The 57,671-nt window shown below is 44.8% G+C and carries 48 protein-coding genes (1 of these 48 running past the window's edge); 20 read left to right on the top strand and 28 right to left on the bottom strand.

Annotated elements, in window-relative coordinates; all coding sequences use genetic code 11:
- The 3 genes from ACED45_RS12715 to ACED45_RS12705 all read right to left on the bottom strand — a co-directional run.
- On the bottom strand, positions 1-846 hold the 5' portion of the coding sequence (locus ACED45_RS12715; protein ID WP_371714178.1) for a GMP reductase. The gene continues 198 nt to the left of window position 1, outside the view; 846 of the gene's 1,044 nt are visible here — the first part of the coding sequence; the start codon lies at positions 844-846; the stop codon falls past the left edge of the window.
- A gap of 866 nt (positions 847-1,712) precedes the next feature.
- Positions 1,713-2,150, bottom strand: a complete 438-nt coding sequence (locus ACED45_RS12710; protein WP_004731659.1) for a PAS domain-containing protein — start codon at positions 2,148-2,150, stop codon at positions 1,713-1,715.
- A gap of 1 nt (position 2,151) precedes the next feature.
- Positions 2,152-3,156 (bottom strand): response regulator, encoded by a 1,005-nt coding sequence (locus ACED45_RS12705; protein ID WP_004731662.1) that lies wholly within the window; start codon positions 3,154-3,156, stop codon positions 2,152-2,154.
- Positions 3,157-3,258: 102 nt separating this feature from the next.
- Here ACED45_RS12705 and ACED45_RS12700 point away from each other — a divergent pair, with 102 nt between their 5' ends.
- The gene (locus tag ACED45_RS12700) at positions 3,259-3,456 is read left to right on the top strand and encodes a hypothetical protein (protein ID WP_371714177.1); all 198 of its coding nucleotides are present in this window, start codon (positions 3,259-3,261) and stop codon (positions 3,454-3,456) included.
- Between the two features lie 27 nt (positions 3,457-3,483).
- Here ACED45_RS12700 and ACED45_RS12695 read toward each other — a convergent pair whose 3' ends face one another.
- Positions 3,484-3,729: a hypothetical protein gene (locus ACED45_RS12695; protein ID WP_029223306.1), complete on the bottom strand. Its 246-nt coding sequence runs from the start codon at positions 3,727-3,729 to the stop codon at positions 3,484-3,486.
- A 212-nt stretch (positions 3,730-3,941) separates the two neighbouring features.
- Between ACED45_RS12695 and ACED45_RS12690 the strand changes: the two genes are divergently transcribed.
- A complete protein-coding gene (locus tag ACED45_RS12690) occupies positions 3,942-4,379 on the top strand; it encodes a Spy/CpxP family protein refolding chaperone (protein ID WP_371714176.1) in 438 nt (145 codons plus the stop codon).
- 202 nt (positions 4,380-4,581) lie between these two features.
- Here the strand turns inward: ACED45_RS12690 and ACED45_RS12685 are convergent, their stop codons facing one another.
- Positions 4,582-5,934 (bottom strand): MATE family efflux transporter, encoded by a 1,353-nt coding sequence (locus tag ACED45_RS12685; RefSeq protein WP_017089225.1) that lies wholly within the window; start codon positions 5,932-5,934, stop codon positions 4,582-4,584.
- 100 nt (positions 5,935-6,034) lie between these two features.
- On the opposite strand from ACED45_RS12685, the gene ACED45_RS12680 reads away from it, so the two are divergent.
- The gene (locus ACED45_RS12680; RefSeq protein ID WP_371714175.1) at positions 6,035-7,009 is read left to right on the top strand and encodes a LysR family transcriptional regulator; all 975 of its coding nucleotides are present in this window, start codon (positions 6,035-6,037) and stop codon (positions 7,007-7,009) included.
- Between the two features lie 92 nt (positions 7,010-7,101).
- Here the strand turns inward: ACED45_RS12680 and ACED45_RS12675 are convergent, their stop codons facing one another.
- Entirely contained in the window at positions 7,102-8,502 is a 1,401-nt protein-coding gene (locus tag ACED45_RS12675) for an alpha-amylase family protein (protein ID WP_371714174.1), read from the bottom strand.
- A gap of 269 nt (positions 8,503-8,771) precedes the next feature.
- Here ACED45_RS12675 and ACED45_RS12670 point away from each other — a divergent pair, with 269 nt between their 5' ends.
- The gene (locus ACED45_RS12670; RefSeq protein ID WP_371714184.1) at positions 8,772-9,671 is read left to right on the top strand and encodes a DMT family transporter; all 900 of its coding nucleotides are present in this window, start codon (positions 8,772-8,774) and stop codon (positions 9,669-9,671) included.
- 100 nt (positions 9,672-9,771) lie between these two features.
- On the opposite strand, the gene ACED45_RS12665 is transcribed toward ACED45_RS12670, so the two are convergent.
- From ACED45_RS12665 to ACED45_RS12635, 7 genes are all read right to left on the bottom strand, one after another.
- Positions 9,772-10,191 carry a VOC family protein gene (locus ACED45_RS12665; RefSeq protein ID WP_048659886.1) on the bottom strand — a complete coding sequence of 140 codons (420 nt, stop codon included), beginning with the start codon at positions 10,189-10,191 and terminating at the stop codon, positions 9,772-9,774.
- A 228-nt stretch (positions 10,192-10,419) separates the two neighbouring features.
- On the bottom strand, positions 10,420-11,184 hold the full coding sequence (gene fecE / locus ACED45_RS12660) for a Fe(3+) dicitrate ABC transporter ATP-binding protein FecE (protein ID WP_016784219.1): 765 nt from the start codon (positions 11,182-11,184) through the stop codon (positions 10,420-10,422).
- A 2-nt stretch (positions 11,185-11,186) separates the two neighbouring features.
- A complete protein-coding gene (locus ACED45_RS12655; protein ID WP_371714173.1) occupies positions 11,187-12,158 on the bottom strand; it encodes an iron chelate uptake ABC transporter family permease subunit in 972 nt (323 codons plus the stop codon).
- Complete coding sequence (locus tag ACED45_RS12650; protein WP_371714172.1) at positions 12,158-13,192, bottom strand: FecCD family ABC transporter permease; 1,035 nt, start codon at positions 13,190-13,192, stop codon at positions 12,158-12,160. Before ACED45_RS12650 ends, ACED45_RS12655 begins: the two co-directional genes overlap by 1 nt.
- The gene (locus ACED45_RS12645; RefSeq protein WP_371714171.1) at positions 13,189-14,166 is read right to left on the bottom strand and encodes a Fe(3+) dicitrate ABC transporter substrate-binding protein; all 978 of its coding nucleotides are present in this window, start codon (positions 14,164-14,166) and stop codon (positions 13,189-13,191) included. The genes ACED45_RS12650 and ACED45_RS12645 overlap by 4 nt, the downstream gene beginning before the upstream one ends.
- Before the next feature lie 87 nt (positions 14,167-14,253).
- Complete coding sequence (locus ACED45_RS12640) at positions 14,254-16,383, bottom strand: TonB-dependent receptor family protein (protein WP_371714170.1); 2,130 nt, start codon at positions 16,381-16,383, stop codon at positions 14,254-14,256.
- 206 nt (positions 16,384-16,589) lie between these two features.
- Positions 16,590-18,626, bottom strand: a complete 2,037-nt coding sequence (locus tag ACED45_RS12635) for a TonB-dependent receptor (RefSeq protein WP_371714169.1) — start codon at positions 18,624-18,626, stop codon at positions 16,590-16,592.
- Between the two features lie 240 nt (positions 18,627-18,866).
- Here ACED45_RS12635 and ACED45_RS12630 point away from each other — a divergent pair, with 240 nt between their 5' ends.
- From ACED45_RS12630 to ACED45_RS12610, 5 genes are read left to right on the top strand one after another with little or no spacing between them, the layout of a single operon-like run.
- The gene (locus ACED45_RS12630; RefSeq protein ID WP_239718844.1) at positions 18,867-20,078 is read left to right on the top strand and encodes an ATP-grasp domain-containing protein; all 1,212 of its coding nucleotides are present in this window, start codon (positions 18,867-18,869) and stop codon (positions 20,076-20,078) included.
- Positions 20,075-21,886, top strand: a complete 1,812-nt coding sequence (locus ACED45_RS12625; protein WP_371714168.1) for an IucA/IucC family protein — start codon at positions 20,075-20,077, stop codon at positions 21,884-21,886. Before ACED45_RS12630 ends, ACED45_RS12625 begins: the two co-directional genes overlap by 4 nt.
- 6 nt (positions 21,887-21,892) lie before the next feature.
- On the top strand, positions 21,893-23,110 hold the full coding sequence (locus ACED45_RS12620) for an MFS transporter (RefSeq protein WP_371714167.1): 1,218 nt from the start codon (positions 21,893-21,895) through the stop codon (positions 23,108-23,110).
- Positions 23,082-24,947, top strand: coding sequence for an IucA/IucC family protein (locus ACED45_RS12615; protein ID WP_371714166.1), 1,866 nt, complete (start codon positions 23,082-23,084; stop codon positions 24,945-24,947). Before ACED45_RS12620 ends, ACED45_RS12615 begins: the two co-directional genes overlap by 29 nt.
- Complete coding sequence (locus ACED45_RS12610; protein WP_371714165.1) at positions 24,940-26,142, top strand: type III PLP-dependent enzyme; 1,203 nt, start codon at positions 24,940-24,942, stop codon at positions 26,140-26,142. Before ACED45_RS12615 ends, ACED45_RS12610 begins: the two co-directional genes overlap by 8 nt.
- A gap of 168 nt (positions 26,143-26,310) precedes the next feature.
- Here the strand turns inward: ACED45_RS12610 and ACED45_RS12605 are convergent, their stop codons facing one another.
- On the bottom strand, positions 26,311-27,336 hold the full coding sequence (locus ACED45_RS12605) for a zinc-binding alcohol dehydrogenase family protein (protein ID WP_108019451.1): 1,026 nt from the start codon (positions 27,334-27,336) through the stop codon (positions 26,311-26,313).
- A 199-nt stretch (positions 27,337-27,535) separates the two neighbouring features.
- On the opposite strand from ACED45_RS12605, the gene ACED45_RS12600 reads away from it, so the two are divergent.
- Positions 27,536-28,468 (top strand): LysR family transcriptional regulator, encoded by a 933-nt coding sequence (locus tag ACED45_RS12600; protein WP_371714183.1) that lies wholly within the window; start codon positions 27,536-27,538, stop codon positions 28,466-28,468.
- Positions 28,469-28,596: 128 nt separating this feature from the next.
- Here ACED45_RS12600 and ACED45_RS12595 read toward each other — a convergent pair whose 3' ends face one another.
- Positions 28,597-28,983 (bottom strand): hypothetical protein, encoded by a 387-nt coding sequence (locus tag ACED45_RS12595; protein WP_371714164.1) that lies wholly within the window; start codon positions 28,981-28,983, stop codon positions 28,597-28,599.
- Between the two features lie 170 nt (positions 28,984-29,153).
- A complete protein-coding gene (locus tag ACED45_RS12590) occupies positions 29,154-30,347 on the bottom strand; it encodes a benzoate/H(+) symporter BenE family transporter (RefSeq protein ID WP_371714163.1) in 1,194 nt (397 codons plus the stop codon).
- A gap of 97 nt (positions 30,348-30,444) precedes the next feature.
- Here ACED45_RS12590 and ACED45_RS12585 point away from each other — a divergent pair, with 97 nt between their 5' ends.
- On the top strand, positions 30,445-31,011 hold the full coding sequence (locus ACED45_RS12585; protein ID WP_371714162.1) for a helix-turn-helix domain-containing protein: 567 nt from the start codon (positions 30,445-30,447) through the stop codon (positions 31,009-31,011).
- 78 nt (positions 31,012-31,089) lie between these two features.
- On the opposite strand, the gene ACED45_RS12580 is transcribed toward ACED45_RS12585, so the two are convergent.
- Positions 31,090-32,139 (bottom strand): cysteine synthase A, encoded by a 1,050-nt coding sequence (locus ACED45_RS12580; protein ID WP_371714182.1) that lies wholly within the window; start codon positions 32,137-32,139, stop codon positions 31,090-31,092.
- Between the two features lie 171 nt (positions 32,140-32,310).
- Between ACED45_RS12580 and ACED45_RS12575 the strand changes: the two genes are divergently transcribed.
- Complete coding sequence (locus ACED45_RS12575) at positions 32,311-32,526, top strand: hypothetical protein (RefSeq protein WP_050648117.1); 216 nt, start codon at positions 32,311-32,313, stop codon at positions 32,524-32,526.
- A 157-nt stretch (positions 32,527-32,683) separates the two neighbouring features.
- On the opposite strand, the gene ACED45_RS12570 is transcribed toward ACED45_RS12575, so the two are convergent.
- The gene (locus ACED45_RS12570; protein WP_048661156.1) at positions 32,684-33,877 is read right to left on the bottom strand and encodes an acetate/propionate family kinase; all 1,194 of its coding nucleotides are present in this window, start codon (positions 33,875-33,877) and stop codon (positions 32,684-32,686) included.
- A 715-nt stretch (positions 33,878-34,592) separates the two neighbouring features.
- Entirely contained in the window at positions 34,593-36,659 is a 2,067-nt protein-coding gene (locus ACED45_RS12565; RefSeq protein ID WP_371714161.1) for a DEAD/DEAH box helicase, read from the bottom strand.
- 309 nt (positions 36,660-36,968) lie between these two features.
- Here ACED45_RS12565 and rnb point away from each other — a divergent pair, with 309 nt between their 5' ends.
- Both rnb and ACED45_RS12555 read left to right on the top strand, forming a co-directional pair.
- A complete protein-coding gene (rnb, locus tag ACED45_RS12560) occupies positions 36,969-38,975 on the top strand; it encodes an exoribonuclease II (protein WP_371714160.1) in 2,007 nt (668 codons plus the stop codon).
- 171 nt (positions 38,976-39,146) lie between these two features.
- The gene (locus ACED45_RS12555) at positions 39,147-39,977 is read left to right on the top strand and encodes a helix-turn-helix domain-containing protein (protein ID WP_371714159.1); all 831 of its coding nucleotides are present in this window, start codon (positions 39,147-39,149) and stop codon (positions 39,975-39,977) included.
- 184 nt (positions 39,978-40,161) lie between these two features.
- Here ACED45_RS12555 and ACED45_RS12550 read toward each other — a convergent pair whose 3' ends face one another.
- The gene (locus tag ACED45_RS12550) at positions 40,162-40,524 is read right to left on the bottom strand and encodes a DUF3024 domain-containing protein (protein WP_017059495.1); all 363 of its coding nucleotides are present in this window, start codon (positions 40,522-40,524) and stop codon (positions 40,162-40,164) included.
- Between the two features lie 253 nt (positions 40,525-40,777).
- Here ACED45_RS12550 and ACED45_RS12545 point away from each other — a divergent pair, with 253 nt between their 5' ends.
- Positions 40,778-41,593 carry a phosphate ABC transporter substrate-binding protein gene (locus tag ACED45_RS12545; RefSeq protein WP_017064361.1) on the top strand — a complete coding sequence of 272 codons (816 nt, stop codon included), beginning with the start codon at positions 40,778-40,780 and terminating at the stop codon, positions 41,591-41,593.
- A 77-nt stretch (positions 41,594-41,670) separates the two neighbouring features.
- Here ACED45_RS12545 and ACED45_RS12540 read toward each other — a convergent pair whose 3' ends face one another.
- The 3 genes from ACED45_RS12540 to ACED45_RS12530 form a co-directional block, all read right to left on the bottom strand.
- A complete protein-coding gene (locus ACED45_RS12540) occupies positions 41,671-42,357 on the bottom strand; it encodes a MaoC family dehydratase (protein WP_017059493.1) in 687 nt (228 codons plus the stop codon).
- Between the two features lie 334 nt (positions 42,358-42,691).
- Positions 42,692-45,844, bottom strand: coding sequence for an efflux RND transporter permease subunit (locus tag ACED45_RS12535; RefSeq protein WP_371714158.1), 3,153 nt, complete (start codon positions 45,842-45,844; stop codon positions 42,692-42,694).
- An 11-nt stretch (positions 45,845-45,855) separates the two neighbouring features.
- Positions 45,856-46,992, bottom strand: a complete 1,137-nt coding sequence (locus ACED45_RS12530; protein ID WP_102393303.1) for an efflux RND transporter periplasmic adaptor subunit — start codon at positions 46,990-46,992, stop codon at positions 45,856-45,858.
- A gap of 259 nt (positions 46,993-47,251) precedes the next feature.
- Between ACED45_RS12530 and ACED45_RS12525 the strand changes: the two genes are divergently transcribed.
- Positions 47,252-47,695, top strand: a complete 444-nt coding sequence (locus tag ACED45_RS12525) for a dCMP deaminase family protein (RefSeq protein WP_004737813.1) — start codon at positions 47,252-47,254, stop codon at positions 47,693-47,695.
- 114 nt (positions 47,696-47,809) lie between these two features.
- Here the strand turns inward: ACED45_RS12525 and ACED45_RS12520 are convergent, their stop codons facing one another.
- The 3 genes from ACED45_RS12520 to pepT all read right to left on the bottom strand — a co-directional run bounded on the left by ACED45_RS12520 (position 47,810) and on the right by pepT (position 50,580).
- Positions 47,810-48,652, bottom strand: a complete 843-nt coding sequence (locus tag ACED45_RS12520) for a mechanosensitive ion channel family protein (protein ID WP_061016542.1) — start codon at positions 48,650-48,652, stop codon at positions 47,810-47,812.
- Positions 48,653-48,803: 151 nt separating this feature from the next.
- Positions 48,804-49,271: a DM13 domain-containing protein gene (locus ACED45_RS12515; RefSeq protein WP_371714157.1), complete on the bottom strand. Its 468-nt coding sequence runs from the start codon at positions 49,269-49,271 to the stop codon at positions 48,804-48,806.
- Between the two features lie 76 nt (positions 49,272-49,347).
- Positions 49,348-50,580, bottom strand: a complete 1,233-nt coding sequence (pepT, locus tag ACED45_RS12510; protein ID WP_371714156.1) for a peptidase T — start codon at positions 50,578-50,580, stop codon at positions 49,348-49,350.
- Between the two features lie 350 nt (positions 50,581-50,930).
- Between pepT and ACED45_RS12505 the strand changes: the two genes are divergently transcribed.
- From ACED45_RS12505 to ACED45_RS12495, 3 genes are all read left to right on the top strand, one after another.
- On the top strand, positions 50,931-51,077 hold the full coding sequence (locus tag ACED45_RS12505) for a hypothetical protein (protein ID WP_179946887.1): 147 nt from the start codon (positions 50,931-50,933) through the stop codon (positions 51,075-51,077).
- A 354-nt stretch (positions 51,078-51,431) separates the two neighbouring features.
- Positions 51,432-52,484: an aldo/keto reductase gene (locus ACED45_RS12500; RefSeq protein ID WP_371714155.1), complete on the top strand. Its 1,053-nt coding sequence runs from the start codon at positions 51,432-51,434 to the stop codon at positions 52,482-52,484.
- A gap of 177 nt (positions 52,485-52,661) precedes the next feature.
- Positions 52,662-53,396: an RNA methyltransferase gene (locus ACED45_RS12495; RefSeq protein WP_050632922.1), complete on the top strand. Its 735-nt coding sequence runs from the start codon at positions 52,662-52,664 to the stop codon at positions 53,394-53,396.
- A 96-nt stretch (positions 53,397-53,492) separates the two neighbouring features.
- Here the strand turns inward: ACED45_RS12495 and fdxA are convergent, their stop codons facing one another.
- Positions 53,493-53,816 carry a ferredoxin FdxA gene (fdxA, locus tag ACED45_RS12490; protein WP_010431058.1) on the bottom strand — a complete coding sequence of 108 codons (324 nt, stop codon included), beginning with the start codon at positions 53,814-53,816 and terminating at the stop codon, positions 53,493-53,495.
- Between the two features lie 253 nt (positions 53,817-54,069).
- On the opposite strand from fdxA, the gene ACED45_RS12485 reads away from it, so the two are divergent.
- Entirely contained in the window at positions 54,070-55,701 is a 1,632-nt protein-coding gene (locus ACED45_RS12485; RefSeq protein ID WP_146490870.1) for an NAD(P)/FAD-dependent oxidoreductase, read from the top strand.
- 121 nt (positions 55,702-55,822) lie between these two features.
- Here ACED45_RS12485 and ACED45_RS12480 read toward each other — a convergent pair whose 3' ends face one another.
- Positions 55,823-57,286, bottom strand: a complete 1,464-nt coding sequence (locus tag ACED45_RS12480; RefSeq protein ID WP_146490871.1) for a hypothetical protein — start codon at positions 57,284-57,286, stop codon at positions 55,823-55,825.
- Positions 57,287-57,671: the final 385 nt, after the last annotated feature.

The following is a 57,671-nucleotide window of genomic DNA, read 5'->3' as shown; positions in this document are numbered from 1 at the left end:
AACACCACCTGAGTGCTTGTCCATAGCCGACTGTGACGACATTCCATAGAACTTCATGAATTGCTTACCGTCTTGCTCTACAACTTCGCCGCCTGACTCAGAGTGACCTGCTAGCATGCCGCCTAGCATTACGAAGTCAGCACCGCCGCCGAACGCTTTAGATACGTCACCCGCACATGAACAGCCACCGTCACCGATGATCATGCCGCCAAGGCCGTGTGCTGCGTCGCCACACTCGATGATTGCAGAAAGTTGAGGGTAACCTACACCTGTTTTAACACGAGTAGTACAAACAGAACCAGGGCCGATACCAACCTTAACGATGTCTGCGCCAGCTAGGATTAGCTCTTCAACCATGTCACCCGTTACAACGTTACCAGCAGAGATAACTTTAGTCGGGAATTCAGCACGTACTTTTTGTACATACTCAACTAGGTGCTCTGAGTAGCCGTTAGCGATATCAATACAGATAAATACGAATTCGTCGCTAAGCGCCATGATTTGCTTAGTTTTCTCAAACTCAGCTTCAGAAGTACCTGTTGAAACAAATACGTTGTTCAGCGTTTTCTTGTCTACTGTTTTTGCGAACTCAGCCCACTGCTCTACTGTGTAGTGCTTGTGTACTGCAGTCATAACACCGTGCTCTGCTAGAGCAGCTGCCATTTCAAAGCTTGCTACCGAATCCATGTTCGCTGCAATTACTGGAGTACCAGACCATTGACGACCGCTATGCTTGAATGTAAAATCGCGGGTTAATTCAACTTGAGAACGGCTTTTAAGGGTAGAACGCTTCGGACGGAAGAGTACATCTTTGAAACCTAACTTAAGTTCTTGTTCGATACGCATGGTGTTTTCCTTGATTCATAAAATTATGTGTCTCTCGCGAAATGCGTAGTAAAACCGTTGGCAGACGAGTTTACTTTTCTTCGGACACAAAAAAACCGGAGCGTTGGCAGACGCTCCGGTTTTCAGCATTATAGGTCGTGATTTAGTAACAGCAAGTCTGATATTTCACTTTTTTTTATGCTATCCTCTCAAAGATTCCATATCCGCTAAAACTCCCTCAGTTACACTTCCCAACTAAATTCTTATTAATTAATAACTTAGCGAACCATTCACGCAAACGCTGTTGGTTAATTGCGCAATCGTTTTCCTTCATATTTCACGTAATATCACCCTCATAATGCAAATATGTGAAGAAAGTGCCTCGAAATCACATAAAAACCACACTTTTCTCCAACAAAAAAATGCCTTTTTTCTTAAATAAATTCGATTATTTTCCAATTTTTATCTGTTTTTGACCAAATTGGCTAATCTCGTGACGTTTCTGTTTTGCAGTCACTTAGAAAAGTAGAGTGAAAAGGACTCAATCTAGAGACCAATATTCACTTGGGTTTGAGAGTCGAGCCCTCGCACTCCATTAAATGAAGCTTTCAAGCTTAGACTTTATAAATCCAATTTCTATTCACCCATAGCATTACCGTTCCAAAAGCACGTTTCGTGGCTGCCCTTTCGTTCATTTAACCTAGAAGACTCTGCAAAGCGCTCAGAAAAAGAGGATTGGTTGACATGAAAAACTGGGGAAAAGATAAGATTTGAAGAATAGAAAGCAAAAAAATGGCTAAGGTGGTTAACCTTAGCCATTTTTATTCGCTGATCAGACCGATGCTAATACGCACATAGAAAAGTGCTGTTTAGTGAATAGAGCAGTGTTAGTTCTTTTGAGAGACTAACGCTTCTGCAGTCGCATCTTGAATAGACAAGAACAATGAGCTGACTTGTCCTGTTGGTGAGCGCATCGGGTTCAGCGTCACGTTCTGATACATGAAATCGGCTTGTTGAGTTACAGGGCGAACATTGCGGCACTTAAACAGATAAGGCCTTTGTTGCCATGTAATGAAACTGCGACAGCCTAGGTCATATACTGGCTTGGTTTTCAGCCTAAACCACTCTTCTGGGATCTCAGGGAACAGTTCAAAGATCGACTTACCGATCGCATCATGCGATTGCTTACCGCTATGGTGCGTCATAAAGCCATTCCAAACTTGTACCTGAAAGTCACGGTTAATAACCACCAGCCCCATATCGACGTTTTGAACCATGTCGACCATCCAGTGGAACTGTTCAAATTCAGCAGGAAGATTCAGCATATTAAAACTCCTCCATTAGGTAGGCCAATTTGTTGTCTAGAAGAGGCAGAGACTCATCAACGAACATAAATAGAAGGTCACAACGGATTGAAGTGCCATCAATGTTGTAACTGACTTCAAAGGTCATGGTCTTCTTAAACGAGCCGCTGGTATTTTCAATGACAGAATCAATCGAGATATGTTGCCCAAGCAGCACAGGTGAGCTTTGGAAGAAACGAACTTCTGATTGCTCCCCTAACCCATTCAAGAATGAGCCAACTAAGATGTTCGACACATCCATCAGCAGTTCTAACTCTTCAAGCTGTTCGCTTTCGGTTGGCACTTTCATGAGCTTCTTAAGATCGCTCACGCTGGAATCACTCAGTAAGACTAATGCTTCGCCTGCAATGCCTTCTCCGCTGAAGCCTTGGCAAACACCCGACACTTGGTCGTTATCCGCTAGGTCACGAAGTGCCATGTGCAATTCACTCACTTCGAAAATGTTGACGTTCGGCAGTGGTAAATGAACAAATACATTAAAGTGACGAGCCAGTGCATCAGCGGCACGGCCTATCGCTACGTTCGCCACTTCCATATAGATATCGCGTCGGCGAAGTATTGGCAGTTCTAAGGCGGTCGGAGTAATGATCTGAGGCTGTTTTGGCGGCTCAACATGCTCACGTAAAATAGCTTTTAGCGCTTCTTTATCGATCGGCTTTTGTAAAAACGCTTTGGCGCCGAGATCCAGCACCTTCTGTTGTGCTTTTGGTTGTATGTCACCCGAAACAACGACAACAGGCGTGGTATCACCCAAACGTTGCATCTCTTCCAATGTGCCATAGCCGTCTAATTCCGGCATGGTGAGGTCGAGGAACATCAATTTAAATTGGTTTTGAGCGAGCTCTTCAAGTGCATTAAGCCCATGAACAGCAAAAGTTATATCTGCATTTAGAGAACTAGGCAGTGATCGAGCCATCTGCTTCCTTGCTAACGCAGAATCATCACATATAAGAACTGGGAACGACATAAATGCACCACCGACAAATTAAAGCTAATTCGGACGAGTGTAACAGAACATTATAGTATCAGGTACGGGGTGAATGAATTTATGTGTAGATTATTAGTAAGAATGATGGAACAAGCAGGTGAGCTATTATCTGGCATTATTCTTCATGAAAAACAATATGCTACAAAGGTAATAACCGTTCATCATTATAGAGTAATAGCACTTTTTTATGGAACAACAGCGCTAGTTTATGAAATGGCAGCCTTAATAAGTGAGTTTATTAAGGCTCGGTATGCTCATTCATTTATCGGCTTTATGTAGCCATGATAAGAGACGTAGTGTGAAGAACTAGAACTGGTATGAAGGCCATAGGATCAGTAATGCGAAACGTATAACCACAGCAAACACCAATAAAGCGATACCTAAACGATACCATTTGTATTCGGCGATGTTCATCGGGATACGCTTGTAGAACATCGTAATCACGCCTTTCCAATCGCTACTGCGTCTTCCGTACTGCATCATGCTCGTCAAAACAAACAGTGCGCCAAGCACTAACATCCCTTTTTCAGCCCAGAACAATCCAACTTCCATTTGTGTATTCCTTGATAAAACGGTGAGCGACTTAAGTCATTCTAGTCACCTTTTAGCTCTGTTTCTGTAAGACCAAGGTCTAACTCGTTCCACGCTTAGATGAAGGTAACTAAGTGAACGCAATGAGCTCGGCGAATTAAACTGAACGACATGTTCATATCGAGTTCAGCTTACTCACCTATACTCATGTTTCCACTAACAGGAGAAACTCAATGAAATCACTGAAAAAGTCGCTTTGTGTATTAACTGCTTCAGCTCTACTCGTTACCGCTCCGTTTGTGAGTGCTTCATCACCACAACAACCGCCACAACCCGCAGTGAGCCCACTGCAAATGGTTATTGCTTCTTTAAACCTAAGCGAAGAGCAACACGCGGAAGTCATCTCCCTTGTTGAAGGCTACCAATCTGATAGAACACAGATTGACATGGATAGCGCGATCGAGCTCAAGAAGAAACAGATCAGCCTTGTGACTCAACCTGATTTCAATGAAGCCGAGATGGAAAAGATCATCGACACCATTCAAGCAACCGAGAAGTCGATGGTGATGCAAGAGATGCGTCTCAAGAACAACATTTATAATGTGTTAACTGAAGAGCAGAAAGAGCAGTTCAAAACCATGATGAAGTCTGCGCTCTCTGGTGGAAAGTAGTCTGGTGGAAAATAGTCTGGTGGAAAATAGTCTGGTAGAAAGTAGTCTGGCAATAAATCGTCTGGTAGAAAATAGCTGCCCCTAATCCTGATATTGATTCACTCCCATCTCCCCCGGAAAAGGGAGAATCTGAATAGACAACAAAAAGCCGCAGTCATTATGATGACTGCGGCTTTTTTGTGTTCAGTACACCATTAGCAAATCACGTATAAGCATGATTCGACAAATCCGGAGACTTGCTGTTCTTTTGGATGACACGCATCAATTGGATAAGCAGCAGAATACCTGTCACGCCCAAACCAACGCCGATTCCACCCCAGATCCCTGCCAATTCAAATTTTGGCATCAAATACCAAGCGGCAGGTAGGCCAAATACCCAGTAACCGATAGCAGTCATCACGGTTGGCATGGAGACAATCTTCATGCCTCTTAGCAAGTTAATTGCCAGTAACTGCCAAGCATCGACAATAAAGCACAACGCCACTACCCAGATAACAGAAGCCAACAGTGAGGTCATCGCGCCAGTGCCATCGTCCAGCTTAAAGATAGACGCGATCATTTCCGGCCATATGATGAACACGGCAGACAACGCAACGCTCAACACCGACACTAAGATAAAGCTGAGAATCGAGGTTCTTTTGATCCCTTCGTAATTACCCGCACCGAAATCACGCCCCACCAAAATCGCCGCAGCTTGTGAGAAACCGAAATTGAAGTTCCAAGTAAAGCTCAAGCATTGCAGCAGAATTTGGTGTAAGGCTAACGAAGCAATACTGATCGTGCCCGCCATCAAGGTGCCGCCGTAAATAAGGCCATGTTCAAGTAATGCTGCTAATCCGATAGGTAAACCCATCATTAAAAGCGGACTCATCAACTTAATTGAATACTCTTCAGTGTTTAACCAAGGGGCGAACTGTCTGAATTCGTCACGTTTGAATACCCAGACCGTGTATCCAACCATCACGATAAATGCCGCGATAGCCGTACCTAGCCCTAACCCCGTTAAGCCCATGTCTAATTGGAAGGTTAAGAAGTAGCTGACTGGCACATTCAGAATTACGGTGATAATCGACATCACAAGAATGGAGCGCACATTGCCAAACGCGCTGGTTAAGCCGCGAAGCACCAATAGGATAAGCGAAGGCAACATCACCCACTTCAAAGCATGGACATATTCCATGGCTAAAGTGATCACTTCTGGCGGCTGTTTGGCTGCTTCTAATACCAATGGAGCAAACCAGAAGCTGGCCATTAAGGTCACACTGAGCACGAATGCCAGCATAGTTGCGCCTTTCACAGCCAATCTGATTTGAGTATTACCAAACTCAGGGCGAGCTACTCGCTGACCATAAGCGATCGCAATCAAGTTCGCGACACAACCCACGGTGCTGCTCGCAATAATGAAGATGAAAAAGTAGATAGAGGCGCCTAAGCCACCAGCCGCAAGGGCTGACACACTGATACGCGACATCATCCAAACATCAGTAAGGACTAACGCCATAGAGATCAGCTGTGAAATGATCAAAGGGAATGCAAGAGTGAGTATTTTTTTCATGAGCGCCTCAGTTAATTTCGCCCAAAATACGATCGATGGGGCTGGCGTTCAATTGATAAATTTGCGACTCTAACATTCCATAAACTCATGCGAACGAATTATGACCCCATATCCCAGCTTGCCATCCTCACATAATGGCTTAAAAGCCTTTGAAGCTGCCGCAAGGCTGATGAGCTTTACTCTGGCTGCCGAAGAGCTGCATGTGACACAAAGTGCAATCAGCCGACAGATCAAACAGCTTGAAGATGAGTTAAACGCATCACTGGTTATTCGTAAGCATCGAGCGATTGAATTAACGGTACAAGGTCATGATTTGTATGTAGCTTTGCGAGAAAGCTACGGCAATATCGAAGCTGTCATCGCCTCTTGGAGTGAGCCAAAGCAGAAGCGTATTGTGATCAAAGCGACCTTGAGTTTCGCGACGCGAGTATTGATCTCTAAAGTGCGAGAATTAAACGAGCGTTATCAAGATCATGAGATCGTCATTGTTCCTGTTATTGAGGAAGACGAATCGATTAATAGTAGTGAGTATGATCTACTGATCTTCCACACGCGCTTCAAAAAACGCTATGACAAAGCACCTGACATCACCTTCTTGCGTGAAGAGTTTATGGCACCGGTCTGCTCGACTAGCTTAACTAATTCGACCAACTTAACGAATAAAGACACCGACCTCGATTCGATCTTAACTTTACCAAGACTCCACCCAACCTTAGATCATCACGACTGGAAAGTGTGGTTGGCCGATGTTGAATTCCCACCAAAGAAACCCGTCAGAAATACCAGTTTCTTGTCTTTAGATATGGCACTCAGTGCTTGTTTATCCGGTGAAGGCGTTACGGTCACGGATCTATTGTTAGTACAACAAGATCTCCAACGAGGCTTCTTGTACTGCCCTAAGAATGCAAAGATCCAACACAGTGCTTGGACTTACTTCATGCACCAACGTACTCACACGCCTATCATCAATGACCTTATTGAATGGCTTAGAGAAGAGACAGCAAAAGAGATCGAGTTGCTGAAATCATTAGCTCACCAGAATCATTGGTTTGGTGTTATTAGCGATCATCAGTAACGGTAAGCCGTAAGCCCAGATACAACTAAGCCGCAGAACTTGCTGCGGCTTATGCTTTCTACCAGTCGTTTATTGCTTTTATTTAGTGAGCATTAAAGCTTAAACATACGCGCACTGCGTGGTGGTAGATTGAAGGTATGGTAGCGAGAAGAAATGGTTTCTGTCGCACTGCTTAATACGTCTTTGTATTGAACATTCCAATTGAACTCATGTTGGTAGGTATCAACCGTCACGCCACGGGTTTCGCCACACTTATTAATACCAACAACGCCTTCTTTGCCACGCTTAAACAGCAAAGTACATTGGTCACTCGAAATCATCGTCATCGATTTGCCTTGCATTGCGTTATGGAAACTCAGCATATTCTTCATACTCGAACTATTCCAAACATTGCCCCAACGACCGTTATCCTTATCTTCAGAATCCGGTAGATCATCACTGTAGATCAACGGCGTGCCGCCATCTTTGCCAAGGATGTAAGCGTAAGCAAGCTGCTCGTCTTGTGGGTCCATAATTTGGTAACGGAAGCCATCATTGGTTGGTATATCATGTGTGATAGCAAAAGTAATTGAGCGATTATCATCAAGTGCTTGGCCGTACGCTTTTGGATCATGCAGTTGGTTCAAGCCACCGCCCATTGAGAATGCCGAGCGAATCGACGCAAACAGCGGGAAATCGTACGCGGAGTGATTAGTATTATTCAGGTACGGCGCTAAGAATGACTCATAGCCGCTGTTCCCTGCTCCACCGCTGGTAATGACTTCACCGAACACATGCATATTCGCAGTAATTTCAGACGTGAATACCTGATCAATTTGGTACTGGCTCATGTGTTTTACCGCATCAATACGGAACCCTTTGATCCCCATATCTTTTAGCGCTTTCAGATATAAACGTTGCTGTGAAACCACCCAGTTATTCGGATCAAGGTCAGGTAAACCTACATCGCCATCGGCACCACACAAACGCCAGTACTGAACGTGACCAGGATCGTTCCAATCTGAAATACAACCTGCGGCATGGAAATCGTTAGCCGAGACAAAACCTTGCGCTAAGTTGCCAAACAGAGTCTGGTCAGCAAAGTAGCTTGAACGGCTCGCATAATCGTTTAGCACTTCTGTGCCAGGGTAATCCAAGTCACTTCGCTTCCAGCTTTCATTCGCCATATGGTTCAACACCACATCGGCATACACATCAACACCCACACCTTTAAGTGCGGTAATCATTGCGGCTAAATCTTGTTTGTTGCCGAGAGGTGAATCAATGGCACGAAGGTCTTGAGGTTGGTAACGCGCCCACCATTGGCTGCCACTCGATTTCATTGCCGGAGCGACGAGTACTTTCTTATAACCAGCTTGTGCAATTTGATTCGCGTTGGCCGTTACGTCCGAATACTTCCAATTGAAAGCATGCAAAATAGTGTCAGCATAAGTGGCTGAGCTAAAAGAACAAACGGCAAGTGCGGATATGAGTAGGGTATTGATTGGTTTCATAGAACATATCTCTCATTATAAATTCACAAGAATGATATGAATAAGAAAGACAATTAAAACGACGGATAAATCAGAGTTGAATTAGCGTCACCTTCTGTTGATGGTGATTTTATAAAACTGAGCTATCGCCGATGTTATGCGGGATGAATTTTGAAAAGAACTGAAATGAGAATTAATTGAATCAAGTTGACCTGAACAAGACAAAGACTTTGGTCGGCCCTTCTAAACTACGTTATGATTCCTTTTCCCCTCAACCAATTGATATTTTTATGCCTTCTTTCTCTTTTTCACTGATCCCTGTAGGGGTTCGGTTCATGATCCTTTCCGCTTTTGGATTCGCACTGATGTCAGCTTGTGTGAAGTACATTAGCAACTACGGCATACCTGTATTCGAAATTGTTGCAGCAAGGGCTTTGGTGTCTTTGATCATCAGTTATATCGACGTTAAACGAAAAGGCATTTCGATCTGGGGAAATAACAAACCTTTGTTGTTTGTTCGAGGTGCAGTTGGCACCGCAGCACTGATGTGTGTTTACTACGCTGTGACCACGCTACCGTTAGCAGAAGCGACCATTCTACAATACGTACATCCCGTATTTACCGCATTGCTCGGTGTGCTATTTCTGAAAGAACGCGTCCAAAAATCGACCATGATCTGCATTGCGTTCTGCTTAGCAGGGTTATTAGTAATGGTTCAGCCAAGCATGAGCAGTGGCACGAGCAGCGAGTTACCGCTATTTAGCATAATGGTGGCGTTATGTGGCGCATTTGGTAGCTCAATTGCTTATGTGATTGTGAGAAAGCTGAGCCAAACGGAAGACAGCTCTGTCATCATCTTCTACTTCCCACTGGTTGCTCTACCAATCTCTACAGCCCTTATCTGGAACGACTTTGTATGGCCGAGCCTATTCTTAACCGTGATGCTCGTGTTAGTCGGTATTTTCACTCAAATAGGCCAATACGGTTTAACCAAAGCGATGCAAACTCAGGCAGCAGGCAAGGCTTCAGCTTACTCATACGTTCAGATCGTATTCTCAGCACTATTAGGTGTGTGGGTCTTCAATGAGATTCCATCAGTTTGGACTTACCTAGGTGGTGGTCTAATCGTAACTGGCGCGCTAATCAATGTGTTTGGCAAACAACTATTGGTGCCATTTAAAGCTAAGTAGACAACCAAGCTAACCCTCAACTAGTCAATTGATCTAAAAAAGGGCATTGCGGAAAATTCCACAATGCCCTTTAAGTACTTTCTACCCTACTATCATTCTACTAACTTGTCGCATTACGAAGTTTGGGATCATCACTCAGATATTCAACGAACTCGATTTCAAAGCCAGCCGGATCCACAAAGTAGACGTTCTTGCGATAAGGTTCTTCGGCACCGGGCTTAGCAATCGGGAAACCTGCATCAATAAGGCGTTGAGTGACGCTTTCAATGTTATTGGTTACATAAGCGAAGTGTGCGAGGCCAACAGAATGCCCAGCCAAATCTCTGTTCTCACCCTCTCCGTGATCACTCAATGCGATGTATTGGTACTCGTCACCAAAGTGCAGCCAGTTCCGTGGCTTGCCCGACCACTCCCCTTTTCCCTCGTCACGAACATACCAATGAGGGAATGCCGCTTTATAGAAAACCAGCATTTCTGGGATGTCTTTTACCACTAGATTTACATGTTCAAGTTGGATCATTCTTCTCTCCTTAAAGTATTCTCGTAAGCAACGTTGCATATCCTAATACCTCAAGTTAAGTTGAGGTAAAGCACTAATTTGCATTTATTTCGAGAACGTCTTTAGAGCCCAAATTGTTCTACTTTGACTACATACAGACTTTAAGTTTAGACGACCTAATCTAATGTGCCTTCCTTGCCAGTGTTCTGTTCTTTGTACCTTGGTGATCTCGTTGTTCAGAACAGATAACTAAATCGCGACACACATTGGCGTATTTGAAATAGGGTCACGAAACACGCTCGCTTTGAGATCAAATACGTTACTGAGCATCGTTTCGGTCATCACCTCATCAGGCGATCCCTCTGCGATTAAGCACCCTTTTTCCAAAACCACTAGATGGTCGCAATAACGACTGGCTTGGTTCAGGTCATGCAACACGACAACCACCGTTTTTCCCTTGGCATTCATCTGTTGCATCAGGTTCATTAATTCCACCTGGTGAGACATATCAAGGTATGTGGTCGGCTCGTCCAACATCACTACATCTGTATCTTGTGCAATTACCATCGCAATCCATGCTCTTTGACGCTGGCCACCAGACAGTGACTCAACAGGCTTATCAGCAAACTCGAGTACACCTGTATCTCGCATTGCTTGCTCGACAATCCTTTGGTCGTCCTGTCCTAACCTTCCCCAATGAGAGACATAGGGCGAACGGCCATATTCGACCAATTTTCTTACCGTAATGCCTTCCGGGCTGACCAAGATTTGCGGAAGAAGTGACAACGAACGAGCGAGCGCTTTATCGCCGTAGCTTGATAGCGGTTTGTCTTCGAACAACACCTCTCCAGCCACTGGCTTGTTAATTCTGACTAACGTCTTTAACAAGGTAGATTTACCGCACCCGTTAGGTCCTATCAATGCGGTAATTTTTCCCTTAGGGATAGAAACCGACAGGTTCGGTATGATCGTTTGTTTGCCGTACGCGACGGAAAGATTCTGCGTTTTGAGCATGGTTACCAACCTCGATAACGATAGAGAAGAAAGATGAAATATGGCGCGCCAATCACGGAAGTTAGAACGCCTGCTGGCAATTCAATCGGTGGTTGTAGACCTCTAGCTAACCCATCAGCGCTGGTAACCAGAATTGCCCCCACCAGTGCAGATGCAGGGATTAACCACTTATGATTATGCCCAAACAACAAGCGTGCTAAGTGAGGTGCTAATAAACCCACAAAACTGATCGTTCCAGCAACAGAAACGCTAACACTGGCAAGCAATACAGCGGCCAATAACGCGAGAGCCTGAATCTGTTTTGGCTTAGTGCCCAATGTGGTTGCACTTTCCTCGCCAAGCCCCATCACATCTAATCGCCAAGCAAGCCATAATGCCATGGGTAATAACAAGAGCAGAGCACTCCAAACAAACGGGACTTGCTGCCAATTTCTGCCCCAAAGACTGCCTGTTAGCCACACCATGGCCGTGTTGATCTCTATTGGATTGGTGACCAGCAAGAAGTCGATACAACTGGCCAGAAACGCACTCACCGCAATACCAATCAGCGCCAATTTGGCGGGTGTTGGCCTTGACCACCAGGCCAATGCAGCAATCAGTCCAGCAGCCAATACCCCACCGAACATCGCCAGCACAGGAAGCACACTGACTGGTGCATTTGGGAACCAAACTAAACTCGCTGTCGCAGCAAGTCCTGCCCCAGAACTAATACCCATAAGATCAGGCGATGCTAACGGATTACGTATCACGCCTTGCACTAATACCCCTGAAAGCCCTAACCCTGCGCCCACGCTTATCGCGAGCAACATACGTGGTAGCCGATACTGATGGATAACAAAGTCGTCGCTGGAAAACGCGACCAAATGTTCGATGACTTGAGAAACAGAAAGCGAAGCTGCGCCGACAAACAAACCTGCGGATGCCACTAATATGAGAATCCCTGATAACAAAACAATCTTAGTGTGATGGTGCATTAAGATCTCCTCGTCGCAATCAAAATAAAACAAGGTGTCCCGAGCAAAGCAGTAATAACACCAACGGGTGTTTCAGTCGGGAAAGCAATCGCTCGTGATAATGCATCTGACCAAGAGACTAATGCTGCGCCAGCCAATGCTGAAATAGGAATCAGTAAATGATAATTGTGCCCAACCATAGGTCGAACCAAATAAGGCACTAACAATCCAACAAAGCCAACTGGCCCTGCGATAGCAACGCTTGCTCCGGCAAGCAACACGATCGTCAGTCCACTCACGAGGCGAGTAAACCTGATGTTACTGCCCAACCCCACAGCTACCTCTTCACCAAGTGCCAGCAAGTTGAGGTTACGAGCAAGACTCATTGCCAACACCAAACCAATCACTACAGGCGGCCAAAGCTGTTGCCATTGCTCATCATCGACACTAGACAGTGAGCCAGTAAGCCAATGCAAGACGCTATAAGCCATATCGTCGGCAAGAATCAGCGCCGCTCGTGTCAGTCCGAGCAATAACGCCGTAATGGCGATACCGGCTAGAACCAAACGTAACGGATGAGAACGTTCGGAGAAGAAACCACCGAGAAGCATCACGGCCCCTCCGCTTAGCAACGCGCCAAGAACCGCATTGAGGATTGGGTTTAGCTCACTGACTACCGGTGTACCTATCGCAGCCAACGCCATAAAACAGGCTGCGCCAGCGTTAATGCCAAGAATCGATGGAGACGCCAGTGGGTTACGCGTTAATCCTTGCATCAATAACCCAGCGACAGACAAACTCGCACCAATCAATAGCCCCGCATAAGCTCTTGGGGCTCTTAATGTCGCCAATATTTGATGAGTCATGTTGCTTTCATCAAACGCAAACCAGTAGTGAATCAAGTCACTCAATGTTAATGAGAAATTAGACCACCCGGTCATAGAGGCCGCGTAACCAGATAGTGCCAAACACGACACTAATGCCGCAAATAATGTGACTCGCCACGACAGTATTGGCCAGAATCGCTTACTTTTAGAGAACAACATCGTACTCATGATGGATCCAAGATCTGCTCAAGATTTTTCGCCATTTGTTCTGCCGCTAACATGCCTCGATTCAATGACCAAAGTGCTGGTGACACTTCTACAACTTGCTGTTTTTTTGCAGAGGTTAGTACATTGAATAACGGATTTTTCTGCCAATCATCAACAATATTTGGATGAGAGTAAGCGCCAAGGAGTAACCAATCCGGGTTGGTTTTCAACAACAACTCAAAGCTGGTTGGCAAATATGCCTTCTCTGTTGGTTTCACAATTGGGCTCGCAATGCCTAATGTGGTCAGCACGCCTCCTGCGTAAGACGCTGTGCTATGTAACCACATACCTTTATCCGACACGACAGCGAATTGGACGGTTTGTTTGAGCGAGAAATGACTTTTGAATTCGGCCATGGCGTGTTGATGTTGTTGAATTCGTTGTTCCATTGACGATTGTTTATCGAGAGCGATGCCAATCTTGAGCGCAGACTCCAAATTCTCTTGATACGTCTCGCCGCGGCTTTTAAGCAGCAGAGTTGGTGCGATACGTTGTAGATCTTGATAGACAGTACGATGACGCTCTGCATCAGCAATGATCAGGTCAGGCTTTAATACCGCAATGGCTTCTAAGCTAGGCTGAGAACGCATGCCAACCGATTCCCATGGTTGAACCAACGCACGCACCGCCGGGATCACTCTCGAAGCATCATTGTCATCAGCAACACCAACAGGAGAAACACCCACCGCAGCTAACGCATCTACAAATGAGAACTCCAAAACCACAATACGTTGCGGAGTAGTCGCTATCTCAAACTGACCCTGTTCATCTTGTATGACCCTGGTTTGTGCTGAACTGGAGAATGAGAACAAGCTTATAATCAGCAAAGCTAAGGTTATCGCTATCCTGCTGAATAAAAACGGCCTATTAAATGACAGCAGTCCGTTCGACAGCTGCAATGGATTCGAAAACAAAAGGCGAGAGCTGTTTTCCATATTTAATTTTCCTTAAACGCTAGAACCGTGAAAGCCGCCAAGAGTATTGGCGACTTTTATTCGTTATTACTTTCAACAAATTACGTATTAGAACTGATAATTCAGATCCAAAGTGTAAGAACGTCCTGGGGCTGGATAACGACCAACTGGACTGGTATCAATACCGCGGAAGTAATAGTCCTCATCAAACAAGTTGTTCACCGCAAGGTTCATGCGTAGCTTGCTGTTCTCATCCTTGTACAAATCCGAACCTAGGTTAAAGTTCCAGACCATGTAGGCAGGCACTTTACCTGTCGCGCCCGTTGCATCTTCGGCACTTGTATTCGCATTGTCAGAGTAAGACTCGCTGAAGTAGTAACCAGACAAAGTCGTATCTACCTTGCTAAAGGCGTAAGTCGCATCCCAGCTAAATTGATGCTTAGACGTATATGGAAGTTGATTACCTTTGTTTGCGCCCTCTTCCTCTAACGTTGCATCTAAGTAGTTATAGCCAGCGCCCAAACTCAGAGCTTGCATCGCTTGAGGAATATAACGACCAGAGAGCTCAACACCTTGGTGAAGGGTTTTACCAATGTTATCGAAAGTTTGGGTAGCACTTTGCCATTGCAGCTGATCTTCAAAATCAATGCGGTAAAGTGCGATGTTAAAGCTGGTTGAATCTTGGTTGTAGCGTGCACCCAACTCGTAGTTCCACGCTAGCTCACTGCCCTCTTCACCTTTGCCTCGGATGTAAGCGATTTGTGGTGCACGCAAAGATTTCTGTGCATTGGTGTAACCAACCCATTGCTCTGTCAGATGGTATGCTACGGTTAAGCCCGGCAGCCATTCCGTCACTTTGTTGTCTGTGCTCTGTGCTGTACCCAGATCATCAAACGTCATATCAATCGATTCGTAACGAATACCAGGTGTTACCTTTAACACATCATTAAACAAACCAATTTCGTTACTGATATAGCCAGCATAAGCGTCGGTGTCTAAGTGCCAGTCACGTGGGGTTGTTGTAGCACCACCAGCAATTGGCGTTTGGGTCAGCTTGTAATCGATGTCTTCGTTAACATAGCGCGCACCCACAATCACATTTTGCGTCACGGTATTACCGTCAAAATACATCGCGAGTTTAGGTTCAACACCATAAACAGCAAATTCACGTGGTGACGTACGAATATCGGTTGACGGTAATGCCGGGTCCGCCCAGTGACCACCAGCGCTGTTAAAGCCCCATTGGAAGAAACGCTCAGAACGGTGGCCAAACGTTAGTATTTCTAATTCGGCGCTATCTGCAAGATTCAAGTCATGCAGGTACTTCAGGCTCCAACGCGTTGAAGTGCCTTGATATTCATCGTATGGGCGCTTCGACTGAATACGATCTTTTTCGTAATCATCCGGCGATAAAGCTCCGGGCATTTGGGTGTCGGCATCATAACGTTGAACGAAAGCTTGTAGCTCTTGAGTATCACTCAGTAACCATTGCAATTTGGCTTGGAAGTTTTTGACATCTGTGTCGGAGTGTTCACGGAAGCTTTCGCCTTTTAAGAAGTTACCCTCTACTTGAAGTGCCAGCGTATCGGTTAACCAACCCCCCGTGCGCAGGTAAAAGTCGTTGAGCGGCGTATCGCCATCCTCGAATACTGTTAAGCGATTACTGATTTCCGTTTGCCACTCATGTGGAATAGGCTTGGTCACCAAGTTGATCACACCACCGACGTTGTTTGGTCCGTACTGAACCGCCGCACCGCCTCGCACAATATCAATACGATCAAGCATCGACAGCGTTGCAGGGAAAATAGATTGTCCGGTATGACCATACGGCGCCAGTGTCAGAGGAACACCATCCATGAGGAATTGAGCGTGGCCACTGCGACTCGCTTTCAAACCACGCACTGAGATGTTAGGCAAAACACCGGTACCCGTTTCGTCTTGAACTTTAATGCCCGGTACACTTTGGAAGGCAGAGTCAATCGAGAGTGCGCCAGTCTTTTTAATTTGTTCGTTAGTTAGAACGGTACGCGCTCCCGGATACTCTTTCACATCCTCAAGTTCTGAATTACCGATCAAGCTGCCCGTCACGACAACCGTTTCCATGGTCGTCGTTTGTGGATCTGACGCGGCAAATGCGCTCATGGAAGTCACTGAAGCGATGGCCATTGCAAGGGCACTTAGACGCAACTTTTGATGTGATTGAGTACAGGGTTTACCATCCAAATTCTGGTAAGGCATGAAAATCTCCTAAATAGGCAGGTTAGGGTCAAAGGCCGTGTTTACGGTTATATCGGCGCTTTGACCCTATGGGCTAAATGGCCTCAAAATGAAGCCAACTGTTCATTCATTCGTAGCGAATAAATCAATCGTTTTTAGAGTTAAAATAGCTCTTAGAAATGAGCTAACTCCTAGAACTGAACTAGCTCTTAGAACATAATTAGCTTTTAAAACTGATAGCCGTAACTGAGCATAAATTCGGCTGGCGCTCCGTAACCAATCTGGTTAGTACCAGACGTGCCGTTGGTTGCGCCCAGAATGTATTTCTCATTAAGCACGTTGTAAGCATTCACTTGAACTTTGTGACGACCCGTGGTGTACGCTGCCATCAAGTCAACCGTGGTGTAGTCACCCAGAGCTACCGCTTCATCATTACCTGCGTAACGGTCGCCAACATATTTCACACCACCACCTAAACGCCAGTTGTCGTCTAGCTGGTAAGTACTCCAAAGTGAGAACAGGTGGTCAGACACATCATTTGGCTTTTTGCCTGTCTCTTTGTCTTCCGCATCGAGATAGCTATATCCAACCGAAATGTCCCATTGCTCTGTTATCTGACCGCGAGCTTCCAGTTCAATACCTTGGTGACGCGCTTCAATCTTGTTGACCACGTCTCCGTCTGTATTGGTTTCTGGTTGCTCTTGATCGATTTGGAAGACCGCGGCATTCAGCATCAAAGCGTTATCTAATAGGTAAGCTTTTGCGCCAATTTCTTTTAGATCGGTGTGGAAGAATTCAGCTAATTTAGGGTTGATGTAGATACCTGAGTAAGGCAGTTGCCATGAACGAGCTAAGCTTGCGTACACGGACATATCGTTGTTGATTCGGTAAACCAAACCACCGCGGTAGCTCACTTTGTTATCGTCTAGGTTCTCTTTTGCTGAGCCCGCTTTTTGCTGCTCAAGCTCCATCGAGTCGTAACGCACATTGCCGATCACTGAAAGATCACCAAAGGTGTAAACGTCTTGAATGTAGACGCCAGTAGTCGTGGTCGTGTTATCACGGAAAGGTTTGAAACCCGGATCAGGCGTTGGACCTGCAACAGGATTATAAATGTCTTTCGAAGGTAAGATTTTATCGCTTGCGAGCGTTAAGTCGATATTGATCTGATTAAAATCCGCACCGATCATCATTTGGTTCGAATCGGTTTCCCAAACTAGCTCAGATTGAAGAGTGGTTGTGGTACGAGGGTCGTAACCGAAGTTATTTACCGTCTGAGATACTTCATTACCAGTTACCGTTCCTTGGCGTGTACCCTTTTGCTCAAGTTCGATATGGTTGTATGCTGCACGGTTTGTCCATGCCCATTCGCTATTCAAAAGCCATTCATAATTAACGCCAACACGAATGCTGTCCGACTCTTGATAATCGTTGGTGCCACCGTAAAACGTGCTTTCAGAGACGTCGACAGGCTTACCATTCTTTGATGGAACACCACGATATGGCACCAACTCCTGGTGAGCATATTCGACATCGAGATCAATCGTGTGACCATCCGCTGGTAATACACGAATGGTGGGTGCGATAAAGAAGTCATTCGAGTCGACGTGGTCTACATAGGAATCCGATTGTCGACTTTCCACGTTGATACGCCCGCTGACTTTATCACTAAACGCCATCGAACTGTCAACCTGACCAACAAACAAATTGTTGCTGCCAACACTGCCATTTACGTTGGTGAAGTTCTCACCGTTAGCACGCTTGGTGACCAAGTTGATGATACCGCCCGCTGAACCTCGGCCGTAAAGTGCACCGGCTGGGCCTTTTACCACTTCGACACGTTCGATATTCGCTAAGCTTCGGTACGATTGCAGAGTCCCGTCATCACGCATACCATCACGGTACATGTCGTTGAGTGCATCAAAACCACGAATCACAAATTGGTCTCGGCTTCCCTCACCCAAGGTATTGTTAACCCCGGCAACACCATCTAGAGCATCCACTAAACGTACAGCACCACGGTCTTCCATTTCTGTCTTTGTAACCACAGATACCGCTTGCGGTACATCTAACCACTCGACATCCGTTTTGGTTCCTGACTGAGGCATGTGCTCTGCATAACCTTCGTATTGATGGCCAATAATTTGCACTGTTTCATCTACAGTGACTTGTTCTTCCGCCACTGCAGTTGACACACCAGCCGCCGCCGTTAAGGCTCCGCCAATTGCCAAAGCAAGAGGAGACAAGGTCAATCTCATGTTCATTTTCTAATTCCGTTTTAGTTTATAAAATTACATTATTGCGAATAAGAACAAATATCATTTATATTTGCAATGTATATTTTTTGATCTATATTTGCCTAGCAATATGCAACACCACTAATGACATAAGAATCAATAAAAACAATAAGATAGAAAAATTCTCTTTCTTTTAACCCCGAAAGAGAGCACTTGAAAGCGAGTTGTGAGCAGGCGACAACAACGTTTTAAAATTAGGAAAGCCCCATGAAATCTACGATTATTATCGTAAGTCACGTCGTGAATGATGCAGTCACTCACGGCTTCGTACCTACCGCAAAGGCGATGGGTCTTCACGTCGTTTTGATCACAGATCACAAGCTCAACCACCTGAAATTGAGCAATGATGATGAGCGCTTTAATCCCGATGAAATTTTAGAATGCGATGTCTTCAACCCTCTTGAACTCATCGAAATCATCACCGAGAAAAATCTAGCGCCTAATGCTGTTTTCAGTAATAGCGACCACCTACAAACTTCCACTGCAATCTGTGCACAGTTCTTTGGTTTACCCGCTAAAGATTGGAACGTGACGATTAAGGCGAAAAACAAATACTTAACTCGTCAGGTTCTCAACGAAAAATCGTTACCTAATACTCGAAGTGTTTTGTTAAGTCGAGAGAGCGCTCCTATATTCGATTTCGATTTTCCTGTCGTTGCGAAGCCCAAGGAAGGCGTGGCTAGTTTAGACGTGCAGCGCTGCGATTCTGCGGCTGAGCTGGATAACTATTGCGATGCGTTTTGGCAAAAGTACCCTACTACTCCCATTTTAGTTGAGGCGTTTTTACAAGGTCCGCTTATCACTGTCGAAACCATCGGCGACGGGGAAAATTTGATCGCACTTGGTGGGTTCGATGTAGAACTCTCTGCGCCACCTTACTTCATCGAAACAGCGGCGAGTTGGAATGGTATTAACAGCGTGCACTACCGTGATGAATGTATACGTCAGCTTCAAGAGTTCGGGGTGGGGTTTGGTGTCTGTCATAGCGAGTTCATCATCACAGATTCGGGGCCGGTACTGGTCGAGATCAACTATCGAAGTATTGGTGATGGCCGGGAATTTTTGCTTGATAACCTCAGTGGCGGGAATTGGTTCAATACCATCTTAAATCTTCACTTGGGTCACAAGCTTGACCCTACATTTCGTATTGATGGCAGTGCCCATGTGCACTATGTAGTGGCCAAACAAAGCGGTTTAATTGAAGGCTCATCAGCCTCTTTCATTCACCAAGAGGGCGATATTGTCATTCAGCAGCAAGTGCTTAAAAAGGTTGGTGAGACGTTCCAACAAAGTTATTCCAACAAGGATTACTTAGCGAGAATTTCGGTCGTTTCCCCTTCTGGTCAAACTCTAGAACCCGCACTACAACAGACAATCTCTCGCTTCAATCTAACATCAAAAAACGAGGTAACAGCATGAATGAAAACGCGTTATACCTCACTCAACGCTTAGTCGATACTTGCTTACGTGAAGATTTGTTCGGATTAGTTTCTCAAAGCCGATTTGAATCTCAGCTCCCGAGTTCACTCAAGTTATCTTCTTATCCTCGTAATCAAATTTGGGCTATTTTTGCGGGTTCAGACTTTACACTCTACTTGCCCGTTACTCCGAGCTATTACATGCAGCGTTGGGTATACGGCCAAACAGATGGTTCGAAAGGTGATGGTTGGCTCATCGAGAGAAATGGTGTCGTTGAAGCACAGCTGCACTATCAAGATTGGATCGAATTATTGAAAGCAGGTGCTCACGAAAGCTCGCATTCGTTATTAGATGGTTATTTACAAGAACTCGAATGCGCAGAAAAACACAAGGAATTGTGTGATAGCGCCTTCAGTCAGCAATCCGAATCACTCATGCTGCCGATTTCTCAACTAGAGCGTTGGGAGCAAAAGCTATTGCGTGCCGATCAAATCGCATCCTATCTTGACCACCCTTACTACCCGACAGCACGTGCTAAGTTCGGTTTAAGCGATCACGATCTAGAACAATTTGCGCCAGAATTTGCACAAAGCTTTGAACTTCGTTGGCTCGCAATCGAAAAGTCACTGGTTACATTGACCAGTCCACCACCTGAATGTTGGCCAACGATGGAGCAAGTGGGTCTGCCCGCCGACTTTGCTCTTAGCCATGAGTTATTCCCCGCACATCCATTGACACTAAGGAGTCTTGATGGACTTCCTGACGGTGTTATCAAAGCTCCGGTTGCATACCTAGAGGTGACTCCAACTTTATCAGTACGTACTGTGGTCGTGAATCAAGCACCACAGATCCACATCAAGGTGCCGCTGATCATGCGGTCTTTAGGTACTAAAAACATTCGCCTAATTAAACCACCCACACTTTATGATGGGCATTGGTTTGAACGTTTATTGACGCACTTAGAACAAACAGATCAAGACTTACACGGCACACTTTTCCATTGTAATGAGAAACATTGCGGCCATGTTGGAGACGATAAGACCTTTGCTTATATTGTGCGTGAATACCCGCGGAGCTACTTCCAAGACAAAGCACTGGTGCCTGTGGCTGCCCTTGCTAGTCCAATGCCTGATGGACGTTTGTTCTTAGAACATCTCGCCGAGCAGTATTATCAGCAAGATACGCTGACTTGGTTTAAAGATTACGTTGATCTGCTATGCAAAGTGCACCTTACATTGTGGATTCGTTACGGTATCGCTTTGGAGTCTAACCAACAGAACGCCATCATCGCATTCGATGAGCAAGGTAAGATGACCTTAGCCATGAAAGACAACGATGCAGCGCGTATTTGGCCAGAGCGTTTCCAAACGTTTGAGCAACAATCGCCTGTAAAATGCGATCACCTTTTAGATCAACGCATCACAGTAGACAGCGAGCTTGCTCTTGGTCAGATGTTTACCACCATTACTTTGCAGTTAGACATTGCCGCGATTGTGGAAGCAATGGCGACGAAAGGAATCGCCACGTCAGCTTACCTGTATGAAATGGTCGCCAATAGCCTCTCCCAACAGCTTAGCCAGTTGGACAAACAAGGAGACAACACCAAGCTCGCAAACGAGATGTTGTTTGAATCACCCAACCTATACGCTAAGTATCTATTGAGCTCGGGGAGCTTGTTGTCTAAAGAGGCATCTGGCGCAAGCGATATCAATAAATTTTATGGCTTCTCAGCACCGAACTTTTTGTGGCTAACCAGCGAAGACGCACAACACGCTTACCTTGAAAACATCAAGCAGAGCGTGAGTTAACCCATCATGACCAAACTCATCTATTGCGTGCTTTTAAGCCACTTTATCGCCGCGTTTGCAGCCTTAGGAATGCCGCTGTTTTTGCCGATGGTATTGCCAACACTGGATGCAAACATTACTTCGGATTGGGCGGGGGTACTGTTTATTTTGCCGACCTTTTGCACTGCCGTTGCGGCGCGCTTTTGGGGTCAGTTTGCTGATAAATATGGCAGACGTCGATCTCTATTGCGTGCTCAACTCGGGCTTGCAGCAGGCTTCGCGCTGTGTGGCTTAGCCGATAACCTCGCAATGTTTGTGTTTGGTCTTATCATTCAAGGAACCTTTGGTGGCACCATGGCCGCCTCAAACAGCTACTTATCCAGTCAAATCAACGATGCGAAAGCACTCGGTAAGTCACTCAATAAAACTCAGCTTTCTGCCCGTCTGGCGCTAATTATTGCTCCGATTGGGCTTGGCTGGAGTTTATCGGAAACAAACCCGCTGAACGCGTATCTGTGGCTGTCCGCTTTGCCGCTATTCGCGCTAGTGATCACCTTAACATTACCCATTGATGACTTAGCGAAATCTAAGGGGATTGTAAAAGATCAGGCATCGGATAAAGCTCAATGCAGCCAAGTCAATTCGTTAAATACGCTTTATTGGGTGTTTGGCGCGCAGTTCAGTTTTGCTTTCGCCATGGTCGTCACGTTCCCTTATTTCTCGCCTTATATGCAGCAATATGGCGTGACAAGCCAAGCGTGGATTGGATTTTTGTATGCCCTCCCACATGGTGTTTATCTCGTCTTTGCAGGGAAAGTTCATCTGTTCTCAGAACGGATTGATCGCCACCAGCTTGAACGCAATCAAGCGCAGCGTACTTTATGGCTGGGCTTTAGTTTGCTTTCACTCAGTGCCGCAATGCATCTCACTCCTTATCAAGAAGTGTTGATTATTGCTCGTATTGTTTTTGGACTTGGCATGGTTTGCTGTTATCACGGCTTACATCAAGCGTTAGCAAACCAAATTGATCGACGACAAAGCGGCAGAGTATTTTCGCGCTTTGATGCTATGTCTAAATGGGGTGGCGTTGCGGCTGGGTTGAGCGCGTCTTTCATATCAAGCCAGGGCTGGCTTGAGGTTCCTTTCATACTTTCTATGTTGGTCAGTGGCATTACAGCTATCGCGCTGATCATCCATTCAAAATTTGGACATCAACATGTTACAGACTCAATTATCTCCAAGTGAATACTCCGCTGAAGACCAAGTTCTTCAAAATCGTAAAAAAGTACTGCTAAACCGAGAAAAAGCCCAACTCAATACCATCATGGGTGTAGTGAACTGTTACTTACGTGAATACGCAATACCCAATGAACAGGTTGATTGGTGCTACAGTTCTGCCTCTCTGCCTCAAACTTTGAAAAGAAACTACAACGCTCACCAACGCGTGGCCATTCACCTACCTCACCAAGATCAACCTCAGAAAAATGGTCTGATGGTTTTACCCGTTGAGTACACCTGTAAACTGGGGAAAGTGAAGCTCAGTGATACACCTTGGGCTAAAATGCCCGGTGCAGCTTGGTGCAAATTGGACGCAACTCAAACCCTGACGCTTCTACTCAGTTACCTAAAAGAAATGCTGACGATTCCATTCAATCACGAGTTGGTCGAGCAAATGGAAAACAGTTTGTTGATTACCGAGCAGTTCCTAAACTCAGACAACTCACCTCAGCATCACAATGCGTTTATCGCATCAGAGCAATCGTTACTTTGGGGACATACTTTTCATCCAACGCCAAAGAGTCGTTCAGGTGTCAGTATCGATGATCTGCTAGCGTGTTCCCCTGAGGTTGGCGCTAAGGTTCCCCTGTATTGGTTTAAAGTCGACACCGCGTTGCTCGACGTCTTGAGTTCAGATAACCGAACCTCACCAACGACCATGCTTGAACAACTTGCACCTGATGAAAACAATTCAGCAGGTACTATTCTTTACCCTTGTCACCCTTGGGAAAGTTACACACTTTTGCAAAACCCAGTGGTCAAAACGGCCATTGAACAAGGCAAAATCATCCCGCTTGGATTAGGTGGTGAGAAACTCTTACCCACCTCATCCGTGCGCACTCTGTATCACCCAGACATGGATTGGTTTGCTAAGTTCTCTATCAATGTACGTTTAACCAACTGTGTACGTAAGAACGCATGGTATGAGCTCGATAGTGCCGTTCAATTAACCTCGATTCTGCACCCAATCAAAGAGGGTGAGCAGTTACGTAACCCTGTCTTCAAGGTAATGACAGAGCCTTACGCAACCACATTGAATCTAGAATCTGTGGCTGAACAAGAACATGCTGATGTTATTAAGGCTCGAGAGTCATTTGGTATTTTATATAGAGAGAATTTCACTTTAAGCGAAACCGATATTTTGCAGCCAACGTTAGCGGGTGCGCTCTTTGCTTACGACACGGACGGGAACAGTTGCATCGCCACTCAACTCAAACACAAAGCGCAAACAACACAAAGCCAATATGAAAATGTCGCCACACTGTGGTTTGAGCGCTATCTGCATTGTTTGATTCCAGGCGTTTTTAACTACTACTTCAAGCATGGAGTTGCATTTGAACCTCATTTACAAAATACGTTGATTGGATTTGAAAAAGACATGCCATGCTGTGTATGGATTCGAGACTTAGAAGGCACCAAGCTACTACCCGAGTTTTGGCCATCAGAGACTCTTCAGCAACTTTCAGAGCGTGCTCGTCAATCGGTGTACTACAGCCGTGAGCAAGGTTGGAACCGTATCGGCTATTGCACCTTCATTAACAATATCAGTGAGGCGATTTTCTTTATCGCTGAGGGGGACTCAGCACTTGAAAATACGTTATGGGGAACTTTAAAAGACGCAATCATCCGTTGGCAGTCGATCAATGGTCAGCAACCCGAACTAATGGCATTGCTTAACGATGGTCATTTCCCTAGCAAAAACAACTTCACAACACGTTTGATGAAAAATGCCGATAAAGAGTCTGGGTACACCCAAGTAGCAGCACCTTGGCCGACTCATAAAAGAGGAGCTCACCATGCTTAATTCGCCTCAACTTCCTGAGAACATCCACCAAGAAATACACCAATTGGCCAAGCAACAAACTCAACCATTATGTGCTTATCTTTATGATCTCGATGCATTGGAGCAGCACATTAAGCAGATGCGCCATGTATTGCCAAAAAACGTAGAGCTATTTTACGCCGCGAAAGCGAACCCTTCAGCGCCAATACTGCGTACTTTAGCCCCTTATGTTGATGGTTTCGAAGCGGCATCAGGCGGAGAGCTTACACACCTCCACCAACAACAACTCAATAAACCACTGATCTTTGGTGGCCCAGGGAAAATGCCAAGTGAACTAGCGCAAGCAATTGAACTCGATGTTGATGCGATTCATGTAGAGAGCCTCACTGAGTTACAACGCATTGGTGCTTTAACTCAGAGATTGAATCGACCTGCTTCGATCTTCTTGCGTATGAACATAGACATTGGTGACATCACACTTAGCAAGTTAGCCATGGGCGGAAAACCCACTCCGTTTGGGCTCGATGAGGGTGAACTCAATAACGCCTTGATGTATCTGCGCGACTTTCCCTTGATAAAGTTAAAAGGCTTCCACTTCCACTTAATGTCGCATCAACTTGAAGTCGATCGCCACCTCGCCTTGATGCAACGCTATTTCCAAGTCGTCAAAGAGTGGCAAAAGACATTCTCACTCGATGAGCTGATCATCAACCTTGGTGGCGGTATGGGAATCAATTACCAAAACCCGAAGCAACACTTTCCTTGGATAGAGTTCTGCGACAAATTGGAGTTCTTGATTGCTAAAGAACATCTGCAAGACTGGAAGCTACGTTTTGAATGTGGCCGCTATATCTCAGCACCGTGCGGCTATTACGTGATGGAGGTACTGGATATCAAGCAAAACCTTGGTGAGAACTTCGTGATTGCTCGTGGTGGAACACATCATTTCCGTACGCCGGCTGCACAAAACCATGACCACCCTTTTGCTATCGTGAAAAGTAATCAACAACCCACCATTTCACATCCGATAAACCATGCTAAAGCCACGTTGGTTGGACAGCTTTGTACTCCAAAAGATGTTCTGGCACGAAAGCAACATATCGAGCAAATCGATATCGGTGACTATGTGGTGTTCACCCTAGCAGGCGCTTATGCTTGGAACATCTCGCATCAAAACTTCTTAATGCATGAACCTCCGGTGTTTCATTATTTCTAAGCACTCCGCCGTGCTCTATGGTTTCTAACTGACGGGTTGAGTTGAAACTCCGTGGAGCTAGCTAAGACCACAAAATAAAAAAGGCGTTAGCAAACTCAGGTCTGCTAACGCCTTTCTATGTTTATCGTAGTCCTTTTACCAAACAACTACAGACTCAAACATCAAAGACTAGTATTTGATGGCTGTTTTACCAATCGAGGCACTGCTTTCAATACGTTGGTGTGCATCTTTAATTGTATCCACACTAAAGCCATCTAGGGTCGTGGTTAGCGTCGATTTAATTCGACCAGCATCAATCAGATTCGCAGCTTGGAATAAGATGTCTTGCTGCTTCTGGATATCGTCGGTGTTAAACAGTGAACGCGTGAACATCAGCTCCCAAATAAAGCCCGCTGATTTGCCTTGCAGCGCTGATAAGTCAATGCCACCGTCAAATTCAACAATCGAACTAATCATGCCTTGTGGTGCGATCAACTCAACCATCGCATCCCAGTGCCCTTTTGTATCAGCAACATTGAAGATGTAGTCGACATGTTGAATGCCCTGCTCTCGCACTGACTCGACAAGGTTACGGTGGTTCACCGCATAATCCGCTCCCATATCCCTTACCCATTGTTCCGTTTCAGGTCTTGAAGCTGTTGCGATAACTTTTAGGTTGGTCAGCTGCTTAGCCAGTTGAATAGTGATCGAACCTACACCGCCCGCTCCACCAATGATCAGAATAGACTTTTTATCTTCTGGACGAACACGTAGGCGGTCAAACAATGCTTCCCATGCAGTCAGTGTTGCTAGTGGCATCACTGCTGCAGCTTCATCTGAAAGGCTCTTAGGCGCTTTAGCGGCAATACGGTAGTCCACAGCTTGGTATTCTGCGTTAGCACCCATACGTGTTACGTCACCCGCATAGTACACACGGTCACCGACTTCGAAGCCTTCAACGTCAGCACCTTTACCAACAACTTCGCCGACTGCGTCATAGCCCAGCACTTTTGGTTGTTCGAGTGTTTTGCCTTTGGCATTACGAATACGAATTTTTGCGTCAGCAGGGTTGATAGAAGTCGCACTCACTTTTACCAACAAGTCATTCTCTTTTATTTCCGGTAGGCTCGTTTCAAATTCAAATAGGCTTTCTTGTTCTGTAATCGCTAGTGACTGAGTAAATCCGATTGCTTTCATTGTTAATGGTAATGACATGATACTTCTCCTTAAATTCGACAATTGAAGCTTAGAGACTTTTCTCTTTAGATAAACAGCCTAATATTTGAATTATTATCAAATAACTTTTGATAATAAGATGTATATGCGCTGACAAAATACTAAGATTAGTAATTAGAAAATGCCTAATTTATCGGTAACAAAACAACCGATTCAAGGTTCAGAACAGGGAAACGAAATGCTTCTTGAAGACCTACAAGTGATTTTAAAGGTAGCGGAGTTTCGCAGTATCACCGCTGCAGCCACCAACCTTGATATGCGTACTGCCACCGCGAGCGCTGCCGTCAAACGTGTTGAAGCCGCACTGGGCGCTGAGCTGTTTGTAAGAACCACTCGCCATTTAAGGCTCTCTTCAGCAGGTGAGCGTTATTTGCCTGAATGCGAACAAGCCTTGAAATTGTTAGAGCAAGCGAAGCTCAACATGCGCGAGGAACTCGGTATTGTTGACGGTGAAATTCGTATAGCGCTTTCATCGGATCTAGGGCGCAACCTAGTTACACCTTGGCTTGATGAGTTCTTACTTGAATATCCAAAGGCGACGCTTCGTACTAGCATCAGCGATAGCAATATCGATTTCTACCGAGATTCCGTCGATATGGCGCTGCGCTACGGATCCCCGACCGATGCCAACATGTATGGTTTTAAGATATGCGACGTGCCGAGGGTATTGTGTGCGGCTCCTGAATACTTGGCTGAAATGGGAACACCAAAACACCCGAGAGACTTAGCTCAGTACAATGGTTTGCTTTACCAACTCCATGACATGTTGCAAGACGAGTGGGTGTTTAACGATGGTACCCAAGATCATAAAGTGAAACTAAAAGGAAATCGCGCTTCGAACGACGCAGACCTTGTAAGACGTTGGTGTATCGCAGGAAAAGGAGTGGCAATAAAATCTTGTCTAGACATGTCACCTCATCTGCTTTCAGGTGAAGTTATTAAAATTATGCCTGAATTTAAGCCGACACCTACCGAGTTGTGGTTAGTGTGTCCAAGTCGCCAATCCATTACCCCGACGGTGCGTCTATTAAGAGATTTATTCAGAGAGAAAACCTCAGAGATCCTTTCACAACTCAATGAGCAAGGCATTATAGAAAACAAAGCATCATAAAGCCTAATGCAGCTTAGAGATAAGAAATAGAGATACAAAAAAGGCGCTAGTGAACTTTTAAGCCACTAACGCCTTTAATCATTTGAACATCACACCATATTGATGGGTATATCGTCTAATACGAGTGCTTAGTTTGACTCGTCTTCAACATCGCAGTCAGCACAGCACTGAAGCGCAATTTCATGTTCGAAGGTGATTGTGTCTTTACCTTCTTCTAGTAGTTCTGCGATTTCATCAGCGACTTCTTTTTCATCATCCGCTTCGATGCCGCTTGCTAACTCTTCTTCTGAATAACCAAAAAAGTTAAGCAGTAAGTACTCGCGAGCTTCATCTTTAGTACAAACCACGTTTGCTGAAAGATCTGGAGTAACCTCACCTTGTGCGAGTGTCGCCGTCACTTGTGCGATTGCATCATCTTTCATCGCAGGCGTTAACCAACCAAGATCTGTACTTACCGTCGTTTTTTTACAGTCGAAGCAAGGCAGTTGGTGAAAGTAGTATTGAAAGGTAGTCATAGGTAAATTCTTCTTTAAATGTTGTATAGCGAGATTATGCGCGTTTTGTAGCAAATTACTATCTCAATCACAACCTAAGGTTGGTTCGATCTGAATATTTGTACCAAGTACAGAACACCATGATGACGACTGATAAATTTAAGGCTTCGCTCATTTGAGGGATCATCTCATTACGGTGAAGTTTGCGAAGCCTCGCTTGCTCCACGCGACTTAGCTTTGTAATTGTGTAACCAGCAACAAAACAACCCGATGCACAGCCCCCAAAATGCACTGCCGATTCCCAGTAAATTGGTACCAGAAGCAGTGAATAAGAAAGTAAGCAGTGCGGGTTCTCGGTGGTGACTGTCTGCCATTGATACCGCAAGACAATTCATCAAGGTGGGCATCACCGCTAAGCCAGCAACCGCAATGACAATCTCGGAAGGCACTGCGCTAAACAGCGATACAAATGACATCCCCATCACTCCAGCTAACAGATAAAATACGCCCATCGAGATCCCCGCCATATAACGTGTATTTGGATTACTATCCGCATTCGGGCCCATGCAAATAGCTCCCGTAATCGCTGCAAGGTTATACGCAAAGCCACCAAACGGCGCGAAAATCAAACCTGTCACCCCGGTGGTGGTAATGATCTTCGATGAATCGACTTGGTATCCATTCGCTTTTAGAACCGCAAATCCCGGTAAGTTCTGTGAAGCCATCGTCACTATAAACAGTGGGATACCGACACTGAACAACGAAAAGAACTCAAAATCGGGCGTAATGAACACCGGGGTCGTTAATCCCATAGTCACCTGACTGACATCGAGTTTGCCAAAACCCACACACATAACCAGTGCGATAATGAAAATGCTTGGGATCAGTAAATTTCCTAACCGCGCTTTCGCCAGAATAAATACAGCGAGCATGACCGCTACGACTTGTGCCTCTTCCATTAGCGACGTGAACAAACCCAAACCGAATTGCAATAGAATCCCCGCGAGCATCGCAGAGGCAATCGATGTTGGGATCTGTTTTAGGACTTTCTCAAATATCCCCGCCAATCCAACTAACGTGATCAACATCGAACTGAACAAAAACACGGCCACAGCCTGATTCATTGTCAGCCCTTCAAGAGATGTGATTAACAACGCCGCTCCAGGCGTCGACCACGCTGTAACCACAGGCTTCTTGTAATGAAACGAAAGCAGTATTGTGGTTACGCCCATGCCAATTCCCAACGCCCAAAACCATGACGCCACTTGCTCTTCAGTTGCTCCAGCACTCATTGCCGCTTGGAAAATAATCGCCGCGGCGCTCGCATAACCAATGAAAACAGCGATAAAGCCGGTACTGACGTGAGAAAATTTTAGCTTAGTCATGTTAATCTCTTCCTGCGTGCGTTATAACGTCCATAGACCAAACCTAGCACTGTGCGCTATAACGCACAACTTATTTGTAAAAACTTGTAGAGAAAATATGCAAACAGAAATTAAAGTTGGCGTTAACTTGAAACGCCTTCGCCAAGAAAAAGGCTGGAGCTTAGACAAAACAGCGAAAGAAACTGGCGTGAGCAAAGCAATGCTAGGACAAATTGAACGTGGAGAATCCAGCCCGACAGTCGCTAAGCTTTGGCAGATAGCTTCTGGGTTCGAGGTGTCACTTTCGAATTTTATCGCGGCTAGCCCAAACAGTGAACTGACGAGTTTATTCAGAGATGCAAACGAACTAAGACATGAGGAATACAACATTGGCTTTTTCGTCAGTTTGTTGTTTCCTTTTGAGGAAGCACTAGGGTTTGAAATCTTCGAACTCACCCTAGCACCCGATTACCAGCATGAATCCGCACCACATAACACAGGCGTCACCGAGCACATCTTATGCATATCGGGAGAGCTAGCCGTGATGTTTGATGGAGAGTGGCATACGCTACACGCAGGACAAGCCGTTCGCTTCAATGCTAACCAGAACCATGGCTACAAAAATATCGGTGGAGACAATGCGGTGTTCCATAATGTAATTCACTACCCTAATAACAAGCAATAGTGCCAGATTTACCGCTAACGGATGTTTAGCGCTAACGAAAGAGCTGTCAAACCACTGACCAGTATTACTTTTGAACGACTATACGTTGACGACCATGCTGCCATCTTCGGCTTGATAACGAGCCCATAGTTGAGAGAGGTTTTCTTTATTGAGCTGTATCTCTTTTTCTTTTAGAAAAGCTTCGTTGTGCAGCTTCGAATACGAGCGCTCAGCAAGGTCACAGCTAAATGTAACGATGGTTTTCCCTTCCCCCATTCTAGCCGCAGCGTATAGCGCCCCAGCTACGTTCAATGACGAACTGCTTCCTAGAAGAATACCGTCATGCTCCGCAACAAGGCGAGATATTGTAACTAAATCCTGATCGGGCAGAGTGATTGCACGATTGATTTTTGCCTGCCTGAAATTTTCAACCGTCCGCATGATCCCTATGCCTTCCGTGAACGAGCTTCCCGTTGATTGATAGTGTCCATTACGGAGAAATGAATAAATGCCGGACCCATTTGGGTCAACTAACCAAGTTTCGAGATTGGGTTGCTGCTCAGATAGATAGTGTGAATTTCCAGCAATGGTTCCCCCCGTCCCCACCACTGAAACTAGAGCATCAATATTACCTTGTGTTTGCTGCCAGATCTCCGGTCCCGTATTTAAATAGTGCGCTCGATAATTACTGAGATTTTCGAACTGATCTGCCCACCAATAATTCTCATTTTCAACGCCAATCCGCTTGGCCATGTGGTAAAAGTGTTCAGGGTTTGCAAACGGACAAGGGTCGACCAATAACAGTTCAGCGTTATAAAGCGAGATCATACGCTCTTTCTCTTGTGCCTGCCCTTTTGGCATCACCACCAACATTTTGTAACCGAGAGATTTAGCCACTAGAGCAAGGCCGATCCCCGTATTTCCTGCGGTACCTTCAACGATTGTCATCCCAGGCTTAAGCTTGCCAGCTTCTACAGCATCCTTAACAAGCTGAAGAGCTGCTCTATCTTTAATCGAACCACCCGGGTTCTGGTGTTCGCACTTAAGAAGAATCTCACAACCTGATATCTCTGAAAGACTGTTGATTCTAACAAGATCGGTATCGCCAATCAGTTCGCTGAGATTGTTTGCAATATGGGCAGATGACATCGCGACTCCGTTTATTTGTTGAGGATAGGTTTGTTCTTCGATTGGTTTGTCGATGATCATAAGCGTAGCTCTGAGACCTGCTTAGTCAAGAAGTGCCGGAATTGAAAACACTTTCATTTTCCAAATAACAATTATAATTAGGGGTGATCGATTAGATTGAGGGTAAATAAGATGTTTCTAAAAGAGAAAAAGAGCGGTGACCTCGTAGATGTTACTGAAATGACCAAATTAACCAACTTATTCCAGGACAGTATCGAAGGTCGGTTTCAAGCTGGTGAAGAGCAGCAAGACCCTGAGATTTTTAAAAAGTCCGAACTGATGTTTATGTCAGGTGAAGAGTTACCTAGATGCTGGACAGATCCAAACTACCGCTCAGGGACTAAATAACCTAAGCGATTCCGGAGCACCAGAAACTCTGTTCTAAAGGTGTTTGACAAGCGCCTTGTAGGCTATAGCCCCTGCTAAAACATTCAGACGCACCTTAACTAGACACCAAAAAGCGAGCCACTTGGGCTCGCTTTGAACTATCTGATTTTAGCTTCAATTACAGAAGTTCTACCGACTGTTGAGCAATAACGAACTCTTCGTTGGTTGGGATAACCATTGCTACTGCGTCTAACATTTCAGACTTACCGATGATGCCTTCTGCACCAAAGCGAGCCGATTCGTTACCCGCTACATCTTCAACGAAACCAAGAATCTTAAGGTTGTTTAGGATTTCACGACGAATTGGTAGAGAGTTCTCACCGATACCACCAGTGAAGATGATGCCGTCTAAAGAATCTAACGTTGCAAGGTAAGAAGCAATGTACTTTGATACGCGGTAAGTAAACACCTCAAATGCAAGCTTAGCGCCTTCATGGCCCTCTTCCATTGCCTCTAAAATGCCACGAGCATCGCTCGTAAGGCCAGACACGCCAAGGAAACCAGACTCCTTGTTTAGAGAGTTGAAGACTTGCTCTTGTGACCAACCTTTCTTGAGTAGATACTCGATGATGCCTGGATCCAAGTCACCACAACGTGTGCCCATCATAAGGCCAGAAAGTGGAGTGAAACCCATAGAAGTATCAACACTGTTACCGTCTTTGATTGCACATACAGACGCGCCGTTACCTAGATGAACAGAGATGAAGCTCGCCTCTTCGACTGGCTTGTTTACCATCTTCGCAGCTTCACGGCTAACGAAGTAGTGGCTCGTACCGTGGAAACCGTAGCGACGTACGCCGAAGTCTGTATATAGCTCTTTTGCGATTGCACCAGTGAATGCACGTTGTGGCATCGTTTGGTGGAAAGCCGTATCAAATACAGCAAATTGAGGTAGAGAAGGGAAAGCTTCAATCGCAGCACGGATGCCAATGGCACCGGCAGGGTTATGAAGTGGAGCTAGGTCAGATAGGCTTTCAATTTCGTTCGTTACTTCTTCAGTAATACGAACGGTTTGAGTGAACTTCTCACCGCCGTGAACGATACGGTGACCGATAGCAACGATATCAGCAGTGAAGCCTAGATCTTCCATCAGACCAACTAGTTTGCCAATGGCAATTTTGTGGTGGTTATCCTCACCTTGAATGGCAATTTCAGTTTTCTCGCCTTGATATTTCCAGCTCATGCGAGCATCTTCAAGACCAAAACATTCCCCTAGGCCACTCAATACTGCTTCACCAGAAACAGAATCAATGACAGCAAATTTTAGGGATGAACTACCCGAGTTAATAACCAGAACAAACGAATTAGACATTGGATATGGATCCTGTTTCAGTACGAATTGGATGAAGTATTTACTTCAATTTTAGTTAAGTCCATTATTCAATAATTTTTGAATCTTTCAACTTTTGTTTTGGAGAAATCACTAAATGAACACAATTAAGTTGATCTTAGTCATCAAACCATTTATTTTGAGAGCGAAATTAAAAAATAGTTGAATAAGAAAGTTAGCGAACAAATAACGCAAACGAGTGCTCACGTTATTTTTAACTTGATTGAGTTAATTAGAGCGACTCGAATAAATGTAGGTAATACGCCTAGAAAACAACCACCCCTTCCCTTTCGCCTTCTTAGCATTACCGACAACTTCTTACTCGAAATCTCAATTTCTCAGTGTTTACATCAAAAAGATCACAGGTGTGTTGAGAATAATGAAAGACAGAGCCGATCTTCTTTTGATTGCCTTCGAGCACAACGGTTCGAATATGCGCATGTAACGTCGCTTAGATAGCCTTCACTCTTTGTTTTAGCATCTTGTAGCACATTCTTTTGGTAAAGGCTTAGAACGCGATACAGCTAATTTATTGGCACTCAGATAAGTTATAGGCGTAAAGCTTAGTTGAAGTAAGCTGACTACGTATATCGAGCCAACAAAGGCTTAAGTTCAAATAGCAGGCACAAAAAAGCCGAGCATTACGCTCGGCTTTGAAATTCAGTGTCTAGACTAAAGAGTCTAAGCGACAGGTTGATTAACCTTCGTTGCGCTCTGGACGACGACCACGGTTACCACCGCCATTGCCGTTACCATGACCACGTTCGCCACGGAAGTTACCACGGTGATCGCCACCACGGTTACGGTCGAAACGACGTTCGCCATCACGTCCGCCAGCAGAGTTACCATCGCGAGCACCATCACGGTTGCCACGGTATCCACCACGACCGCCTTCACGGTTACCACCTTCGCGGTTACCATCACGGTTACCACGGTAGCCGCCACCATCACGACCGCCACGACCGCCGCCACGGTTGCCATCACGACCGCCGCCGCCACGACGAGGCTCACGGAAGTCGTTGAAATCAACAACAACAGCGCCAGCTTCTTTTTGACGAATACGTAGTTTGCTCAGCTTACCAGCAGTTTCAGAGTTCATTGCTTTTGGCAGTTGAACGTAAGTAGAACCTTGGTCTAGCTTGATTGCACCGATAGAACCTTTAGTTAGGCCAAGTTCGTTTGCTAGTGCGCCAACGATGTCTTTAACCTGAACGCCTTGCTCACGGCCAACTTGTAGTTGGTAAGTATCCCAATCTTGAGTATTGAAGTTGCGACCACCACCGTCACGGCCGTTGTCACGATCTTCACGACGCTCTTTGCGACGGTTCTTATCACGCTCAATAGCAGCGATCATTGGGTCTTCGCCAACGTAGAATAGTGGGCTCTTACCTTGCTGACGCTTAAGAAGCATTGCAGCTAGAGTAGCAGCATCAACTTCTAGAGACTCTTGAAGAGTAGAGATAAGACCTGCAAAGTTTTCTAGTGCTTTGCTTTCTTTCTCAGTTTCAAGTTCAGCGCCAAGCTTAGCAACACGTGCAGCAGCAACTTGGTCACGTAGAGGAAGTTGAATTTCTTCCATTTGAGACTTAGTTACGCGCTCGATTGTGCGAAGCATGCGAATTTGGTTAGTGCGAACTAGTAGGATCGCTTTACCTTTACGTCCAGCACGGCCAGTACGACCAATACGGTGGATGTAAGATTCAACATCGAATGGGATGTCGTAGTTGAATACGTGAGTGATACGTGGAACATCAAGACCACGAGCTACAACGTCAGTTGCAACTAGGATGTCGATAACACCTTGTTTGATGTGATCAACAGTACGCTCACGTAGAGACTGAGGAATATCACCGTGCAGTGCAGCAGCTTTGAAGCCACGTGCAGATAGCCAATCAGCTAGACGCTCAGTGTCTTGACGAGTACGTACGAATACGATTGACGCGTCAGTTTCTTCAGTTTCTAGAAGACGAGACATTGCTTCGTCTTTTTCTACGCCTTTAACAACCCAGAAGTTCTGCGCTACTTTATCAACTGTGTGGTTAGTACCAGCAACGTCAACTTTAGCCGGGTTACGTAGGTAACGGTCAACAATAGTCTTAACCATTGGAGGCATAGTTGCAGAGAAAAGTACACGTTGTGCAGATTCTGGAGCTTGCTCTAGGATCCAAGTAACGTCATCTACGAAGCCCATTTTCAGCATTTCATCTGCTTCATCAAGAACAAATGTGTGTGCTTCATCTAGGTGTAGACGGTCACGAGTTAGTAAGTCTTTAACACGACCTGGAGTACCAACAACAATGTGAGCACCGCGGCTTAGAGCACGCATTTGGTCAACAATTGAAGCACCACCGTAGATTTCAATAACTTTAAGACCTTTGATATCACGGCCAAGGTTTTTGATTTCCGCAGCAACTTGAATCGCTAGCTCACGAGTAGGAGCCATGATGATTGCTTGTGGTTTGTGTTGGTTCAGGTTGATTTTGTTAAGTAAAGGCAGAGAGAATGCTGCTGTTTTACCAGTACCAGTCTGTGCTTTACCTAGTGCGTCACGGCCTTCAAGAAGAAGAGGAATAGCTGCTGCTTGGATTGGAGTCGGAGAAACGAAACCCATGCTATCAAGAGCTGAAAGAATGTTATCGTTTAGGGCTAATTCATTAAATTGAATTACAGATTCGGACATTGGGATCCCACTATATATAAGTAAACAAAAGGTCCCGGGAGCTCTATCAATTCCAATACTGATCCAATCAGATACTGATTCCATTCAGAGTTACGAAGCAGTAATAAAACACTTCAAGCCATTAGGGACGTCTAAGGGAGGCGGATTATTCCCTAAATGCATAAAAAAATCCAGAAAAAATTGAAATACATCACATATTTTTCGCTTTTACATCAATACTGGTTATCATATCGTCAAAACTTGATGAATATCTCGTCACAGCACCCATCTCCTAGCAAATTGACCTAGTAAAATAAGAGGGCAATTAATTAACGCTCACTTCGCCTTTAAGTAGTAATCAAGCCTCGCAATGATTATAGTGTGCTCAATTGTCCTCGATAGATAAAAGTCAAAATGTTTCAAGATAATCCTCTACTCGCTCAGCTCAAGCAGCAAATCCAAGAAACCCTCCCTAAAAAGGAAGGTACCATCAAAGCCACTGAAAAAGGTTTTGGTTTTCTCGAAGTTGATAGCAAAACAAGCTTCTTTATCCCGCCTCCGTACATGAAGAAATGTGTGCACGGTGACAAGGTGATTGCCATCATTCGCACCGAGAAAGAGCGCGAAGTAGCAGAGCCTGAGGAATTGGTTGAACAAGGTCTTACTCGCTTTATTGCGCGAGTTAAGCTTTTCAAAGGCCGATTGAACGTTGTTCCTGATCACCCGCAACTGAAAAAACTGCAACTTAAAGCGAAAGCAAAGAAGGGCCTAAACCCTGAAACGCTTAAAGAAGGTGACTGGGTTGTTGCTCATATCGTTCAACACCCATTAAAAGGTGACAATGGCTTCTTGGCTCAGATCTCTGAGAAAATCACAGACGCTGACGACAAGATTGCACCTTGGTGGGTAACGCTGGCACAAAACGACCTCCCAAACAGCGAACCTGAAGGCATCGACAACTGGCTAATCAACGATGACGCCGATCTTGAACGTGTAGACATGACGCACGTCCCTTTTGTGACTATCGATGGCGAAAGCACAAAAGATATGGATGATGCGCTTTACGCGAAGAAGAAAGAGAACGGTGATTTTGAACTGACTATAGCGATTGCCGACCCTACGGCTTACATCTCTCCTGATGATGCGATGGATAAAGTGGCTCGTGAGCGTGGTTTCACGATTTACCTCCCGGGTCGTAACATCCCAATGTTGCCTCGCGACCTTGCAGACAACTTGTGTTCACTGATCGAGAATGAAGTTCGTCCTGCACTTTGCTGCACAGTAACGGTATCTAAAGATGGCGTTATCGGTGATGACATTAACTTCTTCGCTGCGAACATCAAATCTCATGCTCGTCTTGCTTACGATAACGTATCAGACTGGCTAGAAACAGGTGCATCAGAGAAATGGCAACCATCAGAAGAGATTGCTGCGATTGTTTCTGACCTTCACCAATTCGCTCAAGCACGTTCAGCATGGCGCTCAGCAAACGCTGTTGTATTCCCAGATCGCCCTGACTACCGCTTTGAACTTAGCGAAGATAACGATGTTGTCGCTATCCACGCTGACATGCGTCGTAGCGCAAACAAACTGGTTGAAGAATCAATGATCAGCGCGAACATCTGTGCGGGCCGAGTACTCAAAGAAAGCTTCAACCAAGGTGTGTTTAACTGCCACTCTGGTTTCAAGGCTGAGAAAGTATCTGACGTTCTTGAACTGGTAAACCCGCAAGCGGAAACACCGTTCACTGAAGAGCAAATCGTTTCTCTAGAAGGTTTTGCCACTCTGCGCCGTTGGTTAGGTTCTTTAGATAACAGCTACTACGACAATCGTATCCGTAAATTCCAAGCGTATAGCGAGATCAGCAATGAGCCAGCACCACACTACGCGATGGGTTTAGATATTTACGCAACTTGGACTTCTCCAATTCGTAAATACGGCGACATGATTAACCACCGTATGCTAAAAGCGCACATCCTAGGTAAAGCGCCAATTCAAACACCAGATGAAACCATTGGTGATGAACTTGCCCTACACCGCCGTCACCACGGTATGGCTGAGCGTAATGTTGGCGATTGGTTGTATGCTCGTACTCTAGCGAATGCTCCAGCGGAAGAAACTCGCTTCCAAGCAGAGATCTTCGATATTAACCGTGCAGGTATGCGTGTACGTTTACTTGAAAATGGTGCTGCTGCATTTATCCCTGGTTCTTTCATTCTTGATAATAAAGAAAGAATAGAGTGCAACGGAGATATGGGTACTGTATCTATCGATAAAGAAATGGTATACAAACTGGGAGACGTTTTAGAAGTAGTTCTCTCCGAAGTTAATCAGGAAAACCGCAACTTAGTAGCAAAACCTACTCAAGTATTTGCGGACTTGCCTAGCGAGCCTGAAACGACAAACGAAACTGAAGCTTAAAACCTTTAAAGGTTAGGCTTGTAAGGTTAGAGCTTTCAAGGTTAAAAGCTTCAAAGGTTCACTTCTAAAGGCGCTAATTATTAGCGCCTTTTTTGTAAATGTCTCATGCTTAAACAATACTTAAAAAAACAATCAATAAGCAATCAATTTACAACGTCAAAGAAGCGCACTATGTCATCAATTACAGTTACTCAATTCCGAAACTTCATTCCCAGGAGACGAGAACGTTATCCTGCCTCTAAAAACGGTATCTTCATGGTATCGAAGGGCAGCATTTCTTTCGTGCTACCCAATGGCACTGAAGCCTCGTTACAAGCGAGCGATTTCACACTTTACAATTCTGGTCAGATTAAAGACATCACAGTTAACACTGAAAATGGCGAATTTAGCGCAACCTGCTTAGATTTCGATTTGGCTATTTTTCAGAAGTTTATCAACCAATTCAGCGATCTAGAATCCACAAGAATTCCAGACAAGTACATAAAGTTCAATCAAACCGACACCGAGATCTGCCAGTTGAAAGAGCTCATCATGTCACTTGTTAGTTCTTCGCCTCAGAATGACTACGCACTCACTCAACTTGGCTTAGGATTGTTGTCGCTAATGGTAGAACAGCATCCAGCTTTATTAGTCATTATTGCTCGAGCTTCTAGATTAACCGTGACACAAAAGGTCATTCATTACATCGAACAAAACATCGAAAATAATATCTCTTTAGATACACTAGCCAGTTATATGGGAATGTCACCCGCAACGCTTAAACGCCGCTTATCTGCTGAAGACTTGTCGTTCTCAAACCTTCTGAAAATAAAGCGTATTGCTCATGCGGCTACACAGCTAAGAACCTCGAGCAAGTCGATCACTCAAATAGCCTATGAATCCGGTTTTAAAAGTGCTGCTCACTTTAGTACTGCCTTCAAAACTTATCATGGTAAGACACCAAAAGACTTCCGATCGCTAGTGGCACAAGCACAACTGCAGAGCGTAAAGCCGCAAGTTTAAAGAAACAAAGCGATAGATTGATGTGGACGTCTTAGTTGGGAACTGGTGTAAACCAAGTGGCTTCAATATTAAGCCACTTGGGTGTGGGATGAGATGATTTGGCTTTGGGATTCAGTGGTTGAGTTTTGATACTCATTGATTCAGCTTTGCGAGCAGGCCACCAGCAAACGTGAAAACAGAGTGACTATGACCAGAAGTACGATTTAGGGTCTTTTTCTATTTCCGCCAAAATAGCATCAAGATCCTTCGATTTAGGAAGGTACGGATACGGCCCCCAATTCACAGAGTCGGTTTCGACATCCCCTTCAAGCGGCACCATCACTAACCAACAAGACAGCGACTCATCAAAAGTCACGCAGACGATCTCGTTTGTATAATCACTGTGAGATGAGTCGAGTAGATAATGCGCCTGAGAAAACAGCACACCACCCTCACACTCTTCATATAGGGATTTGCCTAGCTCGACAGGTAAACTTCGATTTCGAGATGTACAGAGCCTCTCGGCCCCAATTAAAAGACGATTCAGCTCGATATGAATGACGGACATAACACCCCTTGTAACTTCATAGAAACTTCTAAGTAGTGAATTCCTCTACTTAGCTTAGGACTCAACAAACATTTTAGCGAACAAGCGTAATCAAAATACCTGCCCTGCTCCCAGAAACGAATCTTGCTTTCGGAAACCCAGAAAGCAACGACTCATCAAGCGAACAGCTATACATCGAGAGTATGGAATTTCACAAAAGTGTCATATAACCGACCTATCATATGCGACAAATGTTATTAACTAGGAGTTGTTTATGTTACGAGTCGCGCTTGCCTCTCTTTTATCCTTAGCCCTGTCTTCTCATGCTGCTTTAGCACAAGAAACCACTATTTCGGGCTCCACTTCAGTATCACGAGTGATGGATGTGTTAGCTGAGGAGTACAACAAGACTCACCCTGATAACTATATTGCGGTTCAGGGCATTGGTTCTACAGCAGGTATTACCATGGTTAATAAAGGTGTCTCTGACATCGGTATGAGCTCGCGTTATTTAACCGACCGCGAACAAGACGAGAAGTTGAAGGTCTTTCCAATTGCCTTTGACGGCCTAGCTGTAGTAACTAACCGCTCAAACGCTGTAAGCAACGTTACACGTGAGCAGCTGTTCGATATCTACAAAGGCAAAATCACGAACTGGAAAGCTGTGGGTGGCGCAGATCAGCCTATCGCAGTTGTCACTCGCGAAGCGTCTTCTGGCTCACGCTATAGCTTCGAAAGCTTGCTTGGTTTAACGAAGATCATTAATGACCGTCTAGTGTCTGACATCAACCCAAATAACTTGGTTGTAAACAGCAACAGCATGGTTAAAACGATTGTTAACCATAACCCACACGCGATTGGTTTTATCTCTGTTGGTTCAATCGACCGTTCGATTAAAGCAATTACATTTGAAGGCGTAGAGCCAACATCTAAGAACATTGCTAACCACAGCTATGAATTGGCTCGCCCATTCTTGTTGCTGCATAAGACAGACTCAGTTTCTGACGAGAGCAAAGACTTCATCAAGTTCGTGAAGTCAAAGCAAGGGCAAGACCTTATCGAAGAGTACGGCTACACTCGCATTAAATAAGTGAGTGAGTTTTATCTTATGAAAAAAAAGAGAGAGCATTAAGCTCTCTCTTTTTTTTTGGAATCTATATGGTTCGTTTAGAAGTGAAGTTGAATCACTGAAACGATCACAGCGCCAGGACGACGAATACCTTCGATTTCGACGCGAATTTCACGTTCAATCTCTAGGCCTTTCTTAATTGGCGTTACTTTTGTTAGCGTACTTTTAGCACGAACATTACTGCCCGATTTAACAGGGTATGGGAAACGTACTTGGTTAAGACCAATGTTTACGACCATCTTCGCTGTTGGGAATTGAGACTTGTCAGGGTCAACACTGTCAGTCAATCGAGGAAGCAGAGATAAAGTTAAAAAACCATGTGCGATGGTTGTTTTGAACGGAGAGTCTGTTTCCGCTTTTTCAGGCTCAGTGTGAATCCACTGCATATCTTCAGTAACAAGGCCGAACTGGTTAATACGGTCTTGACTTACATTGATCCAGTCGCCAGTATGGATGACTTCACCGATCTGTTGATTAAGCTCATCAAACACAAGTTGTGCTTCTGGCTTAAGTACGATCGGCTGTTCCACCGGCATCTCTGGTGCATCTTCATTGACAGCAGGTTTGTGGTGATCACGAACCCACGCAAAGAAATGGCTATTTTGCGTACGATTAAGAAAGTCGCCCCAGTAATCTCTAAGAGCTGGAGACATCCATTGCATAAACTCTGAGTGTTGCGAAGACATGCTATCGCCTCGGTGTTTAAATAAATCAATGACTTTCATAAGAACCTCAATGCACAGAAAATTTCAATATAACTTCGTAATTTTGAAACACTTCACACTATTGTGCAAATGTTTTCGAGCATACAACCGTTAGCTGAACCTTGTTAAAACCATATTAAACATACACTTACCAATAAAACATCATTTTATTACAAAACCCAAATTAGAGTGTTAGCTCTATCACATAACAAACATTTGTTTATATAAAAGGCGTTTTTATTCATCAGTAGAATAAAAAAAGGCTTAGCGCAATGCTAAGCCTTAGTTTTTACAAGGAATTAATTTCCCAAGGGTTGGTCTTGTAAGAGACGAATCTTACAAGACACTCAATCCCCTATTCGTCATCAAGCGGAACCAGCTTGGTATTACCACCGTGTGCTTTCTCACGCTTACGTTGCACGAATGCGTAGAAGCCAGGGATTAGGAACGTACCCGCCAGTAACACACATAACAGGCCGCCGATCAGTGAAATACCCAAAGAGTTCTGACTCACGTGACCTGCGCCCGCAGCAAAGATAAGCGGGAAGATACCTAAGATGAACGACCAAGACGTCATGTTCACAGCACGGAAACGTAAAGTACCGCCCTTCACCGCCGCATCTTCAATCGGTGCGTCTTTCTCTTCACGCTCAACCTTTGCGAATTCCACAATCAAGATTGCGTTCTTCGCGGCCAAGGCTATCAAGAGAACCAAACCTATTTGTGCATAAAGGTTCAGCGGAGTGCCCGTTAGATTCAATGCCAAGAAGGAGCCTAAGGTTGCGACAGGTACCACGAGGATAATCGCAATCGGAATTGTCCAACTCTCGTATTGAGCCACCATAAACAGGTAGATGAAGATCAGAGCCAGTGCGAAAGCAAAGATCGCTTGGTTACCTGCTAGTACTTCTTGGTAAGCCATGCCTGTCCATTCGTACTGATACCCCTGAGGCAATACTTCTGCAGCTACGCGTTCCATTGCCGCAATCGCATCACCACTTGAGTAACCTTCTGCAGGTTGACCTTGAATCACGGCACTGCGGTACATGTTGTAACGCCATGCTACATCTGGTTCGAAGATCTGGTCGTAAGTCACCAATGTGCTTAACGGGATCATCTCGCCATTAGACGAACGCACGTGGAATCGTTGTAGGTCATCCATGCTGCTACGGTGTTCACTGTCAGCTTGCATGGTGACACGGAAGTTCTTACCAAACATGGTGAAATCATTCACATACAGAGAACCTAGGTTACCTTGTAATGTTTGGAAGATTTCCGACAACGGAATACCAAGTTGCTGCGCTTTCTCGCGGTCAATGTCGACATAGTAATGAGGTACATTGGCACGGAAGGTACTGAAGGTATGTGATATCTCAGGCTGTTTAGTGGCCTCAGCAATCACGTCATTCATAACCATCGCTAGATCAGTACGGCTACGACCTAATGTATCTTCTAGAACAAACTCAAATCCAGACGCTGCACCCATACCTGGTACTGCTGGAGGTCCCATTGCAAACACGATAGCTTGAGGTAATTCAGTGGCTGCTCGGCCATTAATACGTTGCGAAATTGCTTGCGCAGAATGTTGACCATCCAGTGCGTTACGCATCTCCCAATCGTGGAGCTTGATGAACATCGACGCACCATTCGAAGCAGAAGCGCCTGTCATAAATGCGTAGCCGTTAACCAGTGTTACGCCATCAACACCCGGCTCTTGTTCAACCATTTCAAGCAGCTGCTTAGTCACTTCTTCGGTTCGAGACAAGGATGCCGCGTCAGGAAGCTGAACGTTAACCAGCCAAATGCCTTTATCTTCTTGAGGTACAAACGCCGTAGACGTTGTCTTCGCAAAATAAGTCACAGCCGCCAAAGCCACAAAGAAGAAAGTGAACAGCAGAACGCCTTTCTTAACTAAGAAGCCAGCCACTTGACCGTATTTGTTAGTAACAGACTCTAGACCACGGTTAAATGCTTGGTACCAACGCGCCGTGTTACCACCACCCTGCTTAAGAACCAGTGAACACAATGCAGGTGATAGCGTTAATGCGTTAATTGAAGAGATAACAACCGCAATACAGATAGTCAGAGCGAACTGACGGTACATGATGCCAGTAATACCAGGAAGCATTGCAACAGGGATGAATACCGCAAGTAGAACCAAGGTCGACGTAATGATCGGCCCCGTTACTTCTTTCATCGCAATAAGCGTGGCTTTACGCGGTGAGATCGTTGGGTCTTTGGCCATCGTGGTATCAACGTTCTCGATAACCAAGATCGCATCATCTACTACGATACCAATCGCCAATATCAAACCAAATAGAGTCACCGTGTTGATGGTAAAGCCTGTCATCTGCATGACCGCAAAAGTACCAATCAAAGATACAGGAATCGCAACCACTGGAATCAAAGTCGCACGCGCACTACCTAAGAACAGATACGTTACCGCGATAACCAGTAAGATCGCTTCAATTAGCGTTTTTACTACGCCTTTGATCGACTCTGCAACGAAGAGTGTCGTGTCATAACTCGCCTCATAAGCAACGCCTTCAGGGAAATTTTTGCCTAAATTATCCAGCATCGCCATCACCGCTTTACCACTTTCCAGCGCGTTAGCGTCTGATTGAAGTGACAACGTTACGATTGAAGCGTCTTGACCACGGTATTTACCATTGCCATCGTAGAACTTTTTACCAAGCTCAACGCGTGAAACGTCTTTTAAATAAACCGTTGAACCATCTTGGTTTGCACGAAGTACAACATTTTCAAACTCATCAGCCGTTTCTAGTCGGCCTTTGGTTACCAAGTTGAACTGCACTTCTTGTGCGTTGTTGTAAGGTGCAGCACCAATACGACCAGCCGCTACCTGAACGTTCTGTTCAGCCAAGGCGCGATTCACATCAGAGGTGGTTATATTGAGGTTAGCCATTTTCTCAGGGTCTAACCAAACACGCATCGCGTATTCGCCACCACCCAATACGTTAACTTCACTGATACCCTTTACACGGGCCAATTGGTCTTTAATGTTCAAGTTCACGTAGTTGATCAAGAATTGATCGTCATACTCTCCGTTCGGCGAGTAGAAGTTCAATACCATCAGCAAGTCAGGAGAACGCTTCTTGACCGTTACACCCACCATTCTTACTTCTTGTGGAAGTTTCGATTCGATCTGAGCAACACGGTTCTGCACGTTGACCTGAGCCATATCAGCATCAGTACCGACATCAAAGGTCACGTTAAGGTTGTATGAACCATCGTTAGCACTTTTAGAGGACATGTAGATCATATCTTCTACGCCGTTAACCGACGTTTCTATGGGGTCGGCTATCGCCTGCTCCACCACTTCAGCACTTGCGCCCGTATAGAATGCAGACACACTGACCGACGGTGGGCTAATTTTTGGATATTCAGCCACCGGCAAGATAGCGAGAGAAATCGCACCCGCCAGCGTTAATATGATGGATATAACAAGGGCAAACTTAGGCCTTTGAATAAAGAAACGACTCAACATAAATAGCCCCCTTACTCAGCTTGTTCAGCAGAAGGTTGAATGCGAACGGACATACCATTACGGACACGCTGTAAGCCTTGAGTGATGACTGAGTCGTTCTTCTCTAATCCAGAATGAACAATTACACCACCTTCAACCTGACGACCCATCTCGATGTTTCTGCGCTCAGCAACTGGTGCCGCTTCACCTTCAACCAGTACCATCACAAAGTCGCCTTCTAGGTCGGTTTGTACTGCTCGGCGTGGGATAGTCACAACATCAATAGATTGCTTTTCACGTAGATCCACACGAACGTGTTGACCAGGAAGTAATCGTTGATTCGGATTATCAGCGATTGCGCGCATCGCGATCGTACCGGTATTGAGATTGATACGGTTACCCAAAAAATCGAGCTGACCTAGGTGTTCAAACGCTTCACCATTCTCAAGCATAATCTGAACTTCAACACCTGCAGAGTCGCTGCTGCCGTCACCTTCAATACGGTCCATACCCAGCTCAATACGCTCACGCTCACTAATGCTGAACGATGCATGAATTGGATCTAGGCTAACCAAAGTCGTCAATACACCTGAAGACGGTGAAACCAGATCACCTTTACTTACTTTAGTGTCACTGATTCTTCCAGAGAAAGGCGCGATAATTTTGGTATGAGAAAGTTGGACATTCGCGGCGTTTAACTGAGCTTGGCTGGCTTCAAGCTGTGCTTGAGAGCCTAATAAGTTTGCCGTTAATGCATCGAATTCTGATTGAGAAATACTGCCTTTCGGAAGTAGGTTTTTACCACGGTTAAAATCAAGCTCGGCTTTCTTAAGGTTCGCGTTTGCTTGAGCAACAGACGCTTTTGCGCTTGCAACTTCAGCTTCAAACGAAGATGGCTCAATGGAATATAGCAGCTGGCCCTTTTCGACCATTTGACCTTCATTGAAATGACGGCTTTGTAGATAGCCCGAAACTTGCGCTGTGATAGCCGTGTCTTCAACGGCTTCAATACGACCGATGTACGACTTACTTTGCTGGTGAGAAACAACGCTAACATCCTGTACAGCTACGAGAGGTAAAGGCGCTTGCTTAGCATTTTGAGCATCTTGCCCACATCCAGCAAGAATAAGAGAGCTTGCAAGAGCCGTAAGGATCAACTTTTTACGCATGGTTATACCGTCACTTATTAGTATTTGAACAGCATAAAATTTACGTAACACACTCGTTACCATTGTCCGAGGAATATCAATTATAACTAGTCAAAGTGTATCAATATGTTAATTGAAACCAAGTGCTTATAAAGTGATTACAAACACGCTACAATTCCTAAGTAAATCAACCTCTCAGCTTTTGTTCTCTATGGATATTGTCTAACATAATGTATTGTCAGACAGATAAGCATTCACATTTAATTGTTAAGGAATTCTCATGATTTCAAAATGGGCTAAACGTTTCTATCAAATGGCGGAATTGGTCGGTTCTTGGAGTAAAGATCCTTCAACTCAAGTCGGCGCCGTAATCACTAAGCACAACCGTATTGTTTCCGTTGGCTTTAATGGCTACCCACATGGCGTGTCTGATAGTGCGGATACTGATGACAGAGAGATGAAGTACCTAAAGACACTTCACGCTGAAGAAAATGCGATTCTATTCGCTAAGCGTGATTTGGACAGTTGTGAAATATGGGTAACCCACTTCCCTTGTCCGAACTGTGCAGCAAAAATCATTCAAACAGGAATTTCAGCAGTACATTGCCCAGAGCAAAGTGAAGATTTCCTTTCTCGCTGGGGTGATAAAATCAAAGTTAGCCAAGATATGTTTGAGCAAGCTGGCGTGCAAGTCGATTGGCTGCCACTCGCTGACCTAGATTAAGCTATTAGATAGCTAGAACAAAAAAGCCGAGAGTCGATATTATCGCTCTCGGCTTTCTTTTTTGGACTTATAGTTTGGACGCTGTAGCTTAGTCGCAATAGACCGATAAGCAAATTAAGCGCTCGTTGGAAACTCCTCCGCGTACGCTTCCATAAAGTCCTTGCGAATGTCTTGCTCTAAATGAATCGCTTTTTCGGTCGGGCAGAAGATCATAAAATGTACTTCTTGCTCACCCGTCGAACTGCTCGTGATATGGATGTGAGGCTCAGAACCAGGAAGGTCAACACCAGCGTGCTTTTCGATCACTCCGTTATAACGGCGGGCAACATCGATAAACTCTTCGCAATGCTCTTCAATTTTCACAATAAGACCCGGCACCATAGGGTATAGGTTTACAAAGTCTTTCACCGTCACAACAAAGTTATGGTAAACATAGCGCTTCATGAAGTTGAGGTTCTTTACCGGATAAGTGAAGAACATGCTATTGGGTAGCGTGGCAGTCTTGCCAGTGAAATGATATTGCCCATGATACAAATCTATTTCTTGAATCACAGTCGCCATCAAATTGTGCTCAATCACCTCACCGCTGATTTTACCCACCTCAATCCAGTCACCAATTCTAAATGAACGAGAACTCGCACGCTGAATAGAACCTGTGAAGCACAATATGATCTCTTTAGATGCGACGACTATAGCAACCGCTATGGCCGTAACTGACAGTGCAAACTCACTGATTTCGGATTTCCACAACACAAATAACGTCACAACAATAATCGCGAATGTGCCGTTTTTGGTTCGTGACATCCAGTTACGTTGGTCTTCGCTAAGGAAAGCAACATCACCTCTTATTTGAGACAAGGTGATTCGGCGAATGATCAAAATAATAGTGATAATCAACGCACTAAAAATAAACTTATGAGCGAGTAGGAAATCTATTACTTGCCACACTTTTTCCATTACTTAATCCTTAGCATTACAACAGTTAGCTTTACAACAGTTAGCTTTACAACGATTAGCTTTACAAGAAAGCCGCTAATATCAGAGCTATGAAAAAGCGCTCAACTCCGGAGCGCTCGTGTTCATTCTGGTACCAGCCTAGCTAAGGCTATCATTTTATCTGGGCAGAAGTAATAAATTGGCCAAAAGTTTCACACCAAATCACAACGGTATTAAATCGATTAAGATCAATATCTTCAGGCAGCTCAACCATAAAACGGTCGAATGTTTTCACATCTCCAACTCTGAGTAACTCGTTCTTACTGTCATTAAAAGCTTGTTCGGTTTCAATAAACTTAGGCGAGAGGTAGATCTTGTAGTCTGGTCCCGGCGCCAGTTCGCCCTCAAAAGCAATCGCACTTTCAGATACAGAGACGATGCCTTCTCCCCAATGCAAGAAATCACTGTCTTCTCGGTCTTTGGTAAACTCACCTGTGTAGATAGCCTGCTGACTGATCGCTTCGACGGAACTTGAGGAAGGAGAATCAGGCTCAATCAAAATAGGTAGCGCATAAACACCAAGCCCAAAACCAACAGCACCCACGGCTAAGTGGGTGCAAAGTAAAACTAACTTTTTCATCGCGTACTCCCTTATACTTAAAGAGAGTATTATTGAATACTCTCAAAAATACAAAGAGATATAACGCTCTAATGTTCTATTTTTGGTAATGAGTTGCCGTACGTTGAGACAATTCGACAATTACTTTTACCGCTTGCTCCATGCCTTGAATGGTAATGAACTCATGAATACCGTGGAAGTTGTAGCCACCAGTAAAGATATTCGGACACGGTAGTCCCATGAAAGATAAGCGAGCGCCGTCAGTACCACCGCGGATAGGTTTGATCATAGGCTCAACGTCGCACTCAATCATCGCTTGCTTAGCCAACTCAATAATATGCTGATGAGGTTCAACCATCTCTTTCATGTTGAAGTAGCTATCAGTCAGTACCAACTCAACATGGCCTTTCTCTAAGCGCTCATTCAATTCATCCACTTTTTGCTGCATGAATGCTTTACGTGCTTCTACGCCTTCACGCTCAAAATCACGGATGATATAACCCAATTCAGAGCGAGCGACGCCCATTTCAGCCGATTTCAGGTGGTAGAAACCTTCATAGCCTTCTGTGCATTCAGGTGTTTCTTGCGCTGGCATCATCAATTGGAATTGCGCCGCAATGTTCATCGAGTTCACCATTTTACCTTTTGCGGTACCTGGGTGAACGTTTACGCCGTGGCAGATAACATCAGCACTTGTGGCATTAAAGTTCTCAAACTCCAACTCACCGACTGGGCCGCCATCAATGGTATACGCCCATTCAGCACCAAACTTCTCAACATCAAACAGGTTCGCACCACGCCCAATCTCTTCATCTGGCGTAAAACCAATACAAATATCGCCGTGTTTGATGTCAGGATTCGCTTTCAGGTAAGCAATCGCGCTGATGATTTCAGCGATGCCCGCTTTGTTGTCGGCACCAAGCAGAGTCGTGCCATCAGTAGTGATAAGATCATGACCATGCAAACTATCCAGGTCTGGGTATTGGCTTGGGTTCAAACTCTCGCCACTTTCACCTAATTCAATCGTTCCACCTCGGTAATCTTTAATCACTTGTGGTTTCACGTTGGCACCTGATGCATCAGGAGCGGTATCCATGTGCGCCACAAAACCAATAGCCGGCACAGGATAATCAACATTAGAAGGCAGCTTCGCCATCAAATACCCATTTTCATCTAAAGACACATCAACTAAGTCTAATGCAACCAATTCTAACTTTAAGGCTTCAGCAAAGGTAATTTGACCCGGTGAACTTGGGCATTGCTGATTAGAAGGATCGGATTTGGTATCAAAAGTAACGTAATTCAGAAAACGTTCTACAAGATTTTCCATAATTTATCTCACCATGGATTAAGTAATTGATTTACTGACTTAATTATTAACGTAAATAAATGATGTATTTTTAGAAAAATACGAACACAGAGTCAGCAGCGAGGTTTTTCATCTTACGCCCCTGACCATCTATGTAATTGCTCTAAATCATTATTGTACGAAATTAGAGGAGCTTCCTATACTTAAAAACAGAGGGTTTCGTCAGTTCCAATATTGCATACGGATGATAAGCGATCGCTTTGTACGCATTCTACGCCCTTCGCTCTCAGCCCAAAAAAAGTACAAAGTGGATGATGATCACAGTTTATCCTTGATGCAAAATCTGTCATACGTTACACGGAGACACTGTTATGACGATTAATAAATATTTCATTTTCTCTCCTCAAGCCTCTGAGGAAACACTTCAACCAGTATTAACTGAGAAAGAAGTTCAAAGGCAGGAAGCTCTAAGACAGGCGCAGACCCAGGGTGGGTTCGATACCAACGCGACCTCGTAACTTGATAATACTCAGAACGTATTTATAGAACCCCTAATAAAGAGCTCTACTTCTCTATGATGTCGAGCTCTTTGTCTTTAGACCTTTCTCTATTTCCAATTTGCCCTATTCAGGCGTCAGCCTATCAGCACTCTTTTACTTTCCGACCTTCGCCTATACCTGTATCTATAGCTACTCGATTACATCGCCATCTCAGTTCACACGCTGAGAAATGACTCATTAAACTTCCCCAAGCCATACCTTGTCGTGTCATTTTGTGCTAATAATTCATATTCGTTTTCATTCCTCACTCGCCCTCTTTTCAAAACTATAATGCGAGTACCAGAGAACCTAACCACAGGAATCCCGAATTCAATGGAATATTCAAAACTAGGAAGTAGTCAAATTCCCGTTTCCCGTATCTGTCTTGGTAGCATGACTTGGGGGCTGCAAAATACGCAACAGCAAGCCGACCAACAGATCGAATACGCATTAAGCCAAGGTATTAACTTTATCGATACAGCAGAAATGTACGCGGTTCCACCTTCTCCAGATACCTACGGCAAAACAGAAGCGATCATTGGTAACTGGTTATCACGTAATCCACAGCGTCGCCAAGAGTTGCTCATTGCGAGCAAAATTGCGGGACCAGGGCTACCTTGGGTTCGAGATGGAGGCCCTATAACCGGTGAAGCGGTGATCGCAGCAGTTGATGCATCATTAAAACGCCTACAAACAGACTATATCGACCTTTACCAACTTCATTGGCCAAATCGCACAACACCACACTTTGGTAAACATTTCCCAAATCACATTCGATTCAGTGATATTGACCGAAAACAACATGAAGCTGAGATGCTGGAAATTCTACAAGCACTGGCAAGCTGCATTAAGGCGGGTAAAATCCGCCATGTTGGGCTTTCAGATGATTCCACTTGGGGCATTAACACTTACCTCAAGCTGAGCGAAAAACACGATTTGCCACGTATGGTTTCGATTCAGAATGAATTTAGCTTGCTGCACGCAAAAGACTGGCCATATCTGATTGAAAATTGTGTGCATGAAGATGTCGCTTACCTACCATGGTCGCCTTTGGCTGCAGGCATGTTGAGTGGAAAGTACATCGATGGCGCAAGACCGGAAGGCAGCCGTTGGACTTACATGCAACGTAAAGGCATTTTCCGCGACACCGAGTCTGCCAATGAAGCGGTGAAAGGCTATGTTGAAGTGGCGAATGCTCATGGATTTACTCCGAGCCAACTGGCATTGGCTTGGTGTAATCAAGTTGATGGGGTGACGTCCACCATCATTGGTGCAACCACTATGGAGCAGCTAAAAGAGAACGTTGCCGCTTTCAGTAAACCGTTATCAAAAGAGATCCTTACCGATATCAATACCATCTTTAAGCGCTATCCTGCTCCGTATTAAGCTGTCAGTTCAGCGAGACTTAGGTAAGTAAATCCCCATAAGAGCGCGCTATTTAGTGCGTTTTTCTTTTTTTAAGTGAGTTGCTTTTGCTTTTTATGTGGATCGCATTGAGTCATCACGCTTTTGGTTACCCAACCTTTGCTCTATAATGCGCGAGCTTATATCTAGGATAAAAACATGATTTCAAAAAACCAATTAAAACTCCTTCGTGCTTTGGGCCAAAAGAAACAACGTAAAGCCCACGGCCTATTTCTAGTTCAAGGTGAAAAGAACGTTCTTGAGCTGTTCAATAGTGACTTAGTCGTGAAGAACGTCTTTGCTACCGCTGATTTCTTATCTGAAAATCACGCATCACTGATTGAGTTTGATTGTGTTGAAGCCTCACTGGATGACCTAACCAAAGCGAGCACTTTGGTAAGTAACAATGCAGCGATTGCGGTTGTTGAGATCCCAACGTTTGAACTACCAGAAGCGACAGGACTGATGATTGCACTTGATGGCGTTTCAGACCCTGGCAACCTAGGTACGATTATTCGCGTAGCAGACTGGTATGGCATCAAGCATATCGTTGCGAGCAGCGACTGCGCAGACCCATACAACCCTAAAACTATCAGCGCGACTATGGGCAGCTTTGGCCGAGTACACGTAAGTCAAACTGACTTACCAGCTTACTTAGAGCAAGCGAATCTACCGGTTTACGGTGCATTTTTGGAAGGCGAAAGTGTTCATAAGACTGACTTCACTGCAAATGGCATTTTGCTGATGGGCAGCGAGTCTCACGGTATTCGTGAACACGCCGCTAAATTCGTGACTGATAAGATTACGATTCCAGCATTCGGTGGCGCAGAGTCACTAAATGTAGCGATGGCGACAGGTATCATCCTCGATAACATGCGTCGTCAGCATAGCTAGACCTCTAGGCTAACTAGCCAATCGACAGTGTTCAGATATTAAAAAAGGCGTATTGATTAAATCAGTACGCCTTTTTATTTGAGTTCTTTTCAACAATTACTTTTCTAGCATTGCCAACTTATCAGCGACACCATTCCACTTCTCAGCGTCATCCATTGGTGCTTTTACTTCCGTTTGTACCGGCCAGATTTCGGCAAGCTCTGCGTTCACTTCGATAAAGATTTTTTGATCTTCTGGTAGCTCATCTTCTTGGAAGATCGCTTGAGCATCACATTCAGGTACACATAAACCACAATCAATACATTCGATTGGGTTGATTACCATGAAATTTGGGCCTTCATGGAACGCATCTGCGGGGCACACTGCCACACAGTCTGTGTATTTACATTGAATACAATTATCGCCTACGACAAATGCCATGATGCTCTGCTCTATAAGTTAGTCAAAATTGAAGAATGGGGATAATACTCATCCCAAAGCAAAATTCAACATCATACGGCTCTAATATCGTGTCTATTTGCTCCATGTTTCCAAATTAGTATGACAGATAAATCAATTTCTCGTAAAATGCGCGCCATTGTGAGCTTATCGCTTCTTTCAACATCAGCGTTTTCATCAAACTCTGTATAAAGAAACGAACTAGCTAAGACACCTATAAAAACGAGACATCGAAATGATACGTTTAACCGAAATTAAACTCCCACTAGACCATGAAGAGTCTGCTATTCAAGACGCTATTGAAGCGAAACTTGGTATTAACTCTGATCAGGTACTCTCTTTTAATATCTTTAAACGTGGCTACGATGCTCGTAAGAAATCAAAGATCTTACTTATCTACACGCTGGATGTTCTCGTTGAAAACGAAGTTGAGTTGTTGGAACAATTCATCAGCGACCCGCACGTAAAAGTAACTCCTGATATGGAGTACAAGTTTGTTGCTAAAGCCGTTGAAAACCAAACTGAACGCCCTGTGGTTATCGGCTTTGGCCCTTGTGGTTTGTTCGCTGGCCTAGTGCTTGCTCAAATGGGCTTCAACCCAATCATCGTTGAGCGTGGTAAAGAAGTTCGTGAACGTACTAAAGATACCTTTGGTTTCTGGCGTAAGCGCACACTGAACACAGAATCAAACGTTCAGTTTGGTGAAGGCGGCGCAGGTACCTTCTCTGACGGTAAGCTTTACAGCCAAGTGAAAGATCCAAAACACTACGGCCGTAAAGTAATCGAAGAGTTCGTTGCAGCTGGTGCACCAGAAGAGATCCTATACGTAAGTAAGCCGCACATCGGTACCTTCAAACTGGTTACCATGATCGAGAAAATGCGTGCATCTATCATCGAGTTAGGTGGCGAAATTCGCTTCAGCACTCGCGTAGATGACCTTCATATGGAAGATGGCCAAATCACTGGCTTAACGCTTTCTAACGGCGAAGAGATCAAATCTCGCCACGTTGTACTGGCTGTTGGTCACAGTGCACGAGATACGTTTGAAATGCTGTACGATCGTGGCGTTTACATGGAAGCGAAGCCTTTCTCTGTTGGTTTCCGCATCGAACACAAGCAATCGATGATCGATGAAGCTCGTTTCGGTAAGAACGCAGGCAACCCAATCCTAGGTGCTGCGGACTACAAATTAGTTCACCACTGTAAGAATGGCCGCACTGTATACAGCTTCTGTATGTGCCCAGGTGGTACTGTAGTAGCTGCAACGTCTGAAGAAGGCCGCGTAGTAACTAACGGCATGAGCCAATACTCTCGTGCAGAACGTAACGCAAACAGCGCAATCGTTGTTGGTATCGACCCAGAACGCGATTACCCAGGTGATGCTTTGGCTGGTATCCGTTTACAACGTGAACTAGAAAGCGGAGCTTACGTTCTTGGTGGCGAAAACTACGATGCCCCTGCTCAGAAAATCGGTGACTTCTTGAAAGGTCGCGATCCAAGTGCAATCGGTGAAGTACAACCGTCGTTCACACCGGGTATCCACCTGACTGATATTTCAAAAGCGCTGCCTGATTTTGCTATCGAAGCGATTCGTGAAGCAATCCCTGCGTTCGAGAAGAAGATCAAAGGTTTCTCTACGCCAGACGGCCTACTAACCGGTGTTGAAACTCGCACGTCTTCTCCTGTATGTATCAAACGTGGCAAAGACTTCCAAAGCATCAACCTTAAGGGCTTCTTCCCTGCAGGTGAAGGTGCAGGCTACGCAGGCGGTATCCTGTCTGCTGGTATCGATGGTATTAAGGCTGCAGAAGCGCTAGCGCTATCAATGGTAGAGCAGAACCAAGCTGAGAAAATAGAGATAGCTTAAGCGCTTTCAATAAAACGAAGCCATATAACGGTCAGCAAAACTAAAATCCAGTGTCTTATAGACACTGGATTTTTTATTGCATAAAGGTATCTAGAGTTATTAAGTCACAACTTCGTCAGCGTTACTTACAAGTCTCTTTTGACCAGTTCACACCATCATCTGAACACTCAAATCGACTTGTGCCATTTTGGTAGTAATAACCTTTAGTCCAGTTACCTTGAGAATATCTAGACGTTATCGTTTGAGTATAATCAAACGGCGTATTTTCAATGTACGCATACTTATGTCTGTTCCAGCTGTCAGATCCATAGGAACTGTTGTCATTAAAATCTACCGATAGGTAGTTGAGCGTATCAAAGTCGCTGCGCGACACACTATCCAATGAATCGCCTAGATTAACCCACTCTGGATGTGGTGCGTTATTCTCAAAATTAAATTTCGCTTGTACTTGGGCAAACTGATCTTTGTAGTCACCGACAAGATCTGCCGACAAGGTTTGCATGAATCCAGCACCGACATTTTGACGTGAACAACTGTCCCAATCAGGTTGTTTAGACCAACCACGGTTCAACACACCAAAGGTCGCGAGTGAGTTAGGCAAAACCTGTTGCTTGATCGTCTCTTGCACCGAACATGAATATTCCGTTCCATCACTATCCAATGAGAACCAAGCTTCTTTGTCATATTCCAAACCATTTTTCTTTTGGCTATTACGCTCAATATGCTTATTTAACGCCAGTTCGGTCTGCAAATCAGCGGACACTTCATGTTCAATAACAATCAGCTTGTCAGCAGTCATCACTGTTTTAACTTTATACCACTTATTAATTTCGTTCTTCTTAGTGTAATCCCAATGCTCCCAGTAATAATCAACATAAGCTTGCTGAGCTTTTGGGTTCTCTTTTTGAATATCTTTCGTCTCTTGATACGACTTTTTAATAGCTGGCATCATTTTCTGCGCTAACTCATAGAGCTCGGTATTTTGATTCTTAACGAAATCACCATACAAATCTTCCACTGCGATGTTGTATCGGTTCGCAATTCGGAAGTCATGCTCTTTCACATTTTGGATAACGCTATTTTGGGTGTTCACGGCTTGCTTTAAGGCAGAGCAACTGTTTAAGCCACCTTTATACAAGTCGGCTTGAATTTCATTCCATAGAACGGTTGTCAGTGGTGTTGTAGACTTAATTTCTTGATCGGAACTTACCGTCATGACAGGCGGAAATACTAGCTGATAAGGTTCAGTAATCGGCGTGTTGGGGTTATCCGCATCAATGGCGCCGACAGGCACATTTACTACGATTGGGGCATAATCCATACAGTCTGAATTAGAGCCCGTTAAAGATAGTTCATAGCTCCCTTCATCGTCAGTGATACTACTAGGCTCACCTTCATCTAACACACCGTTATAGTTGATGTCTAAAAACGCAGTCGCCCCTGAGATATAACCATCGATAGCCACACCTTGTAAGGTTTTCGTTTGAGGTGCTGGCGTATTGTTACTGCTGCTACCACCGCCTCCTCCGCCACAAGCCGTGAGGCCACCAGCGATAAGTGCGATAGAAATAAGCTTAAGTTTCATTCGATTAGATCCTAATGAAATAGATTTATGAGTAGGGGTGTCATTGGGGGATGACCGAGAATGACTTTGATAGTCATGCTGAGTCATAGTAACGATTGGTGTTCAAAAGAAACATGAAAGGGTGATAGGCAATTCATGCATGTTTTCATTATGAGCGAGAAATTAGGGGGGAAAGACATAAACTCAAAGGTGGATTAATTACCCCTCGCTTGAAGATATCCAAAGCTTATAAAAATCACTATAGCCGGTTTGATTTATCTCTACACCATGAACTTCAACACTGTTAGATACCTTCTCTTTACCGTGAAATAACGGGCAAAGTAACTTCTGTTGATCTGCTCCAGTCAGACTGGACACTTAGCTAAGCGACATTTCGCTTTTCAAA

It is taken from the genome of Vibrio crassostreae (assembly GCF_041439375.1).
GTDB classification, from domain to species: domain Bacteria; phylum Pseudomonadota; class Gammaproteobacteria; order Enterobacterales; family Vibrionaceae; genus Vibrio; species Vibrio crassostreae_D.
The sequence above is the reverse complement of the archived record's forward strand: the minus strand, read 5'-3'. Positions and strand labels throughout refer to the sequence as shown.

Excerpts from the sequence above, each read along its gene's own strand:
- ACED45_RS12705 (WP_004731662.1), bottom strand. The coding sequence starts at position 3,156 with ATGTCGTTCCCAGTTCTTATATGTGATGATTCTGCGTTAGCAAGGAAG.
- ACED45_RS12615 (WP_371714166.1), top strand. The coding sequence starts at position 23,082 with ATGTTACAGACTCAATTATCTCCAAGTGAATACTCCGCTGAAGACCAA.
- ACED45_RS12480 (WP_146490871.1), bottom strand. The coding sequence starts at position 57,286 with ATGAAACTTAAGCTTATTTCTATCGCACTTATCGCTGGTGGCCTCACG.
- ACED45_RS12545 (WP_017064361.1), top strand. The coding sequence starts at position 40,778 with ATGTTACGAGTCGCGCTTGCCTCTCTTTTATCCTTAGCCCTGTCTTCT.
- ACED45_RS12620 (WP_371714167.1), top strand. The coding sequence starts at position 21,893 with ATGACCAAACTCATCTATTGCGTGCTTTTAAGCCACTTTATCGCCGCG.
- ACED45_RS12695 (WP_029223306.1), bottom strand. The coding sequence starts at position 3,729 with ATGGAAGTTGGATTGTTCTGGGCTGAAAAAGGGATGTTAGTGCTTGGC.
- ACED45_RS12610 (WP_371714165.1), top strand. The coding sequence starts at position 24,940 with ATGCTTAATTCGCCTCAACTTCCTGAGAACATCCACCAAGAAATACAC.
- ACED45_RS12625 (WP_371714168.1), top strand. The coding sequence starts at position 20,075 with ATGAATGAAAACGCGTTATACCTCACTCAACGCTTAGTCGATACTTGC.
- rnb (WP_371714160.1), top strand. The coding sequence starts at position 36,969 with ATGTTTCAAGATAATCCTCTACTCGCTCAGCTCAAGCAGCAAATCCAA.
- ACED45_RS12565 (WP_371714161.1), bottom strand. The coding sequence starts at position 36,659 with ATGGAATCAGTATCTGATTGGATCAGTATTGGAATTGATAGAGCTCCC.
- ACED45_RS12555 (WP_371714159.1), top strand. The coding sequence starts at position 39,147 with ATGTCATCAATTACAGTTACTCAATTCCGAAACTTCATTCCCAGGAGA.
- ACED45_RS12640 (WP_371714170.1), bottom strand. The coding sequence starts at position 16,383 with ATGCCTTACCAGAATTTGGATGGTAAACCCTGTACTCAATCACATCAA.
- ACED45_RS12570 (WP_048661156.1), bottom strand. The coding sequence starts at position 33,877 with ATGTCTAATTCGTTTGTTCTGGTTATTAACTCGGGTAGTTCATCCCTA.
- ACED45_RS12635 (WP_371714169.1), bottom strand. The coding sequence starts at position 18,626 with ATGAACATGAGATTGACCTTGTCTCCTCTTGCTTTGGCAATTGGCGGA.
- ACED45_RS12665 (WP_048659886.1), bottom strand. The coding sequence starts at position 10,191 with ATGATCCAACTTGAACATGTAAATCTAGTGGTAAAAGACATCCCAGAA.
- ACED45_RS12700 (WP_371714177.1), top strand. The coding sequence starts at position 3,259 with ATGATGGAACAAGCAGGTGAGCTATTATCTGGCATTATTCTTCATGAA.
- ACED45_RS12595 (WP_371714164.1), bottom strand. The coding sequence starts at position 28,983 with ATGACTACCTTTCAATACTACTTTCACCAACTGCCTTGCTTCGACTGT.
- ACED45_RS12650 (WP_371714172.1), bottom strand. The coding sequence starts at position 13,192 with ATGAGTACGATGTTGTTCTCTAAAAGTAAGCGATTCTGGCCAATACTG.
- ACED45_RS12540 (WP_017059493.1), bottom strand. The coding sequence starts at position 42,357 with ATGAAAGTCATTGATTTATTTAAACACCGAGGCGATAGCATGTCTTCG.
- ACED45_RS12710 (WP_004731659.1), bottom strand. The coding sequence starts at position 2,150 with ATGCTGAATCTTCCTGCTGAATTTGAACAGTTCCACTGGATGGTCGAC.
- ACED45_RS12515 (WP_371714157.1), bottom strand. The coding sequence starts at position 49,271 with ATGAAAAAGTTAGTTTTACTTTGCACCCACTTAGCCGTGGGTGCTGTT.
- ACED45_RS12580 (WP_371714182.1), bottom strand. The coding sequence starts at position 32,139 with ATGTCATCTGCCCATATTGCAAACAATCTCAGCGAACTGATTGGCGAT.
- ACED45_RS12645 (WP_371714171.1), bottom strand. The coding sequence starts at position 14,166 with ATGGAAAACAGCTCTCGCCTTTTGTTTTCGAATCCATTGCAGCTGTCG.
- ACED45_RS12690 (WP_371714176.1), top strand. The coding sequence starts at position 3,942 with ATGAAATCACTGAAAAAGTCGCTTTGTGTATTAACTGCTTCAGCTCTA.
- ACED45_RS12630 (WP_239718844.1), top strand. The coding sequence starts at position 18,867 with ATGAAATCTACGATTATTATCGTAAGTCACGTCGTGAATGATGCAGTC.
- ACED45_RS12525 (WP_004737813.1), top strand. The coding sequence starts at position 47,252 with ATGATTTCAAAATGGGCTAAACGTTTCTATCAAATGGCGGAATTGGTC.
- ACED45_RS12505 (WP_179946887.1), top strand. The coding sequence starts at position 50,931 with ATGACGATTAATAAATATTTCATTTTCTCTCCTCAAGCCTCTGAGGAA.
- ACED45_RS12590 (WP_371714163.1), bottom strand. The coding sequence starts at position 30,347 with ATGACTAAGCTAAAATTTTCTCACGTCAGTACCGGCTTTATCGCTGTT.
- ACED45_RS12655 (WP_371714173.1), bottom strand. The coding sequence starts at position 12,158 with ATGCACCATCACACTAAGATTGTTTTGTTATCAGGGATTCTCATATTA.
- ACED45_RS12670 (WP_371714184.1), top strand. The coding sequence starts at position 8,772 with ATGCCTTCTTTCTCTTTTTCACTGATCCCTGTAGGGGTTCGGTTCATG.
- ACED45_RS12500 (WP_371714155.1), top strand. The coding sequence starts at position 51,432 with ATGGAATATTCAAAACTAGGAAGTAGTCAAATTCCCGTTTCCCGTATC.
- ACED45_RS12550 (WP_017059495.1), bottom strand. The coding sequence starts at position 40,524 with ATGTCCGTCATTCATATCGAGCTGAATCGTCTTTTAATTGGGGCCGAG.
- ACED45_RS12585 (WP_371714162.1), top strand. The coding sequence starts at position 30,445 with ATGCAAACAGAAATTAAAGTTGGCGTTAACTTGAAACGCCTTCGCCAA.
- ACED45_RS12575 (WP_050648117.1), top strand. The coding sequence starts at position 32,311 with ATGTTTCTAAAAGAGAAAAAGAGCGGTGACCTCGTAGATGTTACTGAA.
- ACED45_RS12605 (WP_108019451.1), bottom strand. The coding sequence starts at position 27,336 with ATGTCATTACCATTAACAATGAAAGCAATCGGATTTACTCAGTCACTA.
- ACED45_RS12685 (WP_017089225.1), bottom strand. The coding sequence starts at position 5,934 with ATGAAAAAAATACTCACTCTTGCATTCCCTTTGATCATTTCACAGCTG.
- fdxA (WP_010431058.1), bottom strand. The coding sequence starts at position 53,816 with ATGGCATTTGTCGTAGGCGATAATTGTATTCAATGTAAATACACAGAC.
- ACED45_RS12520 (WP_061016542.1), bottom strand. The coding sequence starts at position 48,652 with ATGGAAAAAGTGTGGCAAGTAATAGATTTCCTACTCGCTCATAAGTTT.
- ACED45_RS12675 (WP_371714174.1), bottom strand. The coding sequence starts at position 8,502 with ATGAAACCAATCAATACCCTACTCATATCCGCACTTGCCGTTTGTTCT.
- pepT (WP_371714156.1), bottom strand. The coding sequence starts at position 50,580 with ATGGAAAATCTTGTAGAACGTTTTCTGAATTACGTTACTTTTGATACC.
- ACED45_RS12485 (WP_146490870.1), top strand. The coding sequence starts at position 54,070 with ATGATACGTTTAACCGAAATTAAACTCCCACTAGACCATGAAGAGTCT.
- ACED45_RS12530 (WP_102393303.1), bottom strand. The coding sequence starts at position 46,992 with ATGCGTAAAAAGTTGATCCTTACGGCTCTTGCAAGCTCTCTTATTCTT.
- ACED45_RS12680 (WP_371714175.1), top strand. The coding sequence starts at position 6,035 with ATGACCCCATATCCCAGCTTGCCATCCTCACATAATGGCTTAAAAGCC.
- ACED45_RS12495 (WP_050632922.1), top strand. The coding sequence starts at position 52,662 with ATGATTTCAAAAAACCAATTAAAACTCCTTCGTGCTTTGGGCCAAAAG.
- fecE (WP_016784219.1), bottom strand. The coding sequence starts at position 11,184 with ATGCTCAAAACGCAGAATCTTTCCGTCGCGTACGGCAAACAAACGATC.
- ACED45_RS12600 (WP_371714183.1), top strand. The coding sequence starts at position 27,536 with ATGCTTCTTGAAGACCTACAAGTGATTTTAAAGGTAGCGGAGTTTCGC.
- ACED45_RS12535 (WP_371714158.1), bottom strand. The coding sequence starts at position 45,844 with ATGTTGAGTCGTTTCTTTATTCAAAGGCCTAAGTTTGCCCTTGTTATA.